This is a genomic window from Mycobacterium sp. NPDC050441 (genome assembly GCF_040655355.1).
Lineage (GTDB): Bacteria > Actinomycetota > Actinomycetes > Mycobacteriales > Mycobacteriaceae > Mycobacterium.
Genome location: NZ_JBFAJS010000004.1, coordinates 172,331 through 230,001 on the forward strand (window position 1 = coordinate 172,331; position 57,671 = coordinate 230,001).

Annotated in this window: 52 protein-coding genes, 2 tRNA genes and 2 pseudogenes (2 of these 56 running past the window's edge); 26 read left to right on the forward strand and 30 right to left on the reverse strand. The window is 66.8% G+C overall.

The annotated features are described in order from the left end of the window. The 7 genes from AB0I14_RS13690 to pknB form a co-directional block, all read left to right on the forward strand. Positions 1–1,221 carry the 3' portion of a DUF3662 and FHA domain-containing protein gene (locus tag AB0I14_RS13690; protein ID WP_358021753.1) on the forward strand. 258 nt of this gene lie to the left of the window's left edge, so 1,221 of the gene's 1,479 nt are visible here — the last part of the coding sequence; its start codon lies off the left edge, out of view; its stop codon occupies positions 1,219–1,221. 132 nt (positions 1,222–1,353) lie between these two features. Then, positions 1,354–1,821: an FHA domain-containing protein gene (locus tag AB0I14_RS13695; protein ID WP_029110475.1), complete on the forward strand. Its 468-nt coding sequence runs from the start codon at positions 1,354–1,356 to the stop codon at positions 1,819–1,821. 31 nt (positions 1,822–1,852) lie between these two features. Then, a complete protein-coding gene (locus tag AB0I14_RS13700; RefSeq protein ID WP_358021758.1) occupies positions 1,853–3,382 on the forward strand; it encodes a protein phosphatase 2C domain-containing protein in 1,530 nt (509 codons plus the stop codon). Then, the gene (locus AB0I14_RS13705) at positions 3,379–4,794 is read left to right on the forward strand and encodes an FtsW/RodA/SpoVE family cell cycle protein (RefSeq protein WP_358021761.1); all 1,416 of its coding nucleotides are present in this window, start codon (positions 3,379–3,381) and stop codon (positions 4,792–4,794) included. Before AB0I14_RS13700 ends, AB0I14_RS13705 begins: the two co-directional genes overlap by 4 nt. After that, positions 4,791–6,269 carry a D,D-transpeptidase PbpA gene (gene pbpA, locus AB0I14_RS13710; protein ID WP_358021764.1) on the forward strand — a complete coding sequence of 493 codons (1,479 nt, stop codon included), beginning with the start codon at positions 4,791–4,793 and terminating at the stop codon, positions 6,267–6,269. Before AB0I14_RS13705 ends, pbpA begins: the two co-directional genes overlap by 4 nt. Before the next feature lie 73 nt (positions 6,270–6,342). Next, on the forward strand, positions 6,343–7,614 hold the full coding sequence (locus AB0I14_RS13715; protein ID WP_358021767.1) for a protein kinase: 1,272 nt from the start codon (positions 6,343–6,345) through the stop codon (positions 7,612–7,614). After that, on the forward strand, positions 7,611–9,482 hold the full coding sequence (gene pknB / locus AB0I14_RS13720; RefSeq protein WP_358021770.1) for a Stk1 family PASTA domain-containing Ser/Thr kinase: 1,872 nt from the start codon (positions 7,611–7,613) through the stop codon (positions 9,480–9,482). Before AB0I14_RS13715 ends, pknB begins: the two co-directional genes overlap by 4 nt. Here the strand turns inward: pknB and AB0I14_RS13725 are convergent. Together AB0I14_RS13725 and AB0I14_RS13730 are read right to left on the reverse strand one after the other, a co-directional pair. Then, complete coding sequence (locus AB0I14_RS13725; protein WP_358021772.1) at positions 9,460–10,134, reverse strand: aminodeoxychorismate/anthranilate synthase component II; 675 nt, start codon at positions 10,132–10,134, stop codon at positions 9,460–9,462. The two genes, pknB and AB0I14_RS13725, sit on opposite strands and share 23 nt — an antisense overlap. Before the next feature lie 31 nt (positions 10,135–10,165). Beyond that, entirely contained in the window at positions 10,166–10,915 is a 750-nt protein-coding gene (locus AB0I14_RS13730; protein ID WP_358021775.1) for a DUF881 domain-containing protein, read from the reverse strand. A 94-nt stretch (positions 10,916–11,009) separates the two neighbouring features. On the opposite strand from AB0I14_RS13730, the gene crgA reads away from it, so the two are divergent. Both crgA and AB0I14_RS13740 read left to right on the forward strand, forming a co-directional pair. Continuing rightward, a complete protein-coding gene (crgA, locus tag AB0I14_RS13735) occupies positions 11,010–11,294 on the forward strand; it encodes a cell division protein CrgA (RefSeq protein ID WP_358021778.1) in 285 nt (94 codons plus the stop codon). A 155-nt stretch (positions 11,295–11,449) separates the two neighbouring features. Continuing rightward, entirely contained in the window at positions 11,450–11,866 is a 417-nt protein-coding gene (locus AB0I14_RS13740; RefSeq protein WP_358021781.1) for a PH domain-containing protein, read from the forward strand. An 87-nt stretch (positions 11,867–11,953) separates the two neighbouring features. Here the strand turns inward: AB0I14_RS13740 and AB0I14_RS13745 are convergent, their stop codons facing one another. Further along, positions 11,954–12,499, reverse strand: a complete 546-nt coding sequence (locus tag AB0I14_RS13745) for a peptidylprolyl isomerase (RefSeq protein WP_358021784.1) — start codon at positions 12,497–12,499, stop codon at positions 11,954–11,956. A gap of 134 nt (positions 12,500–12,633) precedes the next feature. Between AB0I14_RS13745 and cwsA the strand changes: the two genes are divergently transcribed. Continuing rightward, the gene (gene cwsA, locus AB0I14_RS13750) at positions 12,634–13,035 is read left to right on the forward strand and encodes a cell wall synthesis protein CwsA (protein ID WP_358021786.1); all 402 of its coding nucleotides are present in this window, start codon (positions 12,634–12,636) and stop codon (positions 13,033–13,035) included. Between the two features lie 15 nt (positions 13,036–13,050). On the opposite strand, the gene AB0I14_RS13755 is transcribed toward cwsA, so the two are convergent. From AB0I14_RS13755 to dnaA, 14 genes are all read right to left on the reverse strand, one after another. Further along, entirely contained in the window at positions 13,051–13,731 is a 681-nt protein-coding gene (locus AB0I14_RS13755; RefSeq protein WP_358021788.1) for a hypothetical protein, read from the reverse strand. Beyond that, positions 13,731–14,474 (reverse strand): hypothetical protein, encoded by a 744-nt coding sequence (locus AB0I14_RS13760; RefSeq protein WP_358021791.1) that lies wholly within the window; start codon positions 14,472–14,474, stop codon positions 13,731–13,733. Before AB0I14_RS13760 ends, AB0I14_RS13755 begins: the two co-directional genes overlap by 1 nt. Before the next feature lie 5 nt (positions 14,475–14,479). Next, positions 14,480–15,349, reverse strand: a complete 870-nt coding sequence (locus tag AB0I14_RS13765) for a hypothetical protein (protein ID WP_358021794.1) — start codon at positions 15,347–15,349, stop codon at positions 14,480–14,482. Between the two features lie 191 nt (positions 15,350–15,540). After that, positions 15,541–15,613: transfer RNA gene (locus tag AB0I14_RS13770), tRNA-Ala, on the reverse strand. Between the two features lie 153 nt (positions 15,614–15,766). Then, positions 15,767–15,840, reverse strand: a tRNA-Ile gene (locus AB0I14_RS13775). A 56-nt stretch (positions 15,841–15,896) separates the two neighbouring features. After that, a complete protein-coding gene (locus tag AB0I14_RS13780) occupies positions 15,897–16,796 on the reverse strand; it encodes a DUF3566 domain-containing protein (RefSeq protein WP_358021797.1) in 900 nt (299 codons plus the stop codon). 52 nt (positions 16,797–16,848) lie between these two features. Then, positions 16,849–19,353 (reverse strand): DNA gyrase subunit A, encoded by a 2,505-nt coding sequence (gene gyrA / locus AB0I14_RS13785; protein WP_358021800.1) that lies wholly within the window; start codon positions 19,351–19,353, stop codon positions 16,849–16,851. Positions 19,354–19,447: 94 nt separating this feature from the next. Beyond that, positions 19,448–19,729: a putative quinol monooxygenase gene (locus AB0I14_RS13790; RefSeq protein ID WP_358021803.1), complete on the reverse strand. Its 282-nt coding sequence runs from the start codon at positions 19,727–19,729 to the stop codon at positions 19,448–19,450. Positions 19,730–19,741: 12 nt separating this feature from the next. After that, positions 19,742–21,754 carry a DNA topoisomerase (ATP-hydrolyzing) subunit B gene (gene gyrB / locus AB0I14_RS13795; RefSeq protein WP_358021806.1) on the reverse strand — a complete coding sequence of 671 codons (2,013 nt, stop codon included), beginning with the start codon at positions 21,752–21,754 and terminating at the stop codon, positions 19,742–19,744. 233 nt (positions 21,755–21,987) lie between these two features. Then, positions 21,988–22,581: a DUF721 family protein gene (locus AB0I14_RS13800; protein ID WP_358021808.1), complete on the reverse strand. Its 594-nt coding sequence runs from the start codon at positions 22,579–22,581 to the stop codon at positions 21,988–21,990. Continuing rightward, the gene (gene recF / locus AB0I14_RS13805; protein WP_358021810.1) at positions 22,578–23,732 is read right to left on the reverse strand and encodes a DNA replication/repair protein RecF; all 1,155 of its coding nucleotides are present in this window, start codon (positions 23,730–23,732) and stop codon (positions 22,578–22,580) included. Before recF ends, AB0I14_RS13800 begins: the two co-directional genes overlap by 4 nt. 11 nt (positions 23,733–23,743) lie before the next feature. After that, positions 23,744–24,670: a phosphogluconate dehydrogenase (NAD(+)-dependent, decarboxylating) gene (gnd, locus tag AB0I14_RS13810; protein ID WP_358022809.1), complete on the reverse strand. Its 927-nt coding sequence runs from the start codon at positions 24,668–24,670 to the stop codon at positions 23,744–23,746. After that, positions 24,663–25,856 (reverse strand): DNA polymerase III subunit beta, encoded by a 1,194-nt coding sequence (gene dnaN, locus AB0I14_RS13815; protein WP_358021813.1) that lies wholly within the window; start codon positions 25,854–25,856, stop codon positions 24,663–24,665. Before dnaN ends, gnd begins: the two co-directional genes overlap by 8 nt. Positions 25,857–26,478: 622 nt before the next feature. Continuing rightward, positions 26,479–28,002 carry a chromosomal replication initiator protein DnaA gene (gene dnaA, locus AB0I14_RS13820; RefSeq protein ID WP_358021816.1) on the reverse strand — a complete coding sequence of 508 codons (1,524 nt, stop codon included), beginning with the start codon at positions 28,000–28,002 and terminating at the stop codon, positions 26,479–26,481. 510 nt (positions 28,003–28,512) lie between these two features. Between dnaA and rpmH the strand changes: the two genes are divergently transcribed. The 11 genes and pseudogenes from rpmH to AB0I14_RS13875 form a co-directional block, all read left to right on the forward strand. After that, the gene (rpmH, locus tag AB0I14_RS13825; RefSeq protein WP_055119217.1) at positions 28,513–28,656 is read left to right on the forward strand and encodes a 50S ribosomal protein L34; all 144 of its coding nucleotides are present in this window, start codon (positions 28,513–28,515) and stop codon (positions 28,654–28,656) included. Positions 28,657–28,677: 21 nt separating this feature from the next. Continuing rightward, the gene (gene rnpA / locus AB0I14_RS13830) at positions 28,678–29,034 is read left to right on the forward strand and encodes a ribonuclease P protein component (RefSeq protein ID WP_358021819.1); all 357 of its coding nucleotides are present in this window, start codon (positions 28,678–28,680) and stop codon (positions 29,032–29,034) included. Further along, positions 29,031–29,387, forward strand: coding sequence for a membrane protein insertion efficiency factor YidD (yidD, locus tag AB0I14_RS13835; RefSeq protein ID WP_358021822.1), 357 nt, complete (start codon positions 29,031–29,033; stop codon positions 29,385–29,387). Before rnpA ends, yidD begins: the two co-directional genes overlap by 4 nt. A 43-nt stretch (positions 29,388–29,430) precedes the next feature. Beyond that, on the forward strand, positions 29,431–30,453 hold the full coding sequence (yidC, locus tag AB0I14_RS13840; RefSeq protein WP_358022812.1) for a membrane protein insertase YidC: 1,023 nt from the start codon (positions 29,431–29,433) through the stop codon (positions 30,451–30,453). A 39-nt stretch (positions 30,454–30,492) separates the two neighbouring features. Next, positions 30,493–31,035, forward strand: a complete 543-nt coding sequence (locus AB0I14_RS13845) for a R3H domain-containing nucleic acid-binding protein (protein WP_358021825.1) — start codon at positions 30,493–30,495, stop codon at positions 31,033–31,035. 58 nt (positions 31,036–31,093) lie between these two features. Then, entirely contained in the window at positions 31,094–31,810 is a 717-nt protein-coding gene (rsmG, locus tag AB0I14_RS13850; RefSeq protein WP_358021828.1) for a 16S rRNA (guanine(527)-N(7))-methyltransferase RsmG, read from the forward strand. 122 nt (positions 31,811–31,932) lie between these two features. Next, positions 31,933–32,799 carry a ParA family protein gene (locus tag AB0I14_RS13855; RefSeq protein ID WP_358021831.1) on the forward strand — a complete coding sequence of 289 codons (867 nt, stop codon included), beginning with the start codon at positions 31,933–31,935 and terminating at the stop codon, positions 32,797–32,799. A gap of 61 nt (positions 32,800–32,860) precedes the next feature. Beyond that, on the forward strand, positions 32,861–33,883 hold the full coding sequence (locus AB0I14_RS13860; RefSeq protein WP_358021834.1) for a ParB/RepB/Spo0J family partition protein: 1,023 nt from the start codon (positions 32,861–32,863) through the stop codon (positions 33,881–33,883). 222 nt (positions 33,884–34,105) lie between these two features. Then, entirely contained in the window at positions 34,106–34,996 is an 891-nt protein-coding gene (locus AB0I14_RS13865) for an acetyltransferase (protein ID WP_358021837.1), read from the forward strand. 86 nt (positions 34,997–35,082) lie between these two features. Continuing rightward, positions 35,083–35,409, forward strand: a pseudogene (locus AB0I14_RS13870) (TetR/AcrR family transcriptional regulator); the annotation flags it as partial. Then, a pseudogene (locus AB0I14_RS13875) lies at positions 35,401–35,617 on the forward strand (glycoside hydrolase family 1 protein); the annotation flags it as partial. The pseudogenes AB0I14_RS13870 and AB0I14_RS13875, both read left to right, overlap by 9 nt. Before the next feature lie 161 nt (positions 35,618–35,778). On the opposite strand, the gene AB0I14_RS13880 reads toward AB0I14_RS13875, so the two are convergent. From AB0I14_RS13880 to AB0I14_RS13915, 8 genes are all read right to left on the reverse strand, one after another. After that, positions 35,779–36,972, reverse strand: a complete 1,194-nt coding sequence (locus AB0I14_RS13880) for an N-acetylmuramoyl-L-alanine amidase (protein ID WP_358021840.1) — start codon at positions 36,970–36,972, stop codon at positions 35,779–35,781. A 120-nt stretch (positions 36,973–37,092) separates the two neighbouring features. After that, positions 37,093–37,431 (reverse strand): thioredoxin, encoded by a 339-nt coding sequence (trxA, locus tag AB0I14_RS13885; protein WP_358022815.1) that lies wholly within the window; start codon positions 37,429–37,431, stop codon positions 37,093–37,095. 28 nt (positions 37,432–37,459) lie between these two features. Continuing rightward, on the reverse strand, positions 37,460–38,395 hold the full coding sequence (gene trxB / locus AB0I14_RS13890; protein ID WP_358021843.1) for a thioredoxin-disulfide reductase: 936 nt from the start codon (positions 38,393–38,395) through the stop codon (positions 37,460–37,462). An 80-nt stretch (positions 38,396–38,475) separates the two neighbouring features. Beyond that, a complete protein-coding gene (locus AB0I14_RS13895) occupies positions 38,476–39,228 on the reverse strand; it encodes a hypothetical protein (protein WP_358021846.1) in 753 nt (250 codons plus the stop codon). Beyond that, the gene (gene sigM, locus AB0I14_RS13900; RefSeq protein WP_358022818.1) at positions 39,179–39,751 is read right to left on the reverse strand and encodes an RNA polymerase sigma factor SigM; all 573 of its coding nucleotides are present in this window, start codon (positions 39,749–39,751) and stop codon (positions 39,179–39,181) included. Before sigM ends, AB0I14_RS13895 begins: the two co-directional genes overlap by 50 nt. Positions 39,752–39,940: 189 nt before the next feature. Further along, complete coding sequence (locus tag AB0I14_RS13905) at positions 39,941–43,624, reverse strand: murein biosynthesis integral membrane protein MurJ (RefSeq protein ID WP_358021849.1); 3,684 nt, start codon at positions 43,622–43,624, stop codon at positions 39,941–39,943. Then, on the reverse strand, positions 43,624–46,113 hold the full coding sequence (locus AB0I14_RS13910; RefSeq protein WP_358021852.1) for a DUF6049 family protein: 2,490 nt from the start codon (positions 46,111–46,113) through the stop codon (positions 43,624–43,626). The genes AB0I14_RS13905 and AB0I14_RS13910 overlap by 1 nt, the downstream gene beginning before the upstream one ends. Further along, entirely contained in the window at positions 46,110–46,925 is an 816-nt protein-coding gene (locus AB0I14_RS13915; protein WP_358021855.1) for an NUDIX hydrolase, read from the reverse strand. The genes AB0I14_RS13910 and AB0I14_RS13915 overlap by 4 nt, the downstream gene beginning before the upstream one ends. Before the next feature lie 84 nt (positions 46,926–47,009). On the opposite strand from AB0I14_RS13915, the gene AB0I14_RS13920 reads away from it, so the two are divergent. Both AB0I14_RS13920 and AB0I14_RS13925 read left to right on the forward strand, forming a co-directional pair. Then, complete coding sequence (locus AB0I14_RS13920; RefSeq protein ID WP_358021858.1) at positions 47,010–48,479, forward strand: CCA tRNA nucleotidyltransferase; 1,470 nt, start codon at positions 47,010–47,012, stop codon at positions 48,477–48,479. Between the two features lie 18 nt (positions 48,480–48,497). Beyond that, entirely contained in the window at positions 48,498–48,992 is a 495-nt protein-coding gene (locus AB0I14_RS13925; RefSeq protein ID WP_358021861.1) for a pullulanase, read from the forward strand. Between the two features lie 27 nt (positions 48,993–49,019). Here AB0I14_RS13925 and AB0I14_RS13930 read toward each other — a convergent pair whose 3' ends face one another. Further along, positions 49,020–49,796, reverse strand: a complete 777-nt coding sequence (locus AB0I14_RS13930) for a TIGR03084 family metal-binding protein (RefSeq protein WP_358022822.1) — start codon at positions 49,794–49,796, stop codon at positions 49,020–49,022. A gap of 23 nt (positions 49,797–49,819) precedes the next feature. After that, positions 49,820–51,103 carry an MFS transporter gene (locus tag AB0I14_RS13935; protein ID WP_358021864.1) on the reverse strand — a complete coding sequence of 428 codons (1,284 nt, stop codon included), beginning with the start codon at positions 51,101–51,103 and terminating at the stop codon, positions 49,820–49,822. Positions 51,104–51,191: 88 nt separating this feature from the next. Here AB0I14_RS13935 and AB0I14_RS13940 point away from each other — a divergent pair, with 88 nt between their 5' ends. Next, complete coding sequence (locus AB0I14_RS13940) at positions 51,192–51,797, forward strand: YqgE/AlgH family protein (RefSeq protein ID WP_358021867.1); 606 nt, start codon at positions 51,192–51,194, stop codon at positions 51,795–51,797. A gap of 33 nt (positions 51,798–51,830) precedes the next feature. Here the strand turns inward: AB0I14_RS13940 and AB0I14_RS13945 are convergent, their stop codons facing one another. Both AB0I14_RS13945 and AB0I14_RS13950 read right to left on the reverse strand, forming a co-directional pair. Continuing rightward, positions 51,831–52,181 (reverse strand): hypothetical protein, encoded by a 351-nt coding sequence (locus AB0I14_RS13945; protein ID WP_055119179.1) that lies wholly within the window; start codon positions 52,179–52,181, stop codon positions 51,831–51,833. 58 nt (positions 52,182–52,239) lie between these two features. Next, positions 52,240–53,178 carry an LpqN/LpqT family lipoprotein gene (locus AB0I14_RS13950; protein ID WP_358021870.1) on the reverse strand — a complete coding sequence of 313 codons (939 nt, stop codon included), beginning with the start codon at positions 53,176–53,178 and terminating at the stop codon, positions 52,240–52,242. 211 nt (positions 53,179–53,389) lie between these two features. Between AB0I14_RS13950 and leuS the strand changes: the two genes are divergently transcribed. Next, entirely contained in the window at positions 53,390–56,242 is a 2,853-nt protein-coding gene (leuS, locus tag AB0I14_RS13955) for a leucine--tRNA ligase (RefSeq protein WP_358021873.1), read from the forward strand. Positions 56,243–56,291: 49 nt separating this feature from the next. Here the strand turns inward: leuS and AB0I14_RS13960 are convergent, their stop codons facing one another. Then, the gene (locus AB0I14_RS13960) at positions 56,292–56,975 is read right to left on the reverse strand and encodes an SDR family oxidoreductase (RefSeq protein ID WP_358021876.1); all 684 of its coding nucleotides are present in this window, start codon (positions 56,973–56,975) and stop codon (positions 56,292–56,294) included. Between the two features lie 77 nt (positions 56,976–57,052). Between AB0I14_RS13960 and AB0I14_RS13965 the strand changes: the two genes are divergently transcribed. Next, positions 57,053–57,671, forward strand: partial view of a glycogen debranching protein gene (locus tag AB0I14_RS13965; RefSeq protein WP_358021879.1) — the 5' portion only. The gene runs 722 nt beyond the window's last position; 619 of the gene's 1,341 nt are visible here — the first part of the coding sequence; the start codon lies at positions 57,053–57,055; its stop codon lies beyond the right edge, outside the window.

The following is a 57,671-nucleotide window of genomic DNA, read 5'->3' on the forward strand; positions in this document are numbered from 1 at the left end:
GGATTCATTCGTGATCAGGGGTGGCAAACGTATGGTGATGTGGTCGTTAGATTCGAGCAATCACCGAACCTGCACACCGGACAGTTCCGCGCACATGGCGCGGTTAACCCCGATTCGACCGCTGGCGAATCCGCGCAAGCCCAAGGCGACCATGCGTTCACCGCAGAATCAGGAGAACCACCTATGACCGATAACCCGAATTACCGCGGCGGCCAGGGACAAGGGCGGCCCGGCGACGACTATTACGACGACCGTTACGGCCACCCTCAGGATGATCCCCGTGGCGGGCAGTACCCGCCGGAGCAGGGCGGTTACCCCCCTCAGGATCAGGCCGGCTACCCGCCTCAGCGCGGCGGATACGGCGACCGGGGTGCCTACCCAGACCAGGGTGGGTACCCGGAGCAGGGCGGCTACCCCGATCAAGGTGGGTACCCCGATCAAGGTGGCTACCCGGACCAGGGTGGCTACCCTCCGCAGTCCTACGAGCAGCAGCGCCCGCCCGCCGGCTACGGCGGTCAGCAGGGCGGCGGTTATGACCGCGGCTACGGCGGCCAGCAGGGTGGCGGCTACGGCCAGCCGCCCCAGGCTCCCCCGCCCGCGCAGGGTGGTCAGCCCGGCTACGGCGGCGGCGACCAGGACTACGGACGTCAGGATCCCCGCCAAGGTGGCGGTTACCCCGAGCAGGGCGGTTACCCCGAGCAGGGTGGCTACGCCGCCGGCGGCGGCGGTCAGGCCTACGGACGCCAGGACTACGGCCAGCAGCCGGATTACGGTCGCGGCTACGCCGAGCCCCCGCAGGGCGGCGGTTACGCGGAGCCGGGCTACGGCGAGCCGGGCGGCTACGGCGGTGGCGACTACGGCGCACCACAAGGTGCCCAGCCCGGTTACGGCGCGCAGCCGGGCGGCTACGGCGGCGGTGACTATGCCGCAGGCGGCGCCGCGGTAACCCTGCAGCTCGACGACGGCAGTGGCCGCACCTACCAGCTCCGCGAAGGCGCCAATGTGATCGGTCGCGGTCAGGACGCCCAGTTCCGTCTGCCCGATACCGGGGTGTCACGCCGGCATCTCGAGATCCGGTGGGACGGTCAGGTCGCGTTGCTGTCAGACCTCAACTCCACCAACGGCACCACGGTGAACAACGCACCGGTGCAGGAGTGGCAGTTGGCCGACGGCGACGTGATCCGGCTGGGCCATTCCGAGATCATCGTGCGCGTGCACTGAGCCTGGCGAGACCGGACACACCTGAGTGGCAAGCACCCCGCTTCGCCCTCACGGCGAACGCCGCCCAAGTATCGTGACGTTGCCGACGGTAGCTGAGCGATACCAGTGGGGCGGATACGGAGAGGACGTCAGATGCAGGGGTTAGTGCTGCAACTGACGCGTGTCGGATTCCTCCTGCTGTTGTGGCTGTTCATCTGGTCGGTGCTGCGCATCCTGCGGACCGATATCTATGCGCCCACTGGCGCGGTGATGGTGCGCCGGGGGTTGGCTCTCCGGGGCTCACTGCTACCGAGTCGAGACCGACGTCATATCGCGCGGCAATTGGTGGTCACCGAGGGCGCGCTGGCCGGTACCCGCATCACGTTGGGTGCCCAGCCGGTGCTGATCGGCCGCGCCGACGATTCCACTCTGGTGCTCACCGATGATTACGCTTCGACGCGCCACGCCCGGCTCTCGCCACGAGGTTCGGAGTGGTACGTCGAGGACCTAGGATCGACCAACGGCACATACCTTGACAGGGCGAAGGTGACAACAGCGGTAAGGGTTTCGATCGGGACGCCGGTCCGAATCGGTAAGACGGTAATCGAGTTGCGCCCGTGACCGCGCGCATGCGAGGAGCACGAGAAACACCATGACCCTCGTACTCCGATACGCCGCGCGCAGTGATCGCGGGCTGGTTCGCGCCAACAACGAGGACTCGGTGTACGCCGGGGCGCGGTTGCTGGCGCTGGCCGACGGCATGGGCGGCCACGCCGCGGGTGAAGTGGCCTCACAGTTGGTCATCGCGGCGCTCGCGCACCTCGACGACGACGAGCCCGGCGGCGACCTGCTGGGCAAGCTCAACACGGCTGTCGCCCAAGGCAATGCCGCGATCGCGGCCCACGTGGAGGCCGATCCCGAACTCGAGGGTATGGGCACCACGCTCACCGCGATCCTGTTCGCAGGCAACCGGCTCGGCCTGCTCCACATCGGCGATTCCCGGGGCTACCTGCTCCGCGATGGTGAGCTCACCCAGATCACCAAGGACGACACCTTCGTCCAGACCCTGGTCGACGAAGGCCGGATCACCGCCGAGGAGGCGCACAGCCATCCGCAGCGCTCGCTGATCATGCGGGCCCTGACCGGCCACGAGGTCGAGCCGACGCTGATCGTGCGCGAGGCCAAGGCCGGCGATCGCTACATGCTCTGCTCGGACGGTCTGTCCGATCCGGTCAGCCACGAGACCATCCACGAAGCCCTCCAGATCGAGGACGTCGCCGAGAGCGCCGACCGATTGATCGAGTTGGCGCTGCGCGGCGGCGGGCCGGACAACGTGACCGTCGTGGTCGCCGACGTCGTCGACTACGACTACGGGCAGACCCAGCCGATCCTGGCCGGCGCGGTGTCCGGGGACGACGACCAGACCGCGCCGCCGGACACGGCTGCCGGACGGGCTTCGGCGTTCAACCCGCGTCGCAACGAGCCCAAGCGAGTGGTTCCCCAGCCGGCCGAGCCCGACCGCAAGCCGCGGTCGCGACGCCGGGTGCTCATCGCCGCGGTGCTGCTCGTGCTGGTGCTCATCGGCGGGCTGGCGATCGGCCGGGAGATCATCCGCAACAACTACTACGTCGCCGAGCATGACGGCACGGTGTCGATCATGCGCGGGGTACAGGGCTCGTTTCTGGGGATGTCCTTACAGGAGCCGTACCGCCTGGGCTGCCTCAACGCCCGCAACGAACTGTCGCTGATCAGCGTCGATCAGGACCGGAGCCGTCTCGACTGCCGGTTGATGGCGGTCAACGACCTGCGTCCGTCCGAGCGCACCTCGGTGACCGCGGGCCTGCCCGGTGGCACGCAGGACGAGGCCATCAAGCAGATCAACGACATGGCCCACGGCTCCGTCCTGCCGGTGTGTGCACCGCGCACCGCGCCGACGACATCGAAGACCACCCCACCGCCCAGTCCGTCACCGTCACCGTCGCCCGGTGCTGCGCCGGCACCGCCTCCCGCACCCGGCGCGGAGACGCCGGCGCCAGAGACACCCGCGCCTGAATCCCCGGCGCCCGGGGCTCCCGGGACCGCCGTTGTCCCGGCCCCGGTTCTACCGACACCGTCGCCGACGGTCACCGCATTGCCGCCCCCACCACAAGAACCGGGGAAGAACTGCCGGGCCGTGTCATGACGACTCAGCCCCAGTCGCCGGTTACCGTCATGCCGCCGCTACCCAATCGGCGCAACGCGGAACTTCTGCTTCTGGGGTTCGCAGCCTTCATCACCACCATCGCGCTACTGATCGTCGAGGCCAACCAGGAGCAGGGTCTGAGCTGGGACCTGGTCGGCTACGTCGTCGCCTTCATCGCCCTGATGGGCGTCGCACACCTGTCAGTCCGGCGGTTCGCGCCCTACGCCGACCCGCTGCTGCTCCCGGTGGTGGCGTTGCTCAATGGGCTGGGCCTGGTGATGATCCACCGGCTGGACCTGGCCAAGGGTGAAACGGCAACCGACGGGCTCGGCGGCACCGCCAACCAGCAGATGATGTGGCTGCTGGTCGGCGTGATCGGCTTCTCCGTCGTGGTCGCGTTGTTGACCGATCACCGCATGCTGGCCCGGTACGGGTACATCTGTGCGCTGACCGGCCTTGTGCTGCTTGTCATTCCGGCGTTGCTGCCGGCGAGGTACTCCGAACAGTACGGCGCCAAGATCTGGATCCAGTTCCCCGGCTTCTCGATTCAGCCCGCCGAGTTCTCCAAGATCCTGCTGCTGATCTTCTTCGCCGCGGTGCTGGTGGCCAAGCGCGATCTGTTCACCAGTGCGGGGAAACATTTCTTCGGACTCGACCTGCCGCGGCCCCGCGACCTGGCTCCCCTGCTGCTGGCCTGGGCCGCCTCGGTGGGCGTGATGGTTTTCGAAAAAGATTTGGGCACTTCACTTCTGCTGTACGCATCGTTTCTGGTGCTCGTCTATGTGGCTACCGAGCGCCTGAGCTGGGTGGTGATCGGGCTTGCCCTGTTCGCCGCGGGAAGCGTTGTGGCATACCAAGTTTTCGGCCACGTCCGGGTGCGGGTGGAGACCTGGCTCGACCCGTTCGCCGATCCTGACGGCGCCGGCTACCAGATGGTGCAGTCCCTGTTCAGCTTCGCCACCGGCGGTATCTTCGGCACCGGTCTGGGCAATGGACAACCCGGAACGGTGCCCGCCGCAGCCACCGACTTCATCATCGCCGCGATCGGCGAAGAGCTCGGATTGGTCGGGCTCGCAGGCGTTCTCATGCTCTACACGATCTTCATCATCCGCGGGATGCGGACCGCGATCGCGGTGCGCGACAGCTTCGGCAAGCTGCTGGCCGCCGGGCTGGCCGCGACCCTGGCCATCCAGCTCTTCATCGTTGTCGGTGGCGTCACCAAGTTGATCCCCTTGACCGGTCTGACCACCCCGTGGATGTCCTACGGGGGATCCTCGCTGCTGGCCAACTACATCCTGCTGGCGATCCTGGTACGCATCTCCCACTCCGCGCGCCGGCCGATCACGACGACACCGGCGCCGAACCCCACCCCCATCGCCGCGGCCAGCACCGAGGTGATCGAGAAGGTATGAACACCTCCCTGCGCCGGGTTGCAGTCACGATCATGGTGCTGATCGTGCTGCTGTTGGCCAACGCCACGATCACCCAGGTCTTCACCGCGGACGGATTGCGTGCGGACCCGCGCAATCAGCGGGTGCTGCTCGACGAGTATTCGCGCCAGCGGGGCCAGATCACCGCGGGCGGCCAGCTGCTGGCCTATTCGGTGGCCACCGACGGCCGGTTCCGCTTTCTGCGCACCTATCCCAATCCCGAGGTCTACGCCCCGATCACCGGGTTCTACTCGCTGGGCTATTCCAGCACCGGGCTGGAGCGGGCCGAGGACACCATTCTCAACGGCTCCGACGAACGCCTCTTCGGCCGCCGGCTGGCCGATTTCTTCACCGGCCGCGACCCGCGCGGCGGCAACGTCGACACCACGATCAATCCGCAGGTGCAGCAGGCGGCCTGGGATGCGCTGCAGCAGGGCTGCAGCGGTGGCCCCTGCAAGGGCTCTGTGGTGGCCCTGGAACCGTCGACAGGCAAGATCCTTGCCATGGCGTCGTCTCCGTCGTACGACCCCAACCAGTTGGCCACACACGACCTCAACGCCCAGAGCCAGACCTGGCAGCAGTTGCGCGACAACGAGCAGTCCCCGCTGCTCAACCGCGCCATCTCGGAGACCTACCCGCCGGGCTCGACGTTCAAGGTGATCACCACGGCAGCGGCCCTGCAGGCCGGCGCCACCCCCGATACCCAGCTCACGGCGGCACCGCGGATCCCGCTGCCGGACAGCACCGCGACGCTGGAGAACTTCGGCGGGTCCTCATGCGGTCCCGGCCCCACCGCGTCACTGCGCGAGGCGTTCGCCAAATCGTGCAACACCGCTTTCGTTCAGCTGGGCCTCAACACCGGCGCCGACAAACTCAAGTCCACCGCCCAGGCCTTCGGCCTCGACGAACCACCTCCGACCATTCCGCTGCAGGTGGCCGAATCGACCACCGGGCCGATTGCGGACGCGGCTGCACTGGGTATGTCCAGTATCGGGCAGCGTGATGTCGCGTTGACGCCCCTGCAGAACGCGCAGGTGGCCGCCACCATTGCCAATGACGGCATCGCCATGCGCCCGTATCTTGTGGATAGCCTAAAAGGACCCGACCTGACCACGATCGCCACCACTGCGCCCGCCCAAGAGCGCCGGGCGGTGTCACCCCAGGTCGCAGCTACACTTACGGACTTGATGGTCGCCGCCGAGCAGGTGACTCAGCAGAAGGGAGCCATCGCCGGCGTGCAGATCGCTTCTAAGACCGGTACGGCAGAGCACGGGACGGATCCCCGTAACACTCCGCCGCATGCCTGGTACATCGCATTCGCACCGGCCAGCGACCCCAAGGTCGCGGTCTCGGTGTTGATCGAGGACGGCGGGGACCGGCTGTCGGCCACCGGCGGCGCACTCGCCGCCCCGATCGGACGCGCCACGATAGCGGCGGCGCTGCGGGAGGGTTCATGAGTCCGCGAAGGCGACCCGGAGTGAGGATCGCAGCGAGGGACGAGCGAGGACCGGAACGACTGGGAGTCGAGCCATGAGCCCTCGCGTTGGAGTCACGCTGTCCGGGCGCTACCGGCTGCAGCGGCTGATCGCCACGGGCGGCATGGGTCAGGTCTGGGAGGCTGTCGACTCCCGGCTCGGCCGACGTGTCGCGGTCAAGGTACTCAAGGCTGAGTTCTCGACGGACGCGGAGTTCGTCGAGCGGTTCCGGGCCGAGGCCCGCACGGTGGCCATGCTCAACCACCCGGGCATCGCCAGCGTGTACGACTACGGCGAGACCGATATCGACGGCGAGGGCCGCACCGCGTACCTGGTGATGGAGCTCGTCAACGGCGAGCCCTTGAACTCGGTGATCAAGCGCACCGGGCGGCTGTCGCTACGCCACGCCCTGGACATGCTCGAGCAGACCGGACGCGCCCTGCAGGTGGCGCACACCGCCGGCCTCGTGCACCGCGACGTCAAGCCCGGCAACATCCTGATCACGCCGACCGGCCAGGTGAAGCTGACCGACTTCGGCATCGCCAAGGCCGTCGACGCCGCCCCGGTCACCCAGACCGGCATGGTGATGGGCACCGCCCAGTACATCGCACCGGAGCAGGCCCTTGGCCACGATGCCACCGCCGCCAGCGACGTGTATGCGCTGGGAGTCGTTGGCTACGAATCGGTTTCGGGTAAGCGCCCGTTCACCGGTGACGGTGCGCTGACGGTCGCGATGAAGCACATCAAGGAGACTCCGCCGCCGCTGCCCGCCGATCTGCCGCCCAACGTGCGCGAGCTGATCGAGATCACCCTGGTGAAGAACCCGGGGATGCGCTACAAGTCGGGTGGTCCGTTCGCCGACGCGGTCGCCGCAGTGCGTTCCGGCCGTCGTCCTCCGCGTCCGAACCAGGCTCCGACGCTCGGTCGGGCCGCTCCGGCCGCGGTTCCCTCGGCCGCACAGGCCCGCGCCGCAGCCGAGCTCACCGGCCGCACCCCGGTGACCGCCACCCGCGCCAGGCCGACCACGGCCGCGCACCGGCCCGCGCCGGCTCCGCGGCGCACGTTCTCGTCGGGTCAACGGGCACTGCTGTGGGCCGCCGGGGTACTCGGCGCGCTCGCTATCGTGATTGCCATCCTGATCGTGCTCAACGCGCAGGACCGCAAGGATCAGCAGCAGTCACCGCCGCCCACGGTCACCGACACGGTGACCCAGACAACGCCCTTCCAAACGCCGGCAGCGTTGCCGGACCTGGCATTCCACGCGATCGTGCCAAGGGGAGCCACCGCTGAGGTGGTCCCGAAAGCACCAGAACAGATACTGCGATGACGACGCCTCAGCACCTCTCTGACCGATATGAACTCGGTGAAATCCTCGGCTTCGGCGGCATGTCCGAAGTTCACATCGCACGCGATACACGGTTGCACCGCGATGTCGCGGTCAAGGTCCTGCGTGCCGATCTGGCCCGCGACCCCAGCTTCTACCTGCGCTTCCGCCGTGAAGCGCAGAACGCAGCCGCGCTGAACCATCCCGCCATCGTGGCGGTGTACGACACCGGCGAGGCCGAGACACCCAACGGACCGCTGCCCTACATCGTCATGGAGTACGTCGACGGTGTGACGCTGCGCGACATCGTGCACACCGAGGGTCCGATCCCGCCGCGGCGGGCGATCGAGATCATCGCCGATGCCTGCCAGGCGCTGAACTTCAGCCACCAGCACGGCATCGTGCACCGCGACGTCAAGCCGGCCAACATCATGATCAGCAAGGCCAATGCTGTGAAGGTGATGGACTTCGGCATCGCGCGAGCCCTGGCCGATACCGGCAACAGCGTCACGCAGACCGCTGCGGTGATCGGCACCGCCCAGTACCTCTCGCCCGAGCAGGCCCGCGGTGAAACCGTCGACGCCCGCTCCGACGTCTACTCGCTGGGCTGCGTGCTCTACGAAATCCTCACGGGCGAACCACCTTTCATTGGTGATTCGCCGGTCGCGGTGGCTTATCAGCATGTCCGCGAGGACCCCGTCCCGCCGTCGAGCCGCCACACCGGCATCTCACCGGAACTCGACGCCGTGGTGCTCAAGGCCCTCGCCAAGAATCCGGACAACCGCTATCAGACCGCGGCCGATATGCGCACCGATCTGATCCGGGTGCACAGCGGCGAGGCCCCCGAGGCCCCGAAGGTGTTCACCGAGTCCGAGCGGACGTCGATGATGAACTCCGGGCCGATGCTGACCCAGGGCGGCGGTGCGGCCACCCAGAACCTGGTGGTGCCCCGTCCGGCCGATCGCAATGCCTCGGTGGCCCGTTGGCTGATCGCAGTCGCGGTGCTGGCGGTGCTGACCGTGGTCGTGACGGTCGCGATCAACATGTTCGACGGCAAGCCCCGCGATGTGCAGGTGCCCGACGTGAGCAGTCAGCGTTCGGCCGATGCCGTCGCCACGCTGCAGAACCGCGGGTTCAAGACCCGCACCGAAGACAAGCCGGACAACCAGGTTCGGCCGGGGTACGTCATCAGCACCGATCCGGGGGCCAACAGCATGGCGGCCGCCGGGGACGAGATCACCGTGAACGTCTCCCGCGGACCCGAGCAGGCTCAGGTGCCCGATGTGGCCGGGCTGACTCCGAGCCAGGCCAGGCAGAAGCTCAAGGACGCCGGGTTCGAGAAGGTCAAGGAGTCGGCGAGCCCGTCGACTCCGGATCAGAAGGGCCGCGTGCTCGCCACGAACCCACCGGCCAATCAGACCGCGGGCATCATCTACGAGATCACGCTCGTGGTCGGTTCGGGCCCGGAGGACACCGCGGTTCCCGATTGCAAGGGCCAGAGCGTCGATGTGTGCAAGCAGATTCTGACCGCGTCGGGCTTCACCAACACGGTGGTCATCGAGGTCGACAACACCGCGCCCGCGGGCCAGGTGGTCGGTACCGAACCGCCCGCCGGCACGTCGGTGCCCAAGGACACCCCGATTCAGATCCACGTGTCCAAGGGCAACCAGTTCATCATGCCCAACCTGGTCGGCCAGGTCTGGGACGACGTCTATCCGCGACTGACCTCTCTCGGCTGGACCGGGGTACTGGACAAGGGGCCTGACATCCGCGACAGCGGTCAGCGCACCAACGCCGTCGTCACCCAGAGTCCGCCGGCGGGCAGCGCGGTGAACTTCGGGGCGAAGGTCACGCTGAGCTTCGCGTCGTAGCGGCCGCCACGGCGCGGGCCACCTCGGCCTCGAGGGCGGCCACCAGGTGCTCTTCCGGGGCGGCACCGCACACGTCCAGCCAGTTGGCCAGCATGCGGTGCCCGCCCTGGGTCAGGATCGACTCCGGGTGGAACTGCACACCGTGGATCGGCAGCTCGCGGTGGCGCACGGCCATGATGACGTCGCTGTCGGTGTGCCCGATCACCTCGAGCTCATCGGGCACGGTCTCGGGCAGGATCGTCAGCGAGTGGTAGCGGGTTGCGGTGAACGGGTCCGGGAGACCTTTGAGCACCCCGGCGCCGGAGTGGTGCACGACGCTGGTCTTGCCGTGCAGCAGTTCGGGTGCGCGGTCGACGGTGCCGCCGAACGCCACCCCGATGGCCTGGTGCCCGAGGCAGACGCCCAGTAGGGGAGTGCGGGCCGCAGCGCACGCGTGGACCAGCGGGATCGTCGCACCGGCTCGCTCGGGGGTGCCGGGACCCGGGCTCAAAAGCACGCCGTCGAAATCGGCGGCTACCGTGGCGAGGTCGGCGTCGGTGGCCAGGCGCTGATCGTCGTTGCGCCAGACCTGCGCGTCCACCCCGAGCTGACCGAGGTACTGGACCAGGTTGAACACGAAGCTGTCATAGTTGTCGACGACCAGAACCTGCATTGACTTAGGCTACCGGCCCCGAAAACCGAGATTAATAGCCGACGGGGCCCGCGGGTTTCGCGTAGCGCATCCGCACCGGCTCGGTGTGCCCCGTCAGCTCGACCTCGCCGCGAGGCTCCTCGACATAGCCCAATCCGAAGCGCACCACGTACTGCTTGTAGAGCGTGACGTACGGGGCGGCGGCCAGGGCGGCCTGCATGGCCGGGGCATCGCCGATCGCGGTGATGACGTACGGCGGGCTGTAGGTGCGGCCGTTGAGCAGCAGGGTGTTGCCGACGCAGCGGGGCGCCGAGGTCGCGATGATGCGTTGGTCCTGCATCTGGATGCCCTCGGCACCGGCACTCCAGAGAGCATTCAGGACGGCCTGGATGTCCTGTTGGTGCACCACGAGGTCGTCGGGGGAGGCATCGCGCGGGAAGCGGCCCTGGGCGTCGCGCTGGGCGTCGTTGAGCGTGACCACCAGGCCCGGCCCGCGCATGGGCACCGTGCCTGCGTCGACGGCCAACTGCGCCGAACGCCGGGTGATGGCCTCGAGCGCCGCGTGTGAGCTGGGTGAACCGCCGTGATGACTGTCGATCTCGGTGGCCAGGGAATCGCGCTGGGCCGTCAGCCGGTCGACGGACTGCTGGGCCTCACGCACCAGGTCGACGAGCCGGGGTGCGTCGCTGCGGCGAATCTCGTCACCACCGGAGACCCCGTGGGTAGCGGCCAGCAGCAGTCCGGCGGCCAGGCAGACCACCGGTACGCCGAAGCGCCAAGGGGACCGATCAGGTTGGTCCATCGCTGTCTCTCCTGGACGTGCAGCTACGTTAGGCTCGTGGGGCATCCTGCCTCATCGTCGCACCGAACGACGCCGACTGTCCGCGAAGGTACCCATGCCCAAGTCCAAAGTCCGTAAGAAGAACGATTTCACCGTCAAGCAGGTGAGCCGGACTCCGGTCAAGGTGAAAGCCGGGCCGTCGAGTGCGTGGTTCGTCGCGCTGTTCATCGGCCTCATGCTGTTCGGTCTGGTGTGGCTGCTGGTTTTCCAGCTGGCCGCGACCAACCCCGTGGACACCCCGTCCTTCCTTCAGTGGATGGCTGACCTGGGTCCGTGGAACTACGCGATCGCATTTGCCTTCATGATCAGTGGGCTGTTGCTCACGATGCGCTGGCGCTGACCCGAGACCAGACGATAATGAATTCATCTTACGTTTTCAGCGTTACCAGCTCAGCAACGTCGACGATGCTCAATCACATCGTTGTGATTCATCCCCATTGGGGATAGCACCTGTGGATAACTCCATTAGTCGCGGTAAGAGGGTGTGAAGAAGCCGTGCAGCAAACTCAATGGAGCCCACCCACCGCTGGAGTCGCAGGTTGCGCCATAGCCGGAATAGCGATGGCTATCGCAGCTGTGACCGTGATCACAGACCCGCCCGGACGTGTTCTTGCCGGCATAGCTGGCGTGGGATTGCTCACGTTCGCAACATTGTCGTGGCGAGCCCGGCCAAAACTGGCAATCAACCAAGACAGTCTCACCGTCGCCGGTTGGTGGCACGCCCGGACATATCGTCGTAATGAGATCCGAACGATCCGCATCACCGAGTTCCGCCGCATCGCCCGCAAGGTCCGGCTGCTGGAGATCGACACGGCCGATGACCGGCTGGTGGTCCTCACGCGGTGGGATCTGGGAACAGACCCGCTCGACGTCCTCGACGCGCTCACCCAGGCCGGTTTCTCGGCCCGGTAGGCCCGGGAAAAGGAAGCACCCCACACAACACGCGACGCCCCCGGCTCCCGGGGGCGTCGCGCATTGGTATGTGCGGGGGATACCCCGTTATGACACGGTGATCGATTCGACGACGACCGGATCGGTCGGGCGGTCAGAGCGATCGGTGGGGGTGGACGCGATCGCGTCGACAACCTTCTGCGACTCGGGGTCGACAACCTCACCGAAGATGGTGTGGCGCCGGTTCAGGTGCGGCGTCTGGCCGACCGTGATGAAGAACTGGGAGCCGTTGGTGCCCGGCCCGGCGTTGGCCATGGCCAGCAGGTAGGGCTTGTCGAACTGGAGCTCGGGGTGGAACTCGTCGGCGAACTTGTAGCCGGCGTCGCCGCGGCCGGTGCCGGTCGGGTCGCCGCCCTGGATCATGAAGCCGTCGATGACCCGGTGGAAGATGACGCCGTCGTAGAACGGACCGGACGTACCGCCCGAGGCGTTCTCGGTTGTGTAGTCCTTGGTGCCCTGCGCCAAGCCGACGAAGTTGGCCACGGTCTTGGGAGCGTGGTTTCCGAACAGTGCGATCTTGATGTCGCCGCGGTTGGTGTGCAGTGTCGCCGTCGCGGTCTGAATGGGGCTCGTCACGGCTACCCAGTCTGCCATCCCTGCTCGCGGCAACGGTCAGATACCCCACCAAGCGCCCCAGACTCGCGCAGAGATGGCAGTCTGGATCTCAGCCGACAAACAGCCCACTCAGGCCCGCCGCCAACGCCCGCCAGTGCCCAGAAAGGTGCCAGATGACCGCGAACGTCGATACCCGATTGGCCCCCCGTCAGCGCCTAGCCCGCGGTTTGAAATACAGCACTGTCGGTCCGGTCGACGTGACCCGCGGCGTGGTGGGGCTGAGCGCCAACACCGTGTCCGCCGCGGCGGCTGGTCTGCACAAGCGCTACGAGTCGGGCAAGCTGCGCCGTCAACTCGCCGCGGCCGCACAGGCCGTGGCCGCGCTGCCCGTGGTGCTGCAAGAGGCGGCCGCAGCCCCGGAGCCCAAGCGGCGTCACCGCCGGCTGGTGATCGCCGGGGTTGCCGCAGCAGTCCTGGCCGGTGGGGCCGTGGCGTTCTCGATCGTGCGGCGGTCCACCCGCCGCCCCGAGCCCTCATCGCTGCCGCCCAGCGTCGAGGTCAACCCGAAGCCCTGACGCCGCTGCTCCCGGCTATTTGTTGAACTGCTCTTCGGCTGGGTCGCATACCTTCCACGCCCCTGATTCTTTGCGCAAGAACAGGGAACCGGAGAGGTTGGACGTCGGTCGCAGGTATTCGACCTGCGCCACATCGTCTTTGACCGTGACGTCGGTGACTTCGAACGGTTCGCTGGGGTCCTTCGTTCCCGGTCCGGAGTCGGCGGGATCGAATCCGTCACCGTCGGTGACCAGGTCGCGCTCTTCCTCGCACAGTGCCGCCAGGAACTTGTCCTGATCCTGGGTGTCTATCGCATTGGCGAACTGCGCAGCGGCGTCCTTGATCGCCCCCTCATCCCGGCTGCGCGAGAACCACACCCAGCCGCCAACACCACACAGGACCAGTACCACTGGTACAGCGATCGCCGACGCAATCAGCAACTTGGACCGGCGGGGACCGCCGTCCGGCGGCTGCTGCTGGTACCCGGGCCACTGTTGCGGATATCCCTGGAGCGGAGGTGGGAACTGACCAGCGCCGGGAAACGGGTAGCCCGGCGGGATGTTGCCGGGCGGCGGGTACCCGGGCGGGGGATAGCCCCCTTGATGCCCGTAACCCGTTGGCGGATAAGGCTGTTGCGGCAGCCCCCAGCCCGGCTGGCCCGGAGGGTTCGGGTCACCGCCGAACGGTGGTGGTGTCGGCGACGCTGGTCCGGTCATCACACATCCAATCGGCGCGTCATGAGCTGGTCGAGTTCGGTACCGAAATCTTTCGGCGGGTCGACGTCACCGTCATACACCAGGGCTACCTGGCCTACTTGCAGATCCGGTGAGGTGCAGTAGAAAAGGTGGCCGGCGTCCTTGGTGAACACCACCAGCCGGGTGGACTCGATCCGCCGGTACCGCTCCCCGTCGTAGCCGGTGTCGTACCCGTCCTCGTAGCCGTCCATCCAGCCAGGGATCCCGTCGGGCCACTCTCCGTATTCGGCGAAGGTCTCGAAGTCGGACGGCCGCATCACGCCGTAGGACTCCCAATCCGTCGCGGTGAATCCGGCGTGGGTGCCGCGCAGAAAGTTCTGCATGGGCGCAGGGAAGGTGTCCCAGAACCGGGGAGTGTCACCGAAGGTGGCCGGATCCCAAGCCATCCAGCACACGTGCCCTTCCTCGCCGTGCTCGACGACGTAGACCAATACGAAGAACCGGCTTTTGACCGCGTCGACCCAGAAGACGCGGACGTCGATGAGCTGATCGCGCAGCACCTCCGCGAACCCCGGGATCATCGCCAGAAAATCGTCGTCCCAGAGCGACACCGCCACGCGGCGGCGCTCCTCCGCGCTGGTGCCGCCCAGGACCCCGCGCCAGCGTTCCGGAACCTCGGCAGCCCGCGCAGAATCCGGCATGATCAACTCGGCCTTGCCTTTCGAGGTCAATTCGGCGGCCACTTGATCGAAGTCGATCTCCACGCCACTCATCCTCCGTTGGCCTTGACGAGGTTGTTGATGATGTCCTGCAGCTGATTACGGGTCTCGTTCTGTAGCTGTATCTGTTTTCCCGCCCAGTTCGGGTCGGCTTTCGGCAGCATGCGTGCGGCACTGCCGGAATTCTTGGCGGTGTTCGCGGTCCAGGACAGCCATTGGTAGTTCAGCGGTAGCTGCGACAGGATGAGCATCTGATCTGAGGTCAACTTCAGGAAACCGGGCAGCTTGATCAGCTCGGCCAGCGGAACGATATGGTCCGGCGAAACTTTCGCGTCGCCGGCCTTTGTCTCTCCGATTCTCTGTCCCGGATAGACCGGGTCGGGAGCGCCTGCTCGCGGCGCGGCTTTACCGGCCAGGCGGACATCTTTCGGCACGTTCCCCGGGTTGTCGCCGCGCAGCGCCTCGTACAGTGGCCGTTCCGGCGCGTTCTTGGGAACGGTTTCCCGATTTCCCTTGCGTACGGACGGCGGCTGATAGCCCGCCGGGATCCCTTTCCTCGCATTGTCGATCGCGAGCCGTTGGGCGGCCGTTGGATTGGCCAACTGTAGGCCTGCCGGGTCCTTGGGTGTGAGCCCCGCGACCGCGGCGTCGCAAGCGTCGACGCGCGGCATGAGCGCGCTGCGTTCGGCCTCGAGCTGTGCCTTCTCGGCGTTGTACGCGTCGACCGCGGCATGGTCGTAGGTGTTGATGCTGCCGGACCGGTTGTTGTGATCGTCCGCGCGCTGGGTCCACGACGCGAGTTGGGTGGCGACATCGGGACATACCGTGTCAAAAGTGTTGGAGCGAGCCACGGGGAGCACGGACCCGTCGATCGCCGACGCCCAGAGCAGCCCCGATGCGAGCGCCAGCGCGAGCAACATGCTCACCATCTTGCGGACCACAGTTTGCCCCCCGATTGCCCGAAAGCTCCCGACTACATTCAAGCACGCCGATCGGGCGGCATCCGGCGTCAGAACCGTGCCTCAGACAGCTCGGGCGGTCTGTGGTCACGGACGAAAAAAGCGGCCCCGGACAACTGTCACCGGAACCGCTTTGACCTGATCTTTGATTGTGGAGCCTAGGAGATTCGAACTCCTGACATCTGCCTTGCAAAGGCAGCGCTCTACCAACTGAGCTAAGGCCCCTCGCTCGGACGCGACTGCGGGGTATCCGCCTCGTGCCAAACTTCTTCACCGTGTCGTGATCGCCATACGATCACCGCGACGGCTGCGATGCCGGCCAGAAGCATGAACCGCATGGCACAACCTCTCGGTGATCACCGGCTACACCGGGTGTCGTGGGCCTAGGAGGACTCGAACCTCCGACCTCTTCGTTATCAGCGAAGCGCTCTAACCACCTGAGCTATAGGCCCGAAAATTGGGATCGACCGAGCGCAGAGATTACCGCACCGGAGCGCAGAGTCCCAAATCAATCCCTGTCGGCCAGCGTGACCTCGACCCCGCCGACCAGATCGGTGGTGAGGTTGTAGATGAAGGCCCCGATGGTCGCCATCGCACACAGCACGACGATATTCACCAGGCCGACCAGCGCCGCCCCGCCGAAGATCGTTCCGCTGGAGACCAATTCGCCTCCCGACGCGCCGCTGGCACTGGTCAGGAGGTCGCCGACATTGCTGTTGAGCTTGCTCCACACCCCCATGGCGCCGAGCACCAGGTACAGGAATGCCACCGCGATCATCCACACGAAGAACAGCACCACCGACAGCACCAGTGAGACCTTGAGCACAGTCCACGGGTCGACCCGCCGGATCTGCATGCTGGCCCGGACCGGACCCTGATGCGAGCCGCGGTTGGCGACCTGGATCCGGGTGGTCGGGCTGTTGCTCGAGCTTCTGGCCGACGGCGCTTCAGGGGCCGCCTTGCGTTGTGGGGTACGCGGTGAGGGCCCGGACAGGTCCGGGATCTCACTCGCATAGGCCTCGGCCCGCACCGGCTCGTTACGCGTGGCCGCCGGGGCAGGCGTGGCCGGGCGGGCAGGCCGGGCCTGCTGCTCGGTGTCCTTCGCCTCCGTGCCGGCCACGAAACGCTGCAGCCGGGCTTCCACACCGGGGGAGTGGGAGCCCGGAGTGCGGGCACTTTCCTCGCGCGTCTCGGTCGCCGGCTGCGGCGTGGTGCGGGCGGTACCGCGCTGCCACGGCGGCGCCTCACCGGTCTCGGTGATCTGGCCGCCGGCGGCGCGAGCCTGCGTCCCGGCCGCTTTGCTCGCAGCCTGATTCGCCTCGGCCCCTGCGGCCCCGGTAGCTGAGCCATTGGAGCTGCCGGGCCGGTCGCCCGCTCGCGGGTACCCCGGCTCGTTCGGTGAACTCACCTAACAGCTCCTTAGCTCAGGCCGAGGTCCGGGTCGGGCCTCAGCGACAGCGTCACTCCTCGTCGGACTCAGCCTCATCCGCTTCCGAGTCCTCCTCGGCGTTGCGCGCAATCGCAATCAGTGTGTCGCCCTCGCCCAGGTTCATCAAGCGGACACCCTTGGTTTGACGCCCAGCCTTACGAACCTGACGTGCGGCGGTCCGGATGACACCGCCCCCGGAGGTGATGGCGTACAGCTCCGTCTCGTCATCGACGATCAGCGCTCCGACCAGACTGCCACGTTTGCGGTCGTACTGGATCGTCAGGATGCCCTTGCCGCCGCGACCCTGGACCGTGTACTCGTCGATCGCGGTGCGTTTGGCGTACCCGCCCGCGGTCGCGACCAGCAGATACGTGTCCGGTTGGACCACATTGAGCGACAGCAGCCGGTCGTCCTCGTTGAATCGCATGCCCTGCACGCCCGAGGTGGCACGACCCATCGGCCGCAGCGCCTCGTCGGTTGCGGAGAAGCGGATCGACTGCCCGTTGGCGCTCACCAACAGCAGGTCGTCCTCCGCCGAGCACAGCACCGCACCGACCAGCTCATCACCGTCGCGCAAGTTGACCGCGACGATGCCGCCGGAGCGGTTGGAGTCGAAGTCGACCAACCTGGACTTCTTCACCAGACCGTTGCGGGTGGCCAGCACCAGGTACGGCGCATCCTCGTAGCTCTTGATCTGGATGACCTGGGCGATGCGCTCCTCCGGCTGGAAGGCCAGCAGGTTCGCCACATGCTGACCGCGCGCGGTCCGCGAGGTTTCCGGCAGCTCGTAGGCCTTGGCCCGGTACACCCTGCCCTGCGTCGTGAAGAACAGGATCCAGTCGTGGGTCGAGCAGACGAAGAAGTGGTTGACGATGTCGTCGGCCTTCAGCCCCGCGCCCTGCACGCCCTTGCCGCCGCGCTTCTGGCTGCGGTAGAGGTCGGTCTTGGTGCGCTTGGCATACCCGGTCTCGGTGATCGTGACGACCACGTCCTCGCGGGCGATGAGGTCCTCATCGCTGACCTCACCGTCAGCAGGCATGATGCGGGTCCGACGATCATCACCATGCTTTTCGACGATCTCGGCGAGCTCATCGTGCACGATTGCCCGCTGCCGCTCCGGTTTGGCCAGAATGTCCTCGAGGTCGGCGATCTCTGCTTCGATCTTGGCCAGATCGTCGACGATCTTCTGCCGTTCCAGGGCAGCCAACCGGCGCAGCTGCATGTCCAGGATCGCCTGGGCCTGGATTTCGTCGATGTCGAGCAATTCGATCAAGCCGGCCCTGGCGATCTCAACGGTCTGCGACGCCCGGATCAGGGCGATCACTTCGTCGAGCGCGTCGAGCGCCTTGACCAGACCGCGCAGGATGTGGGCCCGCTCGTTGGCCTTGCGCAACCGGTAGCGGGTACGGCGCACGATGACATCGAGTTGGTGCGCGACGTAGTGCCGGATCATCTGGTCCAGCCGCAGGGTGCGCGGCACCCCGTCGACGATCGAGAGCATGTTGGCACCGAAGCTGGTCTGCAGCTGGGTGTGCTTGTAGAGGTTGTTCAGCACCACCTTGGCGACGGCATCGCGCTTGAGCTCCACCACAATTCGCAGACCGACCCGGTCGCTGGACTGGTCCTCGATGTTGGAGATGCCGGCCAGCTTGCCGTCACGCACCTGCTCGGCGATCGAGGTGATGAAGTTGTCGTGGTTGACCTGATACGGCAACTCGGTGATGACGATGCCGGTGCGCCCGCGCGAGTCTTCCTCGATCTCCACCACGCCACGCATCCGGATCGAACCGCGGCCGGTGGTGTAGGCGTCGTGGATCCCCTGGGATCCGACGATCAAGCCGTGGGTCGGGAAATCCGGACCCTTGACCCGCTCGCACACCGCGGCCAGGGTGGCCTCTTCGTCGGCCTCGTGGTTCTCCAAGCACCAGTACACCGCCTCGGCCAACTCCCGCAGATTGTGCGGCGGGATATTGGTGGCCATGCCGACGGCGATACCGCCCGAACCGTTGGCCAGCAGGTTGGGGAACCGGCTCGGAAGCACCGTGGGCTCCTGCACCCGGCCGTCGTAGTTGGGGATGAATTCGACTGTCTCCTCGTCGATTTCACGCAACATCTCCATGGCCAGCGGCGTCAGCCGGGCCTCGGTGTACCGCATTGCCGCCGCGGGATCGTTACCTGGCGAGCCGAAGTTGCCCTGGCCGTCGACAAGTGGGTAACGCAACGACCATGGCTGAGCCATCCGGACCAGGGTGTCGTAGATCGAGGAGTCACCGTGCGGGTGATAGTTGCCCATCGTCTCGGCCACCGAGCGTGCCGACTTCGCGTGGCTGCGGTCCGGACGGAAACCGGAGTCGTACATCGCGTACAGCACGCGACGGTGCACCGGCTTGAGGCCGTCGCGCACCTCGGGTAGCGCGCGCCCGACGATGACGCTCATGGCGTAATCGATGTAACTGCGCTGCATCTCGTGCTGGATGTCGACCGGTTCGATACGGTCAGAAGTTCCGTCGCCCGGTGGCAACGTGGTGTCAGTCATGTGTTCCTCGCTCGTCGGCTCGGCTTGTTGCGGTCAAATGCCATGCGGACCCGCGTGAATCACGGTGGCGCGCAGGGCAGGTGCGTCCTCGGGTTCACAACGCCGCCGTGTGGTTGTACTCCCACTTTTCGATCAGCGGGCCCAGCTCCGTCAGGAAAGTTGCAACGTGCGGTGTAGTTCCGTGCGCATCCATCGACTCCCGCGAGTCCCAATGTTCGAAACAAAGGAACAGCGACGGGTCCTCGAGATCCCGATAGAACTCATAGGTGATGCAACCCGGCTCGGCCAGGGTGGGTTCGACCAGATTCCGCATGGCCTCCCCGGCGCGCTCGGCTGCCTCGGGGGCAACCTTGACCCGGATGAATGCTGTGTGCATCGTCGGTCCCGCCTAAACGTCCAGGAAGCGAACGTCTCTGGCATTACGCGTGATGAAACTGCGCCGCGCTTCGACGTCCTCACCCATCAGGATGGAGAACAGCTCGTCGGCCGCAGCGGCATCATCTAGCGTCACCTGACGTAACACCCGGACCGACGGGTCCATGGTCGTCTCCCACAGTTCCTTTGCGTCCATCTCGCCCAGACCCTTGTAACGCTGGATGCCGTCGTCGACGTTGATCCGCTTGCCTGCCGCCTTACCCGCCTCGAGCAGGCCATCCCGCTCGCGGTCGGAGTAAGCGAACTCCGGTTCCTGCCGCTGCCATTTCAGCTTGTACAGGGGTGGCTGCGCCAGGAAGATGTGGCCGTGCTCGACCAGCGGTTTCATGAAACGGAACAGCAGGGTCAACAGCAGGGTGGAGATGTGCTGACCATCGACGTCGGCGTCGGCCATCAATACGATCTTGTGATACCGCAGCTTGGAGATGTCGAACTCGTCATGGATGCCGGTACCCAGCGCGGTGATGATGGCCTGGACTTCGGTGTTCTTCAAAACCCGGTCGATGCGGGCCTTTTCGACATTGATGATCTTGCCGCGCAACGGCAGGATGGCCTGGAACATCGAGTCGCGGCCGCTCTTGGCCGAACCACCGGCCGAATCACCCTCCACCACATACAGTTCCGACTTGGTCGGATCAGTAGAGCGGCAGTCGGCCAGCTTGCCGGGCAGGCCGCCGATATCGGTCGCGCTCTTGCGCCGGACCAGTTCGCGGGCCTTACGTGCGGCAATACGTGCCTGTGCTGACGAAACCGCTTTGTTCACCACAGTTTTCGCCTCGGCCGGATTGGCCTCGAACCAGTGGGTCAGCTGCTCGTTGCAGATCTTCTGAACAAACGACTTGACCTCGGTGTTTCCGAGCTTGGTCTTCGTCTGGCCCTCGAACTGCGGTTGGGCCACCTTCACCGAGATGACCGCCGCCAACCCCTCACGAATGTCATCGCCGGTGAGGTTCGGATCCTTGTCCTTGAGGAGCTTCTTGTCCTTGGCGTACTTGTTCACCACGGTGGTCAGCGCAGCGCGGAAACCCTCTTCGTGGGTGCCGCCTTCGTGGGTGTTGATGGTGTTGGCGAAGGTGTGTACGGACTCGGAGTAACCGGCATTCCACTGCATCGCGATCTCGACCTCGTGGCCGGTGCCCTTGCCGTCGAAATCGATCACGCTGGGCTGGATCGCGGTCTTGGTGCGGTTGATGTGCTTGACGAAATCGACCAGACCGCCCGGGTAGTGGAAGGTCCGGTGCTTCACCTTGTGCGGTGCCGCGGCCTCGGCCGCCGTCTCCTCCGCAGTCTTGGGGGCGGCGGCGGTATCGGCGACCACCTCGTCGACGACCTCGTCCCGGGCGACCCGTTCGTCGGTCAACTCAATGGTCAGGCCCTTGTTGAGGAACGCCATCTCCTGCAGACGCCGGGCGATGGTCTCGAAGTCGTAGACCGTGGTCTCGAAGACATTCGGATCCGCCCAGAACCGGATGGTGGTACCGGTCTCCTTCGTACTGTCACCCTTTCGCAGGGTTCCTGGCACCGAATTGTCATAGGTCTGGAACCACTCGGACCCGTCGGTGCGGACATCGGCTTCCAAGCGGGTGGACAGCGCGTTGACGACCGAGACGCCCACGCCGTGCAGACCGCCGGACACCTGGTAGGCGCCCTCCTCGAACTTGCCGCCGGCATGGAGGACCGTCATCACAACGTCGATCGTGGGGATACCGGTGGAGTGCATCGCGACCGGGATTCCGCGGCCGTCGTCAGTGACCTGGACCCCGCCGTCCTCGAGGATTCTCACGTCAACCTTGGTGGCGAACCCGGCCATCGCCTCGTCTACCGCATTGTCGACGACCTCCCACACCAGATGGTGCAGGCCGCGTTCACCGGTGGACCCGATGTACATGCCAGGGCGTTTGCGAACGGCTTCGAGGCCTTCCAGCACTTTGATCGAATCGGCACCGTACTGATTCTGGGCAGCCACGTCGGACGCGTCTCCTTGGGGTTCGCGGGAGGCGGTTGCATCACCGCCCTGCAGATCTCGCCTGCAGATCTCGCCATAGTCTACCGGTCGACACGTACAGGGCCGACTCTGTAGCGGCGTTTTCACCTACCTAACTGCGCCGTGCGCGGAATTTCTCGGGTATCGGTGCCTTCGGACGCTTCAGGAGATCGCTTTCGGCCGTCTCGAAGCTCTCAGCGCAATGTCGTCGGGACCTAGCCGTAGGTGTCTCGGGGACCACGTCCAGACACGTGATACTTACCCTTCCGCCACGACGGGCCGACCGGACCGACAATCTTCAACGAGGTCACCACCCCGTCGCCGACGGCCGCCGCGATCTTGGCCAGCACCTGGGACTGCACCATTCGAAGCTGGGTGGCCCACGCAGTCGACTCCGCCGAGACGGTCAGCACCCCCTCGTTCAGGCCGGTGGGATCGGCATGGTCGGCGATCTGGTCACCCACCACAGCCCGCCACCGACCGAATACCGAGCCTTCGGCAACTCTCGAGGACCAACCCCGCACCTTGGCCAGATCCTGGGTCGCAGAACCGAGCAGCTGCGGATCGCGGCCATCGGGACCCGGACCCGACCATCTGCGGCGCCGGCCGACGTTTCCGGCGACCCGCCGCACCGGGGCACTGCGGCCCCGACCGACGTCCTTACCCTGGCTGCGCGCCGCGCCTCGAGCCTCTTCGAGTGTCCGCCGCACCAGATCCATACCGCGCATGCGGGTGAGATCCTCGGGCGGCGCCGCGGGGGCCGGGTCACGAGACACCTGGTCTGGAGATTCTTCGGGTTTGTCCGTCATGATTCCACCACCGATAGCCGGCCCTGGTCCCCTTCGGTCATGCTGATCTCGACGCGGTTGACCGCCCAGTCCCGGGGGATGTCCTCACCGACCGCCGCAGTGACCAGAACCTGTTCGGCTTCGCCGGCCACCGCCGCCAGGGCCTGACGACGCGCGGTGTCCAACTCCGCGAAGACGTCGTCGAGGAGCAGCACCGGATCGACCCCGTCCGACCGCAGCAGCTCGTAGGCACCCAACCGCAGCGCCAATGCCATCGACCACGATTCACCATGGCTGGCAAAGCCTTTGGCCGGTTGGTCACCCAGCCACAGCTCGAGATCGTCGCGGTGCGGACCCACCAGACAGACCCCGCGGTCCAACTCCGCGTCGCGACGACGGCTCAGTGCGTCCAGCAGCGCGGCCTCGTAGAACTCGACGGACTCGGGACCGGGAGCGTTGGCGATGGCCTCCACGCCGGAGCGGTACCGGATCGCCGCGGGCCGGCTCGAGGGCGCCAACAATTGATAGGCCTTCTGCACCTCGGGATGCAGCTGCTCGACAAGCGCGATGCGCGCGGCGATCAGGGCCGCACCGTGGGCAGCCAGGTGCCCGTCCCACACATCGAGGGTGTCCAGCACACTGTGATCACCCCGATAGCGCGCTCCCGCAGCGGTTTTCAACAGTGCGGTGCGTTGACGCACCACTTTGTCGTAGTCGGCACGGATACCGGCGATGGCCGGTCGGCGGGTGGTGGCCAACTCGTCGAGATAGCGGCGCCGTTCACCTGGATCACCACGCACGAGTGCGAGGTCCTCCGGACTGAACAGCACCGCGCGCAAGACCCCGAGGATTTCGCGCGGCGAACGCACCGGGGACCGGTTCAGCCGGGCCTTGTTGGCCCGGCCGTTCGTGATCTCGAGATCGACCGCCAGTTCGCGGCCTTCGTTGACCACGATGCTCGAGACGATCGCACGCTGCTCGCCGGCCCGGATCAACGGCGCGTCGGAAGCCACCCGATGTGACCCCAGCGTGGCGCAATACCACAGTGCCTCAACGAGATTCGTCTTACCGAAGCCGTTCGGACCGACAAACACGGTCCGCCCGGGCTCCAGCTCGAGCTCGACGTGTGCCCAGGACCGGTAATCGGTCAGCCCCAGGCGGCGGACATACATGGGAATCGCACCTAACCGGACTCACTGATGCGGTGCACAGCGTGGCCACCGAACTGGTTGCGCAGCGCCGACACTGCTTTCATGGTGGGGGAATCCTCTTGTCTCGAGGCGAACCGGGCGAACAACGACGCGGCGATCACCGGCATCGGAACCCGGTGGCTGATGGCCTCTTCCACGGTCCAGCGGCCTTCCCCGGAGTCCTCGGTGTACCCGCTGATCGCAGCGAAACCGGGGTCTTCCTTGAGCGCCCTGGCCAGCAGCTGCTGCAGCCACGACCGCACCACGGTGCCGTTGGTCCAGGCCTGGATCACCGCCTGGGGATCGGTGATCAGTTCCTCGGCCGACAGCAGCTCGTATCCCTCGGCGTAGGCGTGCATCAGGCCGTACTCGATGCCGTTGTGCACCATCTTGGCGTAGTGACCGGCGCCTACGGGACCGGCGTGAACGAAACCGTCGGCCACATCACCCTCGGGACGGAGCGTGTCGAAGATCGGCATGGCTCGAGCCACGTCGGTGTCACTGCCACCGACCATCAGCCCGTACCCTTCCTTCAGACCCCAGACACCACCCGACACCCCGGCGTCGATGAAGTTGATTCCCTTGTCGCCCAACAGCTTTGCGTGTGGACCGTCTTCGGTGTACCGCGAGTTGCCGCCGTCGATCACCAGGTCGCCGGCACCGAGCACATCGGCGAGCGCGACGATCGTCTCGTGTGTGACCGTGCCCGACGGCACCATCACCCAGACCACCCGCGGCGCCTCGAGCGCCCCGGCCAGGTCGGCCAGGCTGGCCACATCGCTGACTTCCGGACGAGGGTCGTAGCCCACGACCTCGTGGCCACCCCCGCGCAGGCGCTCGCGCATGTTGAAGCCCATCTTGCCCAGGCCGACCAACCCCAGTTGCATGTGCGCCCTTTCTCGACCGCGCCGGTCAGCCAGGAAGGCGAACCGGCATCAACAGATAGACGTAATCGGTTTTGGCGGCCGGGAACGGACCCGAACCACCACCGGTACCACCATCCTCGTCCGTGGGACGCAACACGGCAGGGCGACTCGGCGTGGTGAAACCGAAAGTCACCCGGTCCGAGCGCAGGGAGCTCAACCCGTCGGTGAGGTAGGTCGGGTTGAACGCGATGGTCAGCGGGTCACCGGCGAACTCCACCGGCAGGTCTTCTTCGGCGCGACCCACATCGTCGGCGCCGGCCGAAAGACGCAGCGCGTCTTCGCCGAATTCCATCCGGATCTGGGCGCCCCGGTCGGCCACCAGCGCCACACGCTTGATCGCCTCGGTGAGCTCGGCCACTCCGATCGTCGCGACTGCGGTGTGCTCGCTCGGCAGCAGCTGACGGAACTTCGGGAACTCGGCATCCAGCAGTCGGGTGGTGCTGCGCTTGCCGTTACTGCGGATACCGAGCAGGCCCTCCTTACCGACCGACTCCCCGGAGCCCAGCGACAGGTGCACCTGGTTGCCGTCGGTGCCGGCCTTGGCCGCCTCGGCCAGCGTCTTCGCCGGGACCAGCACGGCCGCCTCGATGTCGGCGGCACCGGTTTCCCAGGTCAGCTCACGCACGGCCAGCCGGAACCGGTCGGTGGCCGCCAAAACCACTGATTCACCGGAGATCTCGACGCGGATGCCGGTCAGCATCGGCAGGGTGTCATCCCGGCCGGCAGCGACGGCCACCTGGCCGATCGCCTCGGCGAACAGTTCGGACGACACCACCCCGGTCTCCTCGGGCAGCGTCGGCAACGCCGGGTAGTCCTCGACCGCCAGGGTCGGCAGTGAGAACCGGGCGCTGCCGCAGGTCAGAGCCACCCGGGTGCCTTCGACGCTGAGCTCCACCGGCTTGGCCGGCAATGCCTTGGTGATGTCGGACAGCAACCGTCCGGATACCAAAACGCTTCCAGGAGAAGCGATTTCGGCACTGACACGCACCTCGGCGGAAACCTCGTAGTCGAAGCCGGAGATGGTCAGACCATCATCGGTGCCGGTCAGCAGGACCCCGGCCAAGACCGGGATGGTGGGCCGGGTTGGCAGATTGCGGGCCACCCAGGCCACTGCGTCCGCGAAGTCCTCACGCACCACGCGGAACTTCAAGTCGGTCAGCCCAGCCGTCGTCGTCGCCACGTGCTATGCGCCCCTTCGATGATCCCCATAACGAGCTCTACCAGCGTCTTCCCAGAACACCGCCACGCAGCACCGCGCTGAATGACAAAGCTGAAACCGCTGTCGATGAACCACCGTAGAGCTTTCCGCATCAACTTGAAAGCTAATCCACCGGGGTGACATGGGACTTGCATGTGCTTCTCGAGCCCGGACGGACGGGCCGTTTCGTTCGGTGTCCTCAGGCCCCTTCTTCTAGAAAGAACTCTTAGAAGATATTTGAGTAACAGTATTAGGTCCTGTGAAAACTGGGGATGAACGGGTGTTTGCCCAGTACCCCAGGTGTGTCGCAATGTGAGTGGGCTGTGGAGACCGGTGCGCGGATCGGCCGCCGAGTGTGGACAGATGACATCGTGTGGATGATTTTGTCATTCATCCCGTGGTTTGCCCGCAGGTTGTACACAGCAGTATCCACAGCGGTCGGCTGTGACTTGTGATGTGTTCTGGGGCGAAAGTTGTTACAAGATTTTTCGCCGGACAGGCCCGAAGAGACCACGATGTGAGACACGGAGAGGCCCCGGGCGCGCAGGATCGACCGCCGGTACCCGGTGCTCGAGCACCGATCCGGACGGGACTGCGGGGTGATTCAGCGCTTGGCGCGCTGACGAATCCGGGTGGTGAGTTCCTTGACGTGGTCGAAAACCTCACGTCGCTCGGCCATCTCGCCGCGGATCTTCTTCTCCGCGTACATGACCGTGGTGTGATCACGCCCGAATGCCTGGCCGATCTTGGGCAGGGACAGATCGGTGAGCTCACGGCACAGATACATGGCGATCTGGCGGGACTGCGCCAGTGCCCGGGTCTTGCCGGGCCCGCGCAGCTCCTCGACCGTGGTCTCGAAGTACTCGGCCGTGGCCGCCATGATCGCGGCGGTGCTGATCTGCATGGTCGTGGCGTCTGCGATCAGATCGCGCAGCACGACTTCGGCCAGCGACTTGTCGATCCGGGTCTTGTTGAGCGAGGCGAAGGCGGTGACGCGGATGAGCGCACCCTCGAGCTCGCGGATATTCCGTTCGATGCTGCTGGCGATCAGCTCGAGCACGTCATCGGGCACGTCGAGGCGATCCATCTGCGCCTTCTTACGAAGGATCGCGATACGCGTCTCGAGCTCGGGCGGCTGCACATCGGTGATCAGGCCCCACTCGAAGCGGGTACGCAGCCGGTCCTCGAGGGTGGCCAGCTGCTTGGGCGGGCGGTCCGAGGAGATGACGATCTGCTTGTTGGCGTTGTGCAGGGTGTTGAAGGTATGGAAGAACTCTTCCTGGATACCTTCCTTACCCTCGATGAACTGGATGTCATCGACCAGCAGGATGTCTATGTCCCGGTAACTGCGCTTGAACGAGGCCTTGCGGTCGTCGCGCAGCGAGTTGATGAAGTCGTTCGTGAATTCCTCGGTGGAGACGTACTTCACCCGCATGCCCGGGAAGAGACGTTGCGCATAGTTTCCGGCGGCGTGCAGCAGATGTGTCTTGCCGAGGCCGGATTCACCCCAGATGAACAACGGGTTGTAGGCCCGCGCGGGTGCCTCGGCGATGGCGAGGGTCGCGGCATGGGCGAAGCGGTTGGACGCACCGATGACGAAGGTGTCGAAGGTGTAGCGCCGGTTGAGATTGACCGCGTTGTCGTCACTGACCGTGGAATCCCGCTGCGGACTGCTGAAGTAGGTCGGCCAGGTCTCTTCGGCGCTCGCCTTGGCGGCGCGGTCGTCATCGATCTCGTCGATGTCGGCGGCCTGCGCTGAAGCGGTCGCGTCAGGCTGTTCGCCGGAGGTGGACCCGGAATCAGCCGCGGCGGCGGAGTCCTCGGATTCCTCGGGGGGAGTGGCGATGCGGACGCCCAGCTCGACCCGCTCACCCAGCTTGCGGCTGAGTGCATTGATGATCGGCTCGCGAAGGTGCCGTTCAATCTCGTTCTGGACAAACGGCGTGGGAACCGAGAGCAGAGCAAACCCCTCGGCGATGACGAGGGGTTTCACCAGCTTGAGCCAGGCTCTTTGCTGGGGAGTCAGTGGCGGGAGAGCCGGATCACCGTCTGCATCACGATCGCCGTTGAGTTCGGCGACGACGCTGTTCCAGATTGCGACGAACGGTGGATCGGGGTCAGCTGGCAACGACTGTTCCCCCTTAGAGGTGCTTCGAGGTCGACCCGGTGACGACCAAAAAGAACGATGACGAACTGTCCACATATTTATCCACAGCTTGTGGAGAAAGGACAGTCGTCGTCGCTCTGTTGTCTGTTATGAGAGCGTCGTGGCCGGCTTCGTCGCATGCTACGAGCGTGCGCCGCGCCGCGATCTCTCGTTTCATTTTCCGGGGCCGCTCCAGGCTCGGAACGGCATTGCCAGAAGCTAACAGTTTTCTCTCGATGTGCCAACAGTTCTGCAACATCGGATACTGAGCATGTATGCGGGTCGGCGCAGGTTTGACCAAGGGAAATCTCATCAGTACCCTCGAGCAGTCGCCCGCACGTGGCGATACGGCTGCGCCCGGGAGGTTCCGGAGAACGCGCCGGTTAGTAAAGCACGACGGACGAGCTTAAAGAGAGCTTGCACGGTAACCGTTTTCGGCGGCACTTCGGTGTCGGCGTGGGCGGGTACCAAACGGAACAAGGAGAGATTGCCGTGGCCAAGGGCAAGCGGACCTACCAGCCCAACAACCGCCGCCGTGCGCGCGTGCATGGGTTCCGGCTGCGGATGCGCACTCGCGCCGGCCGCGCCATCGTCGCCAACCGTCGTGGCAAGGGCCGTCGCGCACTTACTGCGTGATTCGACGCAGGATCTAGCGCGGTGCTTCCGGCTCGATACCGGATGAGGCGGTCCGCGGAGTTCAGTGCCACCGTCAGTCGTGGCGTGCGTGCGGTTCAACCTGACGTTGTCGTACACGCGCTACACGAGGGGACGGACGCAACCGGCCCGCGGGTCGGTCTGATCGTGTCCAAAGCCGTCGGGAATGCCGTGGAGCGTCATCGGGTATCCCGGCGGCTGCGTCATGCCGCCCGCACCGTCATACCGCATCTGGATGCCACGGACCTCGTGGTGATCCGGGCTCGCGCCGGCAGCAGTGAAGCGCCGTCGCCGCGGTTGGAGCAGCAGTTGCAGCGCGCTCTCGAGCGCCTCGAGGCGCGGCGCAGGACCTCACCATGATCCGCAAGGCGGGTGCTGGTGCAGCCCGCGGTGCGATCTTCCTGATTCAGCTCTACCGCCACACCATCTCTCCGCTTCGACTGCCGTCGTGCCGGTTCATGCCGACCTGCAGTCAATACGCGGTCGACGCCCTCACCGAGTACGGCTTGTTCCGCGGTGGGTGGCTGACGTTGATCCGACTGCTCAAATGCGGACCGTGGCACCCGGGGGGATGGGATCCCATCCCGGACAGGTGCCCTCACGATCACGAGTCCGTCAGTTCTGATGAGACCGTTTCTGGCGGGATCGCCGCCGCCGAAAACCTTGTCTGGGATACCCCAGCGAAGCGAGGGGAGAGCAAGTCGCGTGTTTAATTGGTTCAGCCTGGACATCATCTATTACCCGGTGTCGGCGATTATGTGGGTTTGGTACAAGGCATTCGCCTTCCTGCTCGGCCCCGAGAACTTCTTCGCCTGGGCGCTGTCGGTGATGTTCCTGGTCTTCACCCTGCGCGCGATCCTCTACAAGCCGTTCGTCAAGCAGATCCGCACCACGCGGCAGATGCAGGAACTGCAGCCACAGATCAAGGCGCTGCAGAAGAAGTACGGCAAGGACCGCCAGCGCATGGCGCTGGAGATGCAGAAGCTGCAACGCGAGCACGGTTTCAACCCGATCCTCGGCTGCCTGCCGATGCTGGCGCAGGTGCCGGTGTTCCTGGGCCTGTACCACGTGTTGATGTCCTTCAACCGGACTCAGACCGGCATCGGTCGCCTGGGGTTGTCGGTGGAGGAGAACCGCAGCCTGGCGAACTATGTCTTCAGCGCGACCGACGTGAGTCACTTCCTCGACGCCAACCTTTTCGGTGCACCACTGGGCGCGACGATGGTCCAGCAGCACGGCCTGGAGGCGTTCACGGAATTCAACCGGCTGGCCGTGGTCGCTGTCGGCGTTCCGATCATGATCCTGGCCGGCATCGCCACGCACTTCAACAGCCGGGCCTCGGTCGCGCGCCAGAGCGTGGAGGCCGCCGCCAACCCGCAGACCGCGATGATGAACAAACTCGCGCTCTACGTGTTCCCGCTCGGTGTGGTGGTCGGTGGACCGTTCCTGCCCCTGGCCGTGATCATCTACTGGCTGTCCAACAACATCTGGACCTACGGTCAGCAGCACTACGTCTTCGGGATGATCGAGAAGGAAGAAGAAGCCAAGAAGGCCGAGGCGATCGAGCGTCGTTCGGCGAACGCGCCGGCGCCCGGAGCGAAACCCAATCGCGCACGTAAGGCCGAGCCCGCGAGTGCGGCGGCCGCTACGGAGGACGCCGAGATGGAGTCGGATGCGGCGGCGACCAAGGACGAGCAGGACGCGGCAGGTGAATCGGCGGCCCCGAGCGTGAATCGCACGCCCAGGCCCGGTGCACGCCCCAAGAAGCGGAAACGGTGACCAGTTCTCACGCTGGCTACAAGTAGGGAGAAGACGAACATGACGGACGCACAGACGACCGAGCCCAGCGCCGAGCTGGAGGAGGACACCCAGTCCGCGCCGAAGAGCGGGGACGACCTGGAGGAGCGACTGGTCGCGGAAGGCGAGATCGCCGGCGACTACCTCGAGGAGCTACTCGACCTGCTGGACTTCGATGGCGATATCGATCTGGATGTCGAGGGCGACCGGGCCGTGGTGAGCATCGACGGCGGCGGCGATCTGACCAAGCTGGTCGGCCGCAAGGGCGAGGTGCTGGATGCCCTCCAGGAGCTGACCCGGCTGGCGGTGCATCAGAAGACCGGTGAGCGCAGCCGACTGATGCTGGACATCGCGCGGTGGCGGCGCCGTCGTCGCGACGAGCTCGCGGCACTGGGCGACAAGGTGGCCCATCGCGTGCTGGAGTCGGGCGAGCGCGAGGAACTGGCGCCCATGACTCCGTTCGAGCGCAAGATTGTTCACGACGCCGTGGCCGCGGTCGACGGGGTCCGCAGCGAGAGCGAGGGCGTGGAGCCATCGCGACGCGTCGTCGTTCTTCTTGGCTGAGGTTTAGTTACACAGGTGTAGTTCTATTGCGGCGACGGTGCCGTAGGGAGTTCGGAGGATGTTTCACGTGAAACATGGACCGGTCCCCGCGGCACCGGACGCCGCGGCGGGGGTCTTCGGAGATCGTCTGGAGACCGCCGAACGGTACGCGGCGATTCTGGCCGGTGCCGGTGTCGACTGGGGTCTGATTGGTCCGCGGGAAGTGGACCGGCTCTGGGATCGACACATTCTCAACAGCTCGGCTCTCGGAGAGCTTCTCGCTCCCGATGAGCGCGTCGCCGACATCGGCAGCGGCGCCGGCCTCCCGGGTATCCCGGTGGCCCTGGCGCGCCCCGATGTTCATGTCACGTTGATCGAGCCGCTGCTGCGTCGCAGCGAGTTCCTCCGTGAGGTGGTCGACGAATTGGGACTCGACGTGGCGGTGGTCCGCGGTCGAGCGGAAGACTCCGAGGTTCGTAAATCCGTTGGCGAGTTGGATGCGGTGACATCCCGCGCGGTTGCCTCGCTGGATAAGTTGACGCGTTGGAGCATGCCGCTACTTCGCGTCGACGGAAGGATGCTCGCCCTCAAAGGCGAGCGCGCTGAGGCTGAGATCGAAGAGCATCGGCGTGTGATGGCTTCCCTGGGTGCAGTCGATGCCAGGGTGGTGAAATGTGGCGTGAACTATTTGAACCCGCCCGTAACCGTCGTCGCCGTGCGGCGAGCAGCGGTGAGACCGGGCAGCCGGTCAACGGGCAGAGCCTCCGGGTCGCGGGGGAGATCGGGCAAGAGATGAGAATGGGTTCTGATCGGCAGGCAACCGCTGGCGCGGGTGCTACGCCCGCCGTTTCACGTGAAACGGTTTCACGTGAAACATGGAAAAACGACAGCGGGACGCCGTGGTCCACGGACGCCAGCATGGACACCCCGATTGCGGCTGAGGCAGAGCAGGCGACTCGCGTGCTGCATACCTCGCACGGGCAGCTTCCCCGGCCGGCGCGCCAACGCGTGTTCACGATCGCCAACCAGAAGGGCGGCGTCGGTAAGACGACCACTGCGGTGAACGTCGCCGCAGCGCTCGCGCTACAGGGGTTGCGGACGTTGGTGATCGATCTCGACCCACAGGGCAACGCCAGCACGGCGTTGGGCATCGAGCATCGTCCCGGCACCCCGTCCTCGTACGAAGTGCTCATCGGAGACATCCCGGTGGAGGAAGCGCTTCAGCAGAGCCCGCACAGCGACCGGTTGTTCTGCATTCCCGCGACGATCGATCTGGCTGGCGCCGAGATCGAGTTGGTCAGCATGGTGGCTCGGGAGGGGCGGCTGCGGTCGGCGCTCGCGGCCCTGGCGAACCACAACTTCGACTACGTCTTCATCGACTGCCCGCCGTCCCTCGGGTTGCTGACCATCAACGCTCTGGTGGCCGCGCCCGAGGTGCTGATCCCGATTCAGTGCGAGTACTACGCGCTGGAAGGTGTGGGACAGCTGCTCCGCAATATCGAGATGGTGAAGGCGCATCTCAACCCGGAGCTGTCGGTGTCCACCGTGATACTGACGATGTACGACGGGCGGACCAAGCTGGCGGATCAGGTCGCCGAGGATGTGCGCGAGCACTTCGGCGACAAGGTGTTGCGCACGGTCATCCCGCGGAGCGTGAAGGTGTCGGAAGCCCCCGGGTACGGGATGACGATCCTCGATTACGATCCGGGATCCCGCGGTGCGTTGAGCTATCTCGACGCGAGCCGCGAGATCGCAGAGCGCGGGGCTCCGCCCCGCGCGCAGTAGGCGTCAGTAATCAACGGCCAGTAGACAGACAGCGGACGGCAGCGATGAGCAGGAGACGACCATGAATCAGCCGGCACGGAAGCGGAGTGGCTTGGGCAGGGGACTAGCAGCCCTCATTCCGACCGGTCCCGCTGAGGACGGTACCGACGTCCTGAGCCCCAAGATCGGCGCAACTGCAGCCGACGTTCTGCTCGGCCCACCGTCCGGCATGGGGACACCCACGACGTCCCTAGCGCCCGATGGGTCCGACCCGATCCTCGTCAGTGACGTGGGCGCGACGTACCGCGAGATCGATCCCAGCCTGATCCAGCCGAATCCGCGTCAGCCCCGCCAGGTGTTCGACGAGGAGGCGCTGAGCGAGCTGGTGCATTCCATCCGCGAGTTCGGATTGATGCAGCCGATCGTCGTCCGCGCCGTTGAGGAGAACGGTGAATCCCACTACCAGCTGGTGATGGGGGAGCGGCGCTGGCGAGCCGCCCAGCAGGCTGGTCTTGAGGCCATCCCGGCGATCGTCCGCGAGACCGGTGACGACAACATGTTGCGCGATGCGCTGCTGGAGAACATCCACCGGGTACAGCTCAACCCGTTGGAAGAGGCCGCCGCCTACCAACAGCTGCTCGACGAATTCGAAGTCACCCACGATGAACTCGCCGCCCGAATCGGTCGCTCGCGGCCACTGATCTCCAACATGATCCGGCTGCTGCGTCTTCCGATCGCCGTGCAGCGGCGCGTAGCAGCCGGAGTGCTGTCCGCCGGCCACGCGCGCGCACTGCTCGCCCTGGAGGGGGGAGCGGAGAAGCAGGAAGAGTTGGCCGCTCGCATCATCGCCGAGGGTATGTCGGTGCGCGCCACTGAGGAGGCCGTGACACTGGCCAACCGCGACGGCAACACCGCGCCGCCGACCCCGCGGCGTAAGCCGATCCAGATGCCGGGTCTTCAGGACGTTGCTGAACGGCTCTCGTCGGCCTTCGATACCCGGGTCACCGTGAGTCTCGGCAAACGAAAAGGCAAGATCGTGGTCGAGTTCGGGTCGGTCGACGACCTACAGCGCATTGTCGAAATTATGAGCGCCGAAGACCACTGAGGACCCACGACCAACGACACCAGGTTGTTCCGTCACTGTGACACATCAGTGATCAGAGCCCGCGGCTGCGAGTGCCATATAGCGCAAAGCATCTGTGCGGCATAGCATTTCACTTCGGAGGCGGAACTCGATGAGATTTTCAGGGCGCAATGGACGGACTCCCGCGAACTCTCCTATCCTTGAAGGGCAGCCACGCACAAAGTGTGAAAGCCAGGGACCTCAGTGACAGCACGAATAACACCGCTTCGGCTCGAGGGCTTCGAGCAGTTGCCCAAGCATGCGCGGCGCTGTGTGTTCTGGGAAGTCGATCCGTCCACCGTCGGTGATGACCATCTGACTGATCCCGAATTCGAAAAAGAAGCCTGGCTCTCGATGGTGATGCTCGAGTGGGGGTCGTGCGGTCAGCTTGCGGTCACGGCTCGCGCGGACATACCGGAGGGGGAGCCAGGTGCTGGGTCAGGCACCGGCTCCGAAGCGGAGATCGATCTGGTCGTTCCATCCGATGTGGCTGGGTTGGGGATGCCGGCCGGAGGGGATGACTGGACCGCTCCAGCCGTGGTGGACGATCCATGCCTCGGCTTTGCGTTCTATGCGCCCCCGGGTGCGGTACCGCGGGCGCGACTGTTTCCGACTGCTCCGGTGAGCGCTGACGCGATTCTGTTGACCGCGATCGGTGTCGAGTGCGCCGAAGACCGCGGCCTGTTGTCGCAGAGTCTGCTGGCCGCCGTGGTCAACGATCTGGTACGGCGAGGCGTTCGGGCGCTGGAGGCGTTCGGCTATACCTCGGCCTTGACTGAAATGACCGACTGCAACAAGCTTCCCGACGAGTTGTCCGCGGCGGTGGCGGTGCTGGGGGACTGCTCGGTCGATGAGTGCATGCTGACATCCGATTTTCTCGAAGACGTGGGCTTCACGGTGGTGGCCCCGCACCCGTACTTCCCGCGGCTGCGCCTGGAACTCGACAAGGGACTCGGCTGGAAGGCGGAAGTCGAAGCCGCGCTCGAGCGACTCTTGGAGAATGCTCGGATCGAGCTGCCGATCGGTGCCGGGATGTCCGGCGTCGGTGTCGGTGTCGGGGCCAAAAGTGTTGGCCCACAGGATCGTCTGACGTAGACCGTCATCTGGAGATCGTGCCGGCTGCTGGCGCTTTCGGAGATGGGCGGTTGGAAGGCCCCACGATGGAGCCTCAGCTTGTGATCATGCCTTCCGTGGGGCAGGTACGCGTCACGGGTGCGGCCAAGCGCGTAGAGATCAAGGCGGACGCACTCACGAATACTGGAATGCGACGGCGAGACCGGGGCGTCGATGCGGCTTGATGCACTGTTTCCCGACGCGCGATCTCCTGCTCACCGAGATCCAGCGTGACGATCACGCGAAATTCGAAGAGTGGTACCGGAATTCGGATGTCGATGTCGATCCCGGTGAATCGCTGACGCAGACTGCGGTGGACACTTGGGTTCGGGGACGGTGCCGTTGGCGTTGGCGGCCGCAGCGGCGGTCGACCCGTCGCATCCCGGGGAGGCTACCGGGCAGGTTTCGGTCGGTACGCGGTCGATGCACTAGGTGACCCGGCATTGAAGCGGGTGGCCATTGACGCCGTGGCGACCTACACGCAGATCACCCGTGAGGCTGGCACGGCCCCGGTACCAGCCGGGGATCTCCGCGGCTCACTGCCCAACGACCGTCGGCAAGGGCCGCCTGGATCCGAACGGGCCGCTGGCTGACTTGCGGTGAATACCCGGCCGTTTCGACCCTCTGTAGCGGTGGGGGCGCCAGATGTGACGTGTCACATGACGAAACAACCATTGGGTGGTAGCGCGCACGAGCTGAGGCAGAATTGGCCGCCCAGACGCTCAAACTGAGCTAGCGCTCACGCGCTCAAGCAGAATTGGCGCTCACGCGCCGCGGCCCGCTTGCTGCTCGACCGACAGCTCGTGAGCCAGCAGCTCGGCGAAGGTGAAAGTGCCAGTCGGACGGTCATTCTTGCCCAACAGATACAGGCGCTTGACCGCTGCCAGGATGCCCTCGGCGATCGCGTCACGAGTGTGGGTGGACAGCAGGAGCCCGCGATCGTGGGGATTGGTGATGTAGCCGATGTCCACCTCGACGGTAGGCATCCGGGTCAGGCGAAGCAGGTCCCAGGTTCGGCCGTGGGACCTGCAGTCACGTAATCCGGTGCGGGCCACCACTTCCCGCTGAATGAAGTCGGCCAGGTTGCGACCAATGGTCGACACCGAACCATGGGAATTCCCGAAGTGGAACGAGGCCACGCCATTTGCGGAGGGGGAGCGCTGACTCTCACAGCGCAGACTGATCATCAGATCCGCACCGACCCGGTTGGCGGTGGCGGCACGTTCGGCGTCCAGTGGGCTGCGGTTGGCCGGCCGTGAGATGAACGTCTCCATGCCGATCGCGGTCATCCGGCCTTCCAGCCGACTTGCCAAGTCCCACAAGATGTCTGCTTCGCTGATCGGGCCGTCGGGCCCGTTCATGATCATCCCGTGATCGGAGCCGCCGCGGCCTGGATCGATGATGACGTGCTTACCTGACAGCTGGGGGCCGGAGCGTCGCACCAGCTCTTCTTCCCGGATCGCGTGCGGCGACCCACCGGTCACCCGCGAACCCAGGAAATACAACGAGCGCAATGTTTCCGGTCCACAAATACCGTCGGGGTACAGCCCGTACTCACGCTGGTAGGAGGACAACCCGTTGTGGGTCTGCAGGCCGAAATGCCCGTCGACCATGCCGGTATAAAAACCGAGGTCCTGCAGGCGGGCCTGCAGGGTCGCCACGTCGTCGCCGTACATGGGCGCACCGAACTGGTGGGTCAGGGTGCGGGCACCGAGCCGGTAGGAGGCCTCGCGCAGGGCGCGATAGGTCGCCTCACCGACGATTCCGTCCACCAACAAGCCCCGGTGCTGCTGAAATGCCCGGACGGCGCTGTCGAGCTCGTCATCGAATGCGTCGAGCGCAACATGTCTGCCGGTGCTCAGGTCGGCGTCAGGGTTGTCGATCAGACCTAACGCGGCCAAGGCTGCCCGGATCTCGGTGACTGCTCCGCCACGGTCACCGCGACGCAGACTCGACATTCGGCCCCTCCATGCTGGTGTCCGGCCATCTGCCGGTCTAGCTAGCCAGCATTGTCTCAGATTTCGGCCACAATCCGGAAAACGCCAGGCGTATCCGGGGTGTGTGTGGTGTGTGTGAACTCAGAGTGCGTCGGCAAGTTCCCGCAGCAGGGCGGCCTTACCCTTCGCGCCCACGATGCGCTTCACCGGTGCGCCGTCCTTGAACAGGATCAGCGTCGGGATGGACACCACCTGGAAGTCGCGCGCGGTGGCCGGGTTGGCGTCCACGTCGATCTTGGCGACCCGCAATTCGCCGGCCTTTTCGCCCGCGATCTCCTCGAGTACCGGGGCCACCATCTTGCACGGCCCGCACCAGGTGGCCCAGAAATCCACCAGTACCGGTGTGCTGCTGGTCAGGACGTCGTCGGAGAACGAAGCGTCGGTGACCGTTACTGTTGCGCTATCCGCACTCATGGAGATCTCCTGTCGGGTCGAAAACTATTGGGGGTCAGTCGTTGTCGGCGAGCCAGCGCTCGGTGTCGATGGCGGCCGAACAGCCGCTGCCCGCAGCGGTGATGGCCTGGCGGTAGGTGTGGTCGACGAGGTCGCCCGCGGCGAACACCCCGTCGAGCGTGGTCGCGGTGGTACGGCCGACCACGTTCACGTAGCCCTCATCGTCGAGGTCGATCTGGCCGCGCACGAGTTCCGAGCGGGGGTCGTGGCCGATCGCCACGAACACACCGGTCACCTCGAGCTTGGACTCCTCGCCCGTGACGGTGTCACGCAGCCGCACACCGGTCACCTTGGGATCGCCCTCGATCTGGGTGATCTCGGTGTTCGTCAGGAAGGTGATCTTCTCGTTGGCCCGGGCCCGCTCCAGCATGATCTTGGAGGCGCGGAACTCGTCGCGACGGTGGATCAGGGTCACCGAACGTGCGAACCGGGTGAGGAACGTCGCTTCTTCCATCGCCGAGTCGCCACCGCCGACCACGATGATGTCCTCGTCGCGGAAGAAGAAGCCGTCGCAGGTGGCGCAGGTGCTGACACCCATGCCGGTCAGGGCTTCCTCGCCGGGCACACCGAGGTGCCGCGCGGCGGCACCCATGGCCAGGATCACCGACCGCGCCTGGTGGGTCTCGTCACCGACGGTGACCGATTTCACCGGGCCGGTGAGGTCGACGGCGTCGACGTCCTCCATGCGCAGATCCGCACCGAAGCGCAGGGCCTGCTCGCGCATCTCGTCCATCAGTTCGGGGCCGGTGATGCCTTCACGGAACCCGGGGTAGTTCTCCACCTCGGTGGTGGTCATCAGCGCGCCGCCGAACTGCGTGCCCTCGAACACCAGCGGCTTGAGCTGGGCGCGGGCAGCATAGATCGCTGCGGTGTAACCGGCGGGGCCGGAACCGATGATGATGACGTCGTGGACCGTCGCTGAGGAGGACATGTAGGCCTTTCTGCCGTACTCGGCACGGATTGCAACGTCAGCCTAGGCCGGATGTGTTCCCAGCTGGCTCGCAGGACAGCCTACGGACGTGTCACCGGGCGTTTCACCACGGTGTCGGCCAGCGACCCGGCGTGAGCGGCGTCGCAGTCCGCGGCGAGGACCACGGCGTCGATGGTGGTGGACGTGCCTGGTGCCTTGGGGGGCACCAGCACCAGCACACCGCGACGACCGGCCACGTCCATCGGGCGAGCGCCGAGAACCTTGACGCCGACGGGGTAGCCCAGTGCCGAAAGGCAGCCGTCGCGGCGTTGCGGGTCGGTCAGCGGTCCCAGATCGGGCGGGACCGACAGCAGCCCCTGGATCTGGGATTCGGACAGACCGATCGCGGCACGCGGCGGTGAGACGGTGATCCGGCCGAGGCTGGTCATCGTCGAAGTGGCGTGGCCCGTCGGGCGCACCAGGACAATCGCTCCCACCACGACGGCCACCACGGCCGCACCCGCCCCCGTGACGGCGGCGATCGACTTCCAGCGGCGAGTGGAGGGTGCGTGCGGGGCCGGCTCGGCCCGCAGTGCCTCGGACAGCCGGGCACTCACCTCGGCAGGCACCGGGGGAGCCGAGGCGGTGTCCTTGCCCAACTCGGCCAGATCGCGGCGCACCCGATCCAGGGCGGCCAGGGCGTTCCTGGCGTCCGGTCCGGCCAGCGGGTCGGTGCGCACACGTCGGCGGATGAGCGCGGCGGTGTCGTCGTCGAGCAACCCGGCCTGCAGGTCGGCGAGCAGCTCAGCAGGAATCGGACCGTCCGACGGCACTCGGGGTGTGCTGCCGTTCATCGGCTTCAAAGTACTGGAGCAGGCCGGCCAGCTTGTGCCTGGCGCGGGAACACCGGCTCTTCACGGTGCCCTCCGCCACCCCGAGGAGCAGCGCCGTCTCGGCCACCGAATAGCCCTGCATGTCAACGGCCACCACCGCGGCGCGCTGCTCCAGCGGCAGCTGCATGAGCGCCCGCTCCACCACGATCGTGGTCGCCACCCGGGGCGCTGGGTCGCCGGCCGGGTCGCGTAGGTGAACGAGGAGGTCGAGCTCGTGTTCGGACGCGGTCGGTTGGTTTCGTGACCGGCGCACCCGGTCCAGGCAGGCGTTCACCACGATCCGGTACAGCCAGCTGCTGACCGCCGAGTCGTGGCGGAACGACGCTGCCGTGCGATGTGCCGACAGCAATGCGTCCTGGACGGCATCGTCGGCGTCCTCGTGGTGATGGCTGGTGAGAAACGCCAACCGCCGTAGCTGGCCGTGGTGCCGGTGGACGAGTTCCTCGAACGCGTAACGGTCCCCGGCGACGTGGGCGGTCAGCAGTTCGGCATCAGAACGCGTGGCGGCCCCATCTTCCCGGTGCCCCCGTAGCTGCGCTGTAACCGGCTTACCGGCTCCCCCGAACCTTCCCACACGCTGAACTTAAACGCTGTGCGGTAGCGCCCCGGACACTTGTTTGCCCGGCTTGGTATAACGCCAGGTCAAGAACCTATCCGGGCTGGGGATGACGGCTCAGGAAGCTGCTTTGAGGGTGATCTCGGAGATGTCGGCGCGGCTCTTGCCGTCCACGGTGCCCAGCGTCGAGATCCACACCAGCACGTAGGAGGTGGACGACGCCTTGTTCACCGAGATGGTGTTGGAGCCGGGCTTGAGCGGGGTCGTCGGGGCCAGTTCGGTGGTGTCCGACAGCGATGACGGGGTGGCCGACTGGGCCGAGCGGATCTGCACCGAGGTGCCGGTGCTGGTCACGTTGAGGGTGACCGAGCCGATCGTGGTCGGCTGCGGCAGTTGCAGCATCAGGCCGACACCGTTCTTGAACCCGGGGAACGGGGCGGGATCCGAATAGGTGTCGGTGGACCACGCGGTACCGGCATTGCCGTCGATGGCCTGGCCGGCCGTAGCCGGTGAATCGGCTTCACCCTCGGGTGAGAACACCGTCGCCCGAACGGGTTTCACCGTGCTTCCGGTGGCGGCCGACGAATTGTCCTGGTTTTCTTCGCTGCTCGCCGACGGCGCATTCAGGCCGAGTTCGTCGCGGTTGAGACCGCCGCCGACGTCGCCGAAGATGCTGTTGAGTACGGAAGCCAGGACCAGCAGCGCCACCAGGATAATGGCGGCGCCCACGCTCACCCCGATGATGACGCCCTTGCGGCGCCGGGCCTCGGCGGCTTCGTGTTCCTCGGGGGTCTCGTGCGGGCGGACCGGGGCGGCCGGGGCGGGCGTCTCCTCGACCGAACCCAGCAGCTCGGTCCGATCGGCGATTGCGGTGGCCTGTTGTAGCAGATTCAAAAGGGTTGGAGCGCTTCGGATTCCGCCACCGGGCTGGACGGCACGGGCGGCCGCCGCCGAGATCTGGAACGGGATGTCGCGGTCGACGGCGCGCGGTTCGACCGGCTGTCCGGCCGGATCCAGGGCGGCAGGCTCCAGCCCGCTGCGTGACCCGGACTCCGGCAGCGGCCAGCGGTTGACCAGCAGCGCGTACAGCGCCGCGCCGATGCCGCGGATGTCGTCATCAGGAGTGGCGTCGGGCATGGTGGCCGGGAAGGCCAGTGCCACATCGCCTTCGATGCTCACCCGCACCCGGCTGGGGTGATCGATCGACAGGGCGACCCCGGCGCGGTGGGCGGCCTCGGCGGCAGCGGCCAGCGACTGGATGGCGCGGGCCCCGCCGATCGGGGAGGGAGAGGTATCCGCGACCTCGGCCAGCGAGCCGCCGCGAATCCACTCCGAGACGATCAGGCCGCCCGACCCGCTGTGCGCCACGTCGAGCACCCGCGCGATACCGGGAACGTCGATGCGGCTGAGTTTGAGGGTGCGCGAGAGGATCTCCTGCACCTGCGCGTCGGTCATGGTGGCATCCGGGTCGACGAAGGTGAGCGCCACCTGGCGGTCCAGCGCGGTGTCGAGAGCCTGCCAGAACTGCAGGTGCGGGGGCCCGCCGTGGGACACCAGAAGCCGGTAGCGGCCCTCGGCGATCGTCGCGCCGGGGATGAGGTGCACATCGTCGTCGGCCGATTCCAGGGCGGCTTCGTGCGGCGGGGCGAACGAAATCGGCTCGCGAGTCGGGTCGCCGCCGTAGTCGGTGGCCGACCGGGTCGCCCCGTTCGACCGGCTCGCGGCGGGTTCGCCGGATCCGGTGCCCTCGTCCGATGGGGTGACCGAAGCGGCGGGTGCCACGTCCGGGTGGAACTCGTCGGCGGCGGGGCGCGGCAACTTCGTCGTATCGGTTGTCATCCCGGAACTCGAGGTGGCGTCCAGTGCCGGGCCGTCCGCAGATTCGTCGGTCACCGGTGATCCTTTCCACATCCCCGCCCCGGCAACGCCTGCCGGAGTCCCGCCTCCGGCGGCTGCCGGGCTTGACGGCCACTCAGTGGGAGAAGAATTCCTCTGATCAGGGTACGTGACGGGCGTGGGCGGATGAGGTCCGACGGGCGGCGTAATTGTTTGCATGGCTACCTGTCCGGCCCCGGGCTGAGGTGCGAGACGCCCCCGCCCGAGCCGACGGCGGACCATGGCCAGCGCTGACTGTGCCTCCGGAACCCGGGCGGCGAGCATCACTCCGGCAATGATCGGGACCATGATCACGCCGAGGGCGAGCAGGCGCAGCAGGGAACCCGCGGCGCCGGCGTGCTCGGTCAGCGAGTCCAGCCCCAGCAGCCGGTCGGCGGCATGTGCCACCAGGCTGGCGACCAACGACGCCGCGATCGTGACCAGGATGGTGCGGATCACCGCGTCGCGCAGCAGCCGGCCGCCGTGCGGACGCAGGTGGGCTTTCAGCAGCAGATGACCGACCACGGCCCCGGCCACGAAACCGAGGCCGTTGGCCAGGCCCAGGTAGCCGGCCACCATGTTGGGGTTGTCGGTCAGATGCGGGGCGATGATCGAGCCGATGATCTTGACGGTGGTGATCACCATGATGACCACGATCGGGGTCCACGGTCGTTCCCGCGCGTAGAACACCCGCAGCTGGAGCAGCACCAGCGCGTAGGGGATCAACGTGAACGCCGACAGCGTGATCGCCATGCCGAGGTAGCCGGCGTCGGCGGCGCTGAAGTTTCCGTACGCGAACAGCGCGCTGCCGATCGCGGGCCCGCCGACGGTCATCATCGCCACGATCGGGATGAGCGTCACCATGGTCAGTCGGGTCGCCAGGGAGAAATCTTCGAGCACGGCCGGGACATTGTCGGCGGCCGCGTTGCGGCTCAGGCGCGGCATCACCACGGTCAGCACGGTGACGCCGATCATCCCGAACGGCAGCATCAACACGAGCCACGTGTAGTTGTAGATGGCCGGGCCCGACGCAGCCGCGGTGCTGGCGATCTGGTTTCCGACGATCAGGCCGATCTGGCTGATCAGAACGTAGAGGACCATCGCGGCGGCCATGGCGCCGAACTTCTTGAGCCGGTCATCGATGCCCCACAGCGGCCGCAGGCTGACCCGTTCGGCCCGGATCGCCGCGAACAACACCGCAGCCTGCGCCACCACACCGAGCGTGGTGCCGATACCGAGCACCAGCAGCTTGGCCGTGCCCATCTCGACCGGGTCGCTCGACAGCTCCCCGGGCACCAGGACGAAGACGCCCAGGGTCACGATCGCCACCACGTTGTTGAGCACCGGAGCCCAGGCCGGGGGACCGAACACGTTGCGGGTGTTGAGGATCGCCATGAACACCGACGACAGGCCGTAGAACAACACCTGCGGCAACAGCAGGTAGGCGAACGCGGTGGTCAGCGGATTGTTGACCTGCGGATCGCTGCCCAGCATGAGCCGCACCAGCAGTGGCGCGCACAGCACCGACAACACCGTGGTGATCAGCAGCAGGGTGGTCGCCAGGGTCACCAGCCGTCGGACGAAGTCGGTGCCGCCGTCGGCGTCGTCGCGTTCGGCCCGGGCCAGCACCGGCACGAAGATCGCCGTGAACGTGGCCTCCAGCACCAGTGCGGCCACCATGTTCGGCAGCTGGTTGGCCACCGAGAACGAACTGGTCAACGGGCCGCCGAGCAACGCCATGAGCAGCACGAACCGGAAGAACCCGGTGATGCGGGAGATCAGCGTGGCGAAGGCCATGCCCCACGACCGTGACACCACCGCGGCGTCGGACAGCTCCGCGCGCCCGGCGGGGCGGATCGGGCCGGTCGCATGTGGAATCCGCGGCGGGCCCGGTGGGCGGGCCGCAGGTTGGTCGGGCGAGGTCATCAGGGTCGGTCCGGACTCGTCGCGGGCGCCGGCGGGGAAGGTGGGGTGGCGGACGCATCGTCGGTGCTGACGTCGTTGTTGAATGCCATCGCGACGTCGAGCGGGTCGGGGTGCTCGCCGGGCGGGATGAGGTCCGCACGGTCGGGCTGGCCACGGAAGCGGTGCCACAACCGGCGTCCGGCGAGCGCCACCAACACGGCCGCGGCCGACATCGTGATGAAGAACAGCACCTTGCCGTAGGCGTTGGAATGCACCGACAACCGGACGGGCTCACCGAGCGTCAGGCCGTCGGTGGTCTGCAGGCTGACGTCGACGGCCACCCGCTGGGTGAAGTGCACCTCGATCGGCACCCGCAGCGGCAGATAGCCGGGCGGCAGCTCGATCTCGCCCATGTCGGTGACGGTCATCCCGGGCGGCGCGTCGACGTGCAGCCGGACCCGTACCGGCACCGGCAGGTCGTTGCGCAGGGCCAGCGGCAGCGGGCTGCGCTCGGTGGCCAGCGTGTAGGCCCCGCCCGGATTGACGATCCTCACCGCGCCGAACATGTCGTTCACACTGCGGCTGACGGTCTGCAACCGCTGTTCGGCCAGCCCTTCGCGGGCTTCCGGCGGCACCGATTGGCTCAGGGCCCGCAGCATGTCCTCCCGCAGCGGCGCGGTGTACTGCATGCCGGTCAGCCCGGTGCGCTCATCGGTGGTCAGTGCGGCGGTCAGCCCCCACAGCCGGCTGATCACCGCGCCGATACCGGCATTGATGTTCTCGTCGATGCCGCTGTGCGGGTTGCCGAGGGAATCCGGCGGCGCGGGTTGCAGGGGTTCGGGCGGCACGGCGTTGCTTTCGGCGATCACCGCGGGCAGTGGGCGCGGCACGGCCAGCCCGGCGTGGATCGTGGTGGCCACTGAGGTCAGGATGGCCTGCGCGTCGTCGGCGTCGAGCGACCACACCAGCGGCGGCATCAGGATCTGGGTCCGGGGTTCCTCGGTGGGCGTGAGCCCCCGCCACAGCAGCGCGCCCAGTGCATCCTGGCGGCGCGCGGTCTGCGAGTCGTGGCGGACCGGGATCTCCAGCGACGGGTCCAGGTAGGACGGTGCCACCGGGTCGGTGCCCGCACCGGCCAGGGCGGCACCGACCGCCGGGTCGAATCCGGCCGCCACGACCTCGGGCCGGTACCGCAACGGCGTGACATCGGCGGTCTCGGGGGCGCCGGTCGCCGAATCCTGGGCGGCGATCGGGGTGGCCGAGATGGCGACGGTCTGGCCTTGGGCCGCGAGCAGGTCCAGGGCGGGGCGGGTGAGCGGACCGTCGCCCAGGAGGCTGGCTCCCCGGATCGAGGTGACACCCAGGATCTGATCGACGATGTCGCCGGCGCCGTTGGTCGCGATCGCGCTCAAACCCGGATCGCCGACCCGTTGCAGCGCGGTCAGGTCGGCCTGCGCGTAGTTGGTCGGTGCCACGCAGAGCCGCCCGGCCAGGGCGCGCAGTCGGTTCAGCCAGCCGACGGCGGCTTCCTGGCCGGTGCCGGGCCGCGTCGGGGTGCCGGCACCCGCGTCGGGTCCGTCGTTGACGACGTAGCCGCCGGTCATCGCATTGACCGTGACGAGCAGATCCGGGTCGACGGCAAGACACAAGGTGGCGCGCAGCTGGCCACCGGAGTCGACGGTCGGCCCGGTGGCGAAGTCGGCTGCCGACAGCAGGGTGTCGAGCCGCCCGCCGGGCGCCAGGGACGCGGCGAGGCTGTCGTCGACCAACCGCACCGGTGTGGTGCCGCCGGGCGCGCCCGGGGCCAGCCGTGGCCGGTCGGCCAGGGGCCAGAGCAGGGTCATCCGCACCGGCTGAGAGGTGTCGGGCGGTACCACCGAGTTGAGGGTGTCGGCAGCCGACATCGAGTCGGACGCGTTGCCTTCAGGCCGGTCGGGCGGCACCCCGAGGACCGGCAGCAGGAAGCGGGCGTCGTCGAGTTTGGCCGGAGCACCGTAATCCGGTGTCCCGTTGACGTTCAGCAGCACTGGGTACACACCGGGCTCACTGATGTGCAGCGACCCGGGGCCTTCGGAGCGCAACGGATAGGACAGCGTGAAGGCCACGGATTGGCCGCGCTCCATCTCGGGTGCCACGGTGACGAAGTCGGCGACGGGCTCGAACCGGTCGACATCGCCGGTGAGGTCGGTGCGCAGCTGACTCGACGAGGTCACCGCCCGCGCGTGCTCCATCCGGATGTCCACATCGCGCACCGGCCGGTCACCGACGTTGAGCACTGCCCCACTGACCGTCAGCACTGTTTCGCTGGTGGTGGTGACGACGTTGGGGGTGACGCGGTCGATGCGGATCTGGAGGAACGGCATCGCCCCAGGTTCGCTTGCGCCTGCGCGGGGCAGAAGGACTGGCAACGCGGCGGTGGACCACACCGAGAACAACAACATCACCGCCACAAGCACCACTGTGTGCGCCAGGAGGGAGAACCCTCGGCGCACCGCCGGGGCGGCGGTCACGGCCCCTGTCCGCATCCGTTCGTGCGCCGGCGGGGCTGGGGTTGTGCAGATTCGTCGCGGCGGTGACTGCGGGCGTGCGAGTGGGTCTGGGGACGCCGCCGGGGCGCGCTGCGGGGCAGTGGCGGCAGGGCGCCCGGCCCGTCGGTGTGCAGCTTGTCGATGAGCTCTCCGGCCACCTCGGCGAGCTTGCGCTCGTCGGCGTAGGCCAGGCGGGACGCCAGATCCCGCACCGGGACCCAGGCGACCTCGGTCACCTCGACGTCATCGTCGGACAGTTCGCCGCCCTGGAAGCGCAGGAGGTAGTGGTGCACGGTCTTGTGAACCCGGCGGCCCTCGGTGACGAACCAGTAGTCGATGCTGCCGAGCGCGGCCAGCACGTCACCGCGGATACCGGTCTCCTCGGCAACCTCGCGGATCGCGGTCTGCTCGGCCGTCTCGCCGAGTTCGATATGCCCCTTGGGCAGGGACCACAGCATCCGGCCGCGCCGATCGACCCGGCCGATCAACGCCGCGACCTGGGTGTCCTTGGGGCCGTCGATTCCATCGATGACCAGGCCGCCGGCCGACGTCTCGTGAACGGTGCGGAGCCGTTCCGGTGGGCGACGGGGACGCGCCTTGCGTTGCTTGGACTGGTCACGCGGGGTGGGGGCGGAACTTGCGGTGCCGACGGGAGCGTCGCCGGTGCCGTCGGTGTGGCCTTCGGCATCCTTACCCTGATCGCCCGTCGGTGGCCCCGCCGCCCTTTGTGCACGACGACGGCCACGACGCCGGCTGCGGCGCCGTCGTGGTTTGGCCTGTTCGCCGTCCGACACCCAAGCGATAGTAGCTGCCATAGGGTTGGCCTCCTGCCGCACTCGCCGGTTGTGACCACACCGCGAGCATTAGGCTCATCGAACGTGTCCGACGCTGTTGTTACTGATGCCGAATTGCTGGCCGGCGCGCTGGTCGCGCTGAACCACCGCGCCGAGGTGCTGCGCGCGCTCGGCGCGGTGTTCGCTGCAGCCGGCCATGAGCTGTATCTGGTCGGCGGCAGTGTGCGCGATGCGCTGCTGGGCCGGTTGACCGATCACAGTGATCTCGACTTCACCACCGACGCCCGTCCCGAGCAGATGCTGACGTTCCTGCGACCGTGGGCCGACGCGCTGTGGGACACCGGGATCGCGTTCGGCACGATCGGCGTGGGCAAGCGCGTGGGCAAGGCCGAGCACCGCCTCGAGATCACCACGTTCCGGGCCGACAGTTATGACCAGGTGTCGAGGAACCCGACGGTGGAGTTCGGCGACAACCTCGATGACGACCTGGTGCGCCGTGACTTCACCGTGAACGCCATGGCGGTGCGCATCACGGCCGACGGCCCGGCCGAATTCCATGATCCCCTGGGCGGTTTGGCGGCGGTGCAGGCCAAGGTGCTCGACACCCCGTCGGCGCCGGAGGTGTCGTTCGGGGACGATCCGCTGCGGATGTTGCGCGCGGCCCGGTTCGTTTCGCAGCTCGGGTTCGGGGTGGCGCCGCGGGTGCTCGAGGCACTGCTGGAGATGGCCCCGCAGCTGGAGCGCATCACCGTCGAGCGGGTGGCGGCCGAACTGGACAAGCTGCTGCTCGGTGCCGATCCGGTGGCCGGGGTGGATCTGATGGTGCAGACCGGGCTGGGTGACGTGGTGCTGCCCGAGGTCGGCGAGATGCGGATGGCCATCGACGAACACCATCAGCACAAGGACGTGTACTGGCATTCGCTGACGGTGCTGCGGCAGGCGGTGGATCTTGAAGACGAGGGCCCCGACCTCGTATTGCGTTGGGCCGCATTGCTGCACGACATCGGCAAGCCCGGGACACGCAAGCACGAATCCGACGGTGGCGTGAGCTTTCACCACCACGAGGTGGTCGGCGCGAAGATGACCCGCAAGCGGTTGCGGGCGCTCAAGTACTCCAAGCAGATGGTCGACGACGTTTCGCAGCTGGTGTACCTGCATCTGCGGTTCCACGGCTACGCCGACGACAAGGGCACGGGGAAGTGGACCGACTCGGCGGTGCGGCGTTACGTCACCGACGCCGGTCCGCTGCTGAGCCAGCTGCACAAGCTGGTCCGGGCCGACTGCACGACCCGCAACAAGCGTCGGGCCGCACGGCTGCAGGCCAACTACGACGATCTGGAGAACCGGATCAACGAACTGGCGGCCAAGGAGGACCTGCAGCGGGTCCGGCCGGATCTCGACGGCAACGAGATCATGGAGATCCTCGGCATCCCCGCGGGCCCGCAGATCGGCGAGGCCTGGCGCTACCTCAAGGAACTCCGGCTCGACCACGGACCGCTGTCCCGTGAGCAGGCGATCGACGAATTGCTGAAATGGTGGAACGCGAGGAGCTGATCGTGCGTCTGATCAGTCATGGACTACTGCCTGGGTGACCCGGACGGGACCGCGACCATCTTCACCGGTGTGCCCGATGTGGATGTGGACGGCGACGGCAGCCTCGACGGCATCGGACTGGATGTCGACGGGGACGGCCGGATCGACGATGTGATGGCCGATCTCGACGGTGACGGCATCGCCGAGCGCGCGGTGCTCGATACCGACGACGACGGGCACGCCGAAAGTTACTTCTCCGACGATGGTTCTGGCACCTGGGCGGTGAGTGTGGACCGGTCCGGGCAGGTGCGGTGGTTCGGGCTCGACGGGGTCGAGCAGGCCACCGGCGGGCCGCTGGTGGATTTCGACGGTGACGGCGCAGCCGACGACCGGTTGATCGACGTCGACGGGGACGGCCTGGCTGATCGGATGTTGGCCGGGGAGCTGGCGTACGTCGATACCGACGGGGACGGTCGTTGGGACATGAAGCTGGCCGACACCGACGGTGACGGCCGCGCAGACTCGGTGTCCTGATCCCGCCTCTTCACCGCGAGTGTGCGCTCAGCCCCGTCCGGCGCCCGGAGGCCCGGCGAAGGCCTGCGCAATCGTCAGCCACGCGGCCGCGTCGTCGCCCACCGCGGTCACGTCGAGTTCGGACGGCGCCCGGCGCTGGGTCACCAGCATGCAGAAATCTTCGGCAGATCCCGTCACGCGCTGCTGCGCGTCGTCCGGTCCCCACTCCCACAGCGAGCCGTCGGGCGCGCGCAGCTCGACCCGGAACGGCTCGGCCGGCGGTGTCAGCCCGTGCACGGTGAACGCGAAATCCCTTGTGCGCACTCCGATGTGGGCGATGGAGCGCAGCCGCGCAGTGGCGGGCCGATGTACCTTGAGCGCGTCAGCCACATCGAGACCGTGCGCCCAGGTCTCCATCATGCGGGCGGTGGCCATCGACGTCGCGCTCATCGGCGGGCCGAACCACGGCAGCTTGCGGCCCTCGGCCACGTTCACGAGTTCGGTGTGCAATCTCGTGCGGGTCTCACGCCAGTCCGCGAGCAACTGCGTGGGCGGCGTGAGCGCGAGTTCTTCGGCCGCGGCGTCGACGAACCCGGTCGGGTTCTGCATTGCCTCGGCGAGCACGGCGTCGAAGCCGGCCTGGTCGGTGATGGCGATGACCGACACCCGATCGGTCCACAGCAGGTGGGCGATCTGATGGGCGATGGTCCAACCCTCGGCCGGGGTGGCGGTGGCCCAGCGCTCGGGCGGTAGGTCGGCCACCAGGGCGTCGAGTTGGTCGCTTTCGGCGGACAGGTCGGCCACGATCGGCCCGGCGCTCACCATGGCGGTCAGCGTAGACCGGGCGATCACGCCCGCTTCGGGGATGCCACCGCCGCGTGCAGTCCGAGCCCGATCAGATAGGCCACCGCACCGGCGGCCACCAGGGCAGGCGAGTGCCCATCGGCGGGGATCACCGCGGCCGCCACCGCGATGGCCGCGACGAACGAGATCCAGAACAGCGCGTCCTGCACGGTGAACACGTGACCGCGCAGGGCGTCGTCGACATCGATCTGTATGGCCGAGTCCGCGCAGAGTTTCACCAGCTGCCCGGCCGCGCCGAGCAGCAGGCCACACGCCAGCATCACCGGTACGTGCAGCCCGATGGCCGCCAGCTGGATCACCACGGCGACGCCGAGGGCGCCGTTGGCCGTCGCATACCGCCCGAACCGTCCGATCACCGCCGGGGCGGCCACGGTGGCCAGGAACTGTCCGGCGCCGCCGGCCGCCACGAACACGAACGCGGCACCCAGACCCAGCCCGGTCACATCCGGGTTGTCGGTGTGCCGCACGATCACCAGCACCAGCAACGAGTTGATCCCGAACGCCATCCGGTGAGCGGCGAGTCCGGCCAGGGTGCCCGCGACGGGGCGCACGGTCATCACGGTGCGGGCGCCGTGCACCCAGCCGGTGGATACCGCGTAGGCCACCGAGCCGTGGATGGCACGTTTGCTCTCATGTGGGCCGAGCACGTGCGGACCGAAGCGCACCGACAACCAGAACGCCAGCGCCACCGGGAGCGCCACGATGAACATGACCACCGCGGCTCCGGCGTCATCGGCACCGAACACCTTGCGCGCCAGCATCATGGACGCCAGGCCCAGGAACGCCGCCAGCGAGCCGATCGCGGTGGCCACCGAGTTCATCGTGACCACCCGGTCCTGCGGCACCACATCGGGCAGCGACGCCGACAGACCCGACGAGACGAACCGGGTCAGGCCGTTGACGATCAGGGCACAGCACAGGATCGGCACGTCGCCGGCGCCGAACTCCAGCAGCGCGCCGACCGCCACCACCACGAGCAGCCGCCCCATGTTGGCGCCGATGAGCACCAGGCGCCGGTCCCATCGGTCCAGCAGCGCCCCGGCGAACGGGCCGAGCACCGAGTACGGCAGGAACATCACCGCCGACGCCAAGGCGATCTGCCATGGCTCGGCCTCGCGCTCCGGGTTGAACAGGATCGCGCCGGCCAGCCCGGCCTGGAACAGGCCGTCGGCGAACTGGCTGACCGCGCGCAGCTCCAGCAGCCGGCGGAATTCGGCCATGCCACGCAACGAGTGCCAGAGGGCACGGGGAGCGCGAACATGAACCACCCGATCAACAGTACAAAGCTGCGCCGAAATCCGACCGCGCCCGGGCTTGTTCACCGCGTCTTGGCAATCGCGGTGCCATGATGTAAGCGTGGCGCACTCAGAAGACCCGGAGGATTTCATCGCGCCTGCAGCGCATCGGGTACGGCCGGGCACGCTGCTGCTGGCCAATACCGATCTGCTCGAGCCGACCTTCCGGCGCAGCGTCATCTACATCGTCGAGCACAACGCCGGCGGCACCCTCGGTGTGGTGTTGAACCGGCCCAGCGAGACGGCGGTCTACAACGTGCTGCCGCAGTGGGCGAAGCTCACCACCAAACCCAAGACGATGTTCATCGGCGGGCCGGTCAAGCGGGACTCGGCGCTGTGCCTGGCGACGCTGCGGGTCGGCATGCAGGCCGACGGTGTTCCGGGACTGCGGCATGTGCAGGGCCGCGTGGTGATGGTCGATCTCGACGCCGACCCGGACAACCTGGCCCCGATCATCGAGGGCGTGCGGATATTCGCCGGATATTCCGGCTGGACCATCGGCCAGCTCGACGGCGAGATCGAACGTGACGATTGGATTGTGCTCTCGGCGCTGCCGTCAGACGTGCAGACCGAGCCGCGGATCGACCTGTGGGGCCGGGTGCTGCGGCGTCAGCCGTTGCCGATGTCGATGTTGGCCACCCATCCGATCGACGTCAGCCGCAACTAGCCCACTACTTGCAGGCCGCGTACTTGCAGTCCGTCACTTGCAGGAGAGGGTGCAGCTGGCGCACGAGCCGGCGCAGTCCGCACCCGAGCCGGCGCCTGCCTCTGCGGCCGCGACGGCCTTGGCGCTCTGCCAGCAGCCGGCGGCGACCGTGGCGACGGCCCCGATGATGCACACCATGACGACCATCAGGCCGGTGTGGGGCGCGGCGGCCAGGGCGGCGGCACCACCTGCCGCGAGCATGACCGCGGCGGCCAGTTGGGTCGGGGCCACAGCCCTCAGAACCGAGCGCACGGGATCACCGGTGCGAGGCCTGGTCAACAACCACAGCCCGAGCACACCGACAATGACGGCGGCGCTCAGACACAGCAGCGCGGCGATCAGCATGCGCCACACAATACGAGGCGCCGGTCGGTATTGCGAGGTCGGGGCGGGGTCCGGTGCCTCAGCCCTGCAGGCCCAGGAGCTGGGGCAAACCCGGCGGCGGCGCGGGTGCGGCCGGGGCCGGAGTAGCTGGCGGCGGGGGAGCAGCCGGGGCCGGCGCGCTGACCTTGAACCCGGACACGATCGCATCGGCGGCGTCGGCAGCCGCGGAAACACCCTGGTTGGCGGCCGAGGAGTTCACCGACAACGACACCAGGTAATGGTCGGGGCCCGCGGTGGCCAGGATGTGCCTGCGTGACGTGTTGAGCATCTGGCTGCCGGACAGGTAGCTACCTTCGATGAATGCCGAAGGGAAGCCGTTGAAGTCACCCATGGCCATGTCGGTGGGGCGCCAGTTCTGCAACTGCTGGGTGTCGACGTAGCCGTGGCTGGCGGCCTCGACCGGGTCGAAATTACCGACGAGCTTGTAGACCACGACCTGTGCGTTGGGGGTGTAGAGGTCGGTGCTGGAGCGGTCGGCGATCACCGCGAAGGCGTCGGGAACGTTGGGATCAGGCACTTTGGTCCAGCCCGACGGCAGTGGCAGGACGATGCTGAGTGCCTTGAAGTCGTGGCTGACCTGAGGCTCCATCTTCACGCCCTTGCTCTTGAAGAAATCGGCAAGGGTGCCCGAGGCGGCCGGGTTGATGGTCTGGGCCACTGGGACGGCGGCGACCGCGGGTGCGGGGTTGGCTGCCGCACCCGGGACGGCGGGAGTACCCGGGACGGCGGGAGTACCCGGGACGCCGGGTGCCGCCGGGGATACCGGTGCCGCCGGGGCGACGGGCGCTGCGGCGGGGGCGACCGTGACGGTTTGGGTCACCGTCACCGGGCCGGGGACGCTGGGAACCGGCAGAAGGGGTTCGGCTGAGGCGGTCTGACCGGTGAAACCGACAACCCCGGCCACGCCGACGGCCGCTCCCGCTGCCAGCACCCGCCACCGGCGGGTCAACTCGATCATCGCTTGTTCCTCCCACAAACCGTGTCCCCACCTGGGGACCTCATCCACTAGGCGCCGAGACTATCCAGGGATTACGGCTGCTACCAGCAACTCAACCGACCTGGAATCAACCCCTGACAGGGCCGCGACGTAACCGATACCAACCTGTGGCCTTCGCCGTCGAAAGACGGGCGGTGAGCTGCTCAAACCGTGGCCTTATACCCTGAACGGCGTGATCGAACCCGCCACCACCTCGCAGTCAGGGCCGTCAGAGGACTCCCCGCAGCACCGTTACACCGCGGAACTGGCGGGTCAGATCGAGCACTCCTGGCAGCAGATCTGGGCGGAGCTCGGGACTTTCAATGTGGCCAATCCGGTGGGCTCGCTGGCACCGCAGGACGGCTCGCCGATCCCCGCGGACAAGATGTTCGTCCAGGACATGTTCCCGTACCCGTCCGGTGATGGCCTGCACGTCGGGCACCCCCTGGGCTACATCGCCACTGATGTCTACGCCCGGTACTACCGGATGACCGGACGCAACGTGCTGCACGCGCTGGGCTTCGACGCGTTCGGACTGCCGGCTGAGCAGTACGCCGTGCAGACCGGGACGCACCCGCGCACCCGCACCGAGGCCAACATCGTCAACTTCCGCCGGCAGCTGGGCCGGCTGGGGCTGGGCCATGACGCGCGGCGCAGCTTCGCCACCACCGATGTGGACTTCTACAAGTGGACGCAGTGGATCTTCCTGCAGATCTACAACGCCTGGTTCGACACTGCAGCCAAGAAGGCCCGGCCCATCACCGAGCTGGTGGCCGAATTCGAGTCCGGGGCACGCACTCTCGATGATGGCAGGGTCTGGGCGGAGCTGTCGGCAGCCGAGCGAGCCGATGTGGTGGACAGCTATCGCCTGGTGTACCACGCAGATTCGATGGTGAACTGGTGCCCGGGCCTCGGCACCGTGCTGGCCAACGAGGAAGTCACCGCCGATGGCCGCAGCGACCGCGGCAACTTCCCGGTGTTCCGGAAGCGCTTGCGGCAGTGGATGATGCGAATCACCGCCTACTCAGACCGGTTGCTCGACGACCTGGAGCTGCTGGAATGGCCGGACAAGGTCAAGGCAATGCAGCGCAACTGGATCGGCCGCTCCACCGGTGCATCGGTGGAGTTCGGCACCGCCGCAGGCGATGTCGAGGTCTTCACCACCCGCCCGGACACCCTGTTCGGTGCCACGTATCTGGTGCTGGCTCCCGAGCACGATCTGGTGGACGCGCTGGTGGCCGATTCCTGGCCCGAGGGCACCGATTCACGGTGGACCTTCGGTGCGGCGACTCCGGCCGAGGCCGTCGCCGCCTACCGAGCCGGGATCGCGGCCAAGTCGGATCTGGAGCGCCAGGAGAACAAGACCAAGACCGGCGTGTTCCTCGGCGCGTACGCCACCAATCCGGTTAACGGACAGCAGGTTCCGGTGTTCATCGCCGACTACGTGCTGGCCGGATACGGGACCGGCGCCATCATGGCGGTGCCCGGTGGTGACCAGCGGGACTGGGACTTCGCTACCGAGTTCGGGCTGCCGATCGTCGAGGTGGTCTCCGGCGGTGACATCACCGAAGCCGCCTACAGCGGCGTCGGCACGATGGTCAACTCCGACTACCTGAACGGATTGTCGGTGGCCGAGGCCAAGGCCAAGGTGATCGAGCACCTGGAAGCTGACGGCCGCGGCCGGGCCCGGATCGAGTACAAGCTGCGGGACTGGCTGTTCGCCCGGCAGCGGTACTGGGGTGAGCCGTTCCCGATCGTCTACGACGCCGAGGGCCGCGCCCATCCGCTGCCGGAATCGGCTCTGCCGGTGGAACTTCCGGATATTCCGGACTATTCGCCGGTGTCATTCGACCCGAACGACGCCGACAGCGAACCCTCTCCGCCACTGGGCAAGGCCACCGAATGGGTGCACGTCGAGCTGGATCTCGGTGACGGGCTGCAGACCTACACCCGCGACACCAACGTGATGCCGCAGTGGGCGGGAAGCTCCTGGTACGAGCTGCGCTACACCGACCCGCACAACTCGGAAGAGCTGTGCGCCAAGGAGAACGAGGCCTACTGGATGGGCCCGCGGCCGGCCGAGCACGGGCCGAACGATCCGGGTGGCGTCGACCTGTACGTCGGTGGTGTCGAGCATGCGGTGCTGCACCTGCTGTACTCGCGGTTCTGGCACAAGGTGCTGTTCGACCTCGGCCATGTCAGCTCGAGCGAGCCGTACCGCCGTCTGGTCAACCAGGGCTACATCCAGGCCTTCGCATACACCGACGCCCGGGGTTCGTACGTGCCTGCGGCCGAAGTCGTTGAGCGCGATGGGAAGTTCTACTACGAGGGTGCCGAGGTCAACCAGGAGTTCGGCAAGATCGGCAAGAGCCTGAAGAACTCCGTCTCACCCGACGAGATCTGCGATGAGTACGGCGCCGATACCCTTCGGGTCTACGAGATGTCGATGGGTCCGCTGGAGGCTTCGCGTCCATGGGCCACCAAGGACGTCGTCGGCGCGCACCGCTTCCTGCAGCGGGTGTGGCGGGTGGTGGTCTCCGAAGACACCGGAGCCAACGTCGTCACCGCCCATGAGGCACTCGACACCGACACGCTCAAGATCCTGCACCGCACCATCGCGGGGGTGACCGAAGACTATGCGGCGCTTCGCAACAACACCGCCGCGGCCAAGCTGATCGAGTACACCAACCACCTCACCAAGGAGAGTGTCTCGGCGCGTGCCGCGATCGAGCCGCTGGTGCTCATGGTGGCCCCGCTGGCGCCGCACCTGGCCGAGGAGTTGTGGAAGCGGTTGGGCCACGACACCTCACTGGCGCACGGGCCGTTCCCGGTGGCTGATCCGCAGTACCTGGTGGACGACACCATCGAGTTCCCGGTTCAGGTCAACGGCAAGGTGCGCGGCAAGATCACCGTGGCTGCCGATGCCGACAAGGCCGCGCTCGAGGCCGCAGCGCTGGCTGACGAGAAGGTGCAGGCCTTCCTGGACGGTGCCACCCCCAAGAAGGTGATCGTCGTCCCGGGCCGGTTGGTCAACCTCGTCGTCTAGGCGATTTGTGTGCGTTCACCGGCGCTCACCGCCGCTGAATGCACACAAATCACCCGGGGCGGACCACGATTTCGTGTACGTGGCCATCGGGTGGGGTGGTGACGGCGGTTGCCACCAGCCCGGCCACGGTCTCGGGTTTCAGGAACTTCGCCGGGTCGTAGTCGCCCACGCCGCCGGTCACCGCGCTTTCATAGGCCACCAGGTCGCGTTGCATCTCGGAGTCGGTGCGCCCGGGGAAGATCGAGGTGACCCGCAGTGACGGTTCATCGGCGCGCAGTGAGTCGGCGAATGCCCGCAGGGCGAACTTGCTTGCCGAGTAGGACGCCATACCCGGCGAAACCTTCTGTCCGGCTCCGGAGTTGATGAACACCACATGCCCACGGGCGGCACGCAGGGCGGGCAGCAGGGCCAGCGTGAGTGCCACCGCGCCGGTGACGTTCACCTCGAAGGATGCCCGCCACTGTTCGGCGATGGAGTCGGAGACCCGGCCGGGGTAGAGGACGCCGGCGTTGTGTACGAGCACATCGAGTTCGGCGAGGACCTCGGTGGCCGATTCGATCGAGTCGGCGTCGGTCAGGTCCAGCGGCCAGGTCGGCGCACCGAGACGTTCGGCCAGCGCATCGAGCCGGGCCGATGGGCGCCCGGCCAGTAGCAGCGTGTGAGTGGGAGCAAGGGCGGCGGCGATGGCCGAGCCGATGCCGCCAGCGGCTCCGGTGATCAATGCAGTCGGCACGACTGCAACGTTACTGTGACGCCCAATGCGACGGGGCCGACCTGCGGACCGGGGCGCAACGTCGCATCATGGTAGGGATGCCACCGGATCCCAGCTTCGCTCCCACCCAGCTCGCAGCGCGGGCCGCCTACCTGCTGCGCGGCAACGACCTGGGTGTGATGACCACTGCCGCGCCGTTGCTGTATCCGCATATGTGGAGCTGGGACGCGGCATTCGTCTCGATCGGGCTGGCCCCGCTGAGTGTGGAGCGCGCCGTGGTGGAGCTCGACACCCTGCTCTCGGCGCAGTGGCGCAACGGGATGATCCCGCACATCGTGTTCGCCAACGGCGTCGACGGCTACTTCCCCGGACCGGCCCGGTGGGCCACCTCGGCGCTGGCCGCCAACGCACCGCGGGTCCGGCACACCTCGGGCATCACACAGCCGCCCGTGCATGCGATCGCGGTCCAGCGCATCCTCGACCACGCCCGCAGCCGGGGCCGGTCCACGCGGGCGGTGGCGGCGACCTTCCTCGATCGGCGGTGGGCCGATCTGGTGCGCTGGCACCGATGGCTGGCCGAGACGCGGGATCAGGATGGCCGCGGCCGCATCACGCTGTACCACGGGTGGGAGTCCGGTATGGACAACTCGCCGCGCTGGGACAGCTCCTACGCCAACGTGATTCCCGGCAATGTGCCGGAGTATCAGCGTGAGGACA

Coding starts and splice junctions, on each gene's coding strand:
- AB0I14_RS13695 (WP_029110475.1), top strand. CDS start 1,354: ATGCAGGGGTTAGTGCTGCAACTGACGCGTGTCGGATTCCTCCTGCTG.
- AB0I14_RS13700 (WP_358021758.1), top strand. CDS start 1,853: ATGACCCTCGTACTCCGATACGCCGCGCGCAGTGATCGCGGGCTGGTT.
- AB0I14_RS13705 (WP_358021761.1), top strand. CDS start 3,379: ATGACGACTCAGCCCCAGTCGCCGGTTACCGTCATGCCGCCGCTACCC.
- pbpA (WP_358021764.1), top strand. CDS start 4,791: ATGAACACCTCCCTGCGCCGGGTTGCAGTCACGATCATGGTGCTGATC.
- AB0I14_RS13715 (WP_358021767.1), top strand. CDS start 6,343: ATGAGCCCTCGCGTTGGAGTCACGCTGTCCGGGCGCTACCGGCTGCAG.
- pknB (WP_358021770.1), top strand. CDS start 7,611: ATGACGACGCCTCAGCACCTCTCTGACCGATATGAACTCGGTGAAATC.
- AB0I14_RS13725 (WP_358021772.1), bottom strand. CDS start 10,134: ATGCAGGTTCTGGTCGTCGACAACTATGACAGCTTCGTGTTCAACCTG.
- AB0I14_RS13730 (WP_358021775.1), bottom strand. CDS start 10,915: ATGGACCAACCTGATCGGTCCCCTTGGCGCTTCGGCGTACCGGTGGTC.
- crgA (WP_358021778.1), top strand. CDS start 11,010: ATGCCCAAGTCCAAAGTCCGTAAGAAGAACGATTTCACCGTCAAGCAG.
- AB0I14_RS13745 (WP_358021784.1), bottom strand. CDS start 12,499: ATGGCAGACTGGGTAGCCGTGACGAGCCCCATTCAGACCGCGACGGCG.
- cwsA (WP_358021786.1), top strand. CDS start 12,634: ATGACCGCGAACGTCGATACCCGATTGGCCCCCCGTCAGCGCCTAGCC.
- AB0I14_RS13755 (WP_358021788.1), bottom strand. CDS start 13,731: ATGACCGGACCAGCGTCGCCGACACCACCACCGTTCGGCGGTGACCCG.
- AB0I14_RS13765 (WP_358021794.1), bottom strand. CDS start 15,349: ATGTTGCTCGCGCTGGCGCTCGCATCGGGGCTGCTCTGGGCGTCGGCG.
- gyrA (WP_358021800.1), bottom strand. CDS start 19,353: ATGACTGACACCACGTTGCCACCGGGCGACGGAACTTCTGACCGTATC.
- AB0I14_RS13790 (WP_358021803.1), bottom strand. CDS start 19,729: ATGCACACAGCATTCATCCGGGTCAAGGTTGCCCCCGAGGCAGCCGAG.
- AB0I14_RS13800 (WP_358021808.1), bottom strand. CDS start 22,581: ATGACGGACAAACCCGAAGAATCTCCAGACCAGGTGTCTCGTGACCCG.
- recF (WP_358021810.1), bottom strand. CDS start 23,732: ATGTATGTCCGCCGCCTGGGGCTGACCGATTACCGGTCCTGGGCACAC.
- yidD (WP_358021822.1), top strand. CDS start 29,031: ATGATCCGCAAGGCGGGTGCTGGTGCAGCCCGCGGTGCGATCTTCCTG.
- yidC (WP_358022812.1), top strand. CDS start 29,431: ATGTGGGTTTGGTACAAGGCATTCGCCTTCCTGCTCGGCCCCGAGAAC.
- AB0I14_RS13845 (WP_358021825.1), top strand. CDS start 30,493: ATGACGGACGCACAGACGACCGAGCCCAGCGCCGAGCTGGAGGAGGAC.
- rsmG (WP_358021828.1), top strand. CDS start 31,094: ATGTTTCACGTGAAACATGGACCGGTCCCCGCGGCACCGGACGCCGCG.
- AB0I14_RS13855 (WP_358021831.1), top strand. CDS start 31,933: ATGGACACCCCGATTGCGGCTGAGGCAGAGCAGGCGACTCGCGTGCTG.
- AB0I14_RS13860 (WP_358021834.1), top strand. CDS start 32,861: ATGAATCAGCCGGCACGGAAGCGGAGTGGCTTGGGCAGGGGACTAGCA.
- AB0I14_RS13880 (WP_358021840.1), bottom strand. CDS start 36,972: ATGTCGAGTCTGCGTCGCGGTGACCGTGGCGGAGCAGTCACCGAGATC.
- trxB (WP_358021843.1), bottom strand. CDS start 38,395: ATGTCCTCCTCAGCGACGGTCCACGACGTCATCATCATCGGTTCCGGC.
- AB0I14_RS13895 (WP_358021846.1), bottom strand. CDS start 39,228: ATGAACGGCAGCACACCCCGAGTGCCGTCGGACGGTCCGATTCCTGCT.
- AB0I14_RS13905 (WP_358021849.1), bottom strand. CDS start 43,624: ATGACCTCGCCCGACCAACCTGCGGCCCGCCCACCGGGCCCGCCGCGG.
- AB0I14_RS13925 (WP_358021861.1), top strand. CDS start 48,498: ATGGACTACTGCCTGGGTGACCCGGACGGGACCGCGACCATCTTCACC.
- AB0I14_RS13930 (WP_358022822.1), bottom strand. CDS start 49,796: ATGGTGAGCGCCGGGCCGATCGTGGCCGACCTGTCCGCCGAAAGCGAC.
- AB0I14_RS13945 (WP_055119179.1), bottom strand. CDS start 52,181: ATGCTGATCGCCGCGCTGCTGTGTCTGAGCGCCGCCGTCATTGTCGGT.
- AB0I14_RS13950 (WP_358021870.1), bottom strand. CDS start 53,178: ATGATCGAGTTGACCCGCCGGTGGCGGGTGCTGGCAGCGGGAGCGGCC.